Genomic DNA, 57,671 nt, shown 5'->3' on the forward strand with positions numbered 1-57,671 from the left:
TTGATAATCAATTGTTAAACAATTGTTTTATTTTCGTATTGGTTATACCAATTGTCCTCAACACCTCCCCAGCTCGCCCGCTTTCGTTATAACGTGATGTTGCAACAGGTTCTTAAAGCTGAGGCGACATATATTGCAACATATGTGACACGCACGGCAGAACCCGGTAACACAGATCCAATGATGTTTACAGTAATGTAACCTTCCCGTAAAATGCCCTCACACTTTAAACGCCACCCGGTCCCGTGGAATTGAGGTCGTTAAATGAGACTCAGGAAATACAATAAAAGTTTGGGATGGTTGTCATTAATTGCAGGCACTGCATTACTCAGTGGCTGTAATTCTGCGCTGCTTGACCCTAAAGGACAGATTGGACTGGAACAACGGTCATTGATACTGACGGCATTTGGCCTGATGTTGATTGTCGTTATTCCTGCCATCTTGATGGCTGTTGGTTTTGCCTGGAAGTACCGTGCAAGCAATAAAGATGCGAAGTACAGCCCGAACTGGTCACACTCCAATAAAGTGGAAGCTGTGGTCTGGACGGTGCCTATCTTAATCATCATTTTCCTTGCCGTTCTGACCTGGAAAACCACTCACGCTCTTGAGCCAAGCAAACCGCTGGCGCATGACGAGAAGCCCATTACCATCGAAGTGGTTTCCATGGACTGGAAATGGTTCTTCATCTATCCGGAACAAGGTATCGCTACCGTGAATGAAATCGCCTTCCCGGCGAATACTCCGGTTGAATTCAAAGTGACATCCAACTCCGTGATGAACTCCTTCTTTATCCCGCGTCTGGGTAGCCAGATTTATGCCATGGCCGGCATGCAGACTCGACTGCATCTGATCGCCAACGAAGTCGGTACTTATGATGGTATCTCCGCAAGCTATAGCGGACCAGGCTTCTCCGGTATGAAGTTCAAGGCTATCGCAACAAAGGACCGCGCCGAATTCGACCAATGGGTTGCTAAAGCTAAACAGTCCACGAACACCATGAGCGACATGGCTGCGTTCGAGAAAGTGGCTGCGCCAAGCGAATACAACCAGGTGGAATATTTCTCCAACGTGAAACCGGATTTGTTTAAAGACGTTATTAACAAATTTATGGCTCACGGTAAGAGCATGGACATGACCCAACCCGAAGGTGAGCACAACGCACATGAAGGAATGGAAGGCATGGACATGAGCCACGCGGAATCCGCTCACTAAGGGGCCGAGGAAGAATACGATGTTCGGAAAATTGACGCTGGATGCAGTGCCGTTCCATGAACCCATTGTCATGGTTACGATTGCTGCCATTATCATCGGTGGTGCGGCCTTACTGGGCCTTATCACTTACTTCGGTAAGTGGACCTACCTGTGGAAAGAGTGGCTGACTTCGGTTGACCACAAACGCCTTGGCATCATGTATGTCATCGTCGCAATCGTCATGTTGATTCGTGGCTTTGCCGACGCCATCATGATGCGTAGTCAGCAAGCGCTGGCTTCTGCAGGTGAAGCAGGCTTCCTGCCTCCTCACCACTACGACCAGATCTTCACGGCTCACGGCGTGATTATGATCTTCTTCGTGGCAATGCCATTTGTTATCGGTCTGATGAACCTGGTGGTTCCTCTGCAGATCGGCGCTCGTGACGTTGCATTCCCGTTCCTGAACAACCTGAGCTTCTGGTTCACCGTTGTCGGCGTAATCCTGGTTAACCTGTCTCTGGGCGTAGGTGAATTCGCACAGACCGGTTGGCTGGCGTATCCGCCACTTTCGGGAATAGAGTACAGTCCAAGCGTCGGGGTCGACTATTGGATATGGGCAGTCCAATTGTCCGGTATTGGTACAACCCTGACCGGTATCAACTTCTTTGTGACCATCATTAAGATGCGTGCACCAGGAATGACCATGTTCAAGATGCCGGTGTTTAGCTGGGCATCTCTGTGTGCGAACATCCTGATTATCGCTTCTTTCCCAATCCTGACGGTTACCGTCGCGTTGCTGACCCTGGATCGCTATCTGGGCACCCATTTCTTTACCAACGATATGGGCGGCAACATGATGATGTACATCAACCTGATTTGGGCCTGGGGCCATCCGGAAGTGTACATTCTGGTTCTGCCGGTCTTCGGTGTGTTCTCCGAAATCGCTGCAACCTTCTCGCGTAAACGCCTGTTTGGTTACACCTCACTGGTGTGGGCAACCGTGTGTATCACCGTTCTGTCGTTCGTTGTTTGGCTGCACCACTTCTTCACCATGGGTGCAGGCGCTAACGTAAACGCCTTCTTCGGTATTACCACCATGATTATCGCCATCCCAACCGGGGTGAAGATCTTCAACTGGCTGTTCACCATGTATCAGGGCCGCATCGTATTCCACTCAGCAATGCTGTGGACGATTGGCTTTATCGTCACCTTCTCAGTCGGCGGTATGACCGGCGTGCTGCTGGCGGTTCCGGGTGCAGACTTCGTGCTGCACAACAGTCTGTTCCTGATTGCGCACTTCCATAACGTTATCATCGGCGGCGTGGTATTTGGCTGCTTCGCAGGTATGACCTACTGGTGGCCAAAAGCGTTTGGCTTCACGCTGAACGAAACATGGGGTAAACGCGCATTCTGGTTCTGGATCATCGGCTTCTTCGTGGCATTTATGCCGCTGTACGTGCTGGGCTTTATGGGTATGACCCGTCGCCTCAGCCAGCAGATTGACCCTCAGTTCCACCCAATGTTGGTCGTTGCCGCTTGCGGCGCCGCGCTGATTGCACTGGGTATCCTGTGCCAGCTGATTCAGATCTACGTGTCTATTCGTGACCGCGAGCAGAACCGTGACCTGACCGGTGACCCATGGGGTGGTCGTACGCTGGAGTGGGCAACCTCTTCCCCGCCTCCGTTCTATAACTTTGCCGTTGTGCCACACGTCCACGAGCGTGATGCCTTCTGGGAAATGAAAGAGAAAGGTGAAGCGTACAAGCAGCCTGCGCATTATGAAGAGATTCATATGCCGAAAAACAGCGGTGCAGGTATCGTCATTACGGCCTTCGCAACACTGTTTGGTTTCGCCATGATCTGGCATATCTGGTGGCTGGCGATTGCAAGCTTCGCAGGCATGATCATCAGCTGGATCGTGAAAAGCTTTGATGAAGACGTGGATTACTACGTGCCGGTACCGGAAGTCGAAAAACTGGAAAACCAGCATTTCGATGAGATTACAAAGGCAGGGCTGAAAAATGGCAACTGATACTTTAACGCACGCGAATGCCCACGCGCACGAACACGGGCACCACGATGCAGGCCAGACCAAAATCTTCGGATTTTGGGTCTACCTGATGAGCGACTGCATTCTGTTCTCTATTCTGTTTGCAACCTACGCCGTTCTGGTGAACGGCACCGCAGGTGGCCCAACAGGTAAGGACATTTTTGAACTGCCGTTCGTTCTGGTTGAAACATTCCTGCTGTTATTCAGCTCCATTACTTACGGCATGGCAGCTATCGCCATGTACAAGAACAACAAGAGCCAGGTTATCTCCTGGCTGGCGTTGACCTTCTTGTTCGGTGCCGGCTTCATCGGGATGGAACTCTATGAATTCCATCACCTGATTGTTAACGGTATGGGCCCGGATCGCAGCGGCTTCCTGTCTGCGTTCTTCGCGCTGGTCGGCACGCACGGTCTGCACGTCACCTCCGGTCTTATCTGGATGGCGGTGCTGATGGTGCAAGTTGCTCGTCGCGGCCTGACCAGCACTAACCGTACCCGTATCATGTGCCTGAGCCTGTTCTGGCACTTCCTGGACGTGGTGTGGATCTGTGTGTTCACTGTTGTTTATCTGATGGGGGCGATGTAATGAGTCATTCTAACGAGAGCGGCGGCGCATCCCATGGCAGCGTAAAAACCTACATGACAGGTTTTATCCTGTCGATCATCCTGACGGTCATTCCGTTCTGGATGGTCATGACAGGTTCTGCTTCTCCGGCCGTCATTCTGGGAACTATTCTGGCAATGGCAGTGGTACAGATTCTGGTGCACCTGGTGTGCTTCCTGCACATGAATAGCAAATCTGATGAAGGTTGGAACATGACGGCCTTTGTCTTTACTGTGCTAATCATCGCCATCCTGGTTGTGGGCTCCATCTGGATTATGTGGAACCTTAACTACAACATGATGATGCACTAAGAGCGGCGATTATGATGTTTAAGCAATACCTGCAAGTAACGAAACCAGGCATCATCTTTGGCAACCTGATCTCGGTGATTGGGGGGTTCCTGCTGGCCTCGAAGGGCAGCATTGATTATCCCCTGTTTATCTACACGTTGGTTGGGGTGTCACTGGTTGTGGCGTCGGGTTGTGTATTTAACAACTACATCGACAGGGATATCGACAGGAAGATGGAGAGGACCAAAAACCGCGTGCTGGTTAAAGGTCTGATATCCCCTGCGGTCTCGCTGGTATACGCCACCTTGCTGGGTATTGCTGGCTTTATGCTGCTGTGGTTTGGCGCGAACCCTCTGGCCTGCTGGCTGGGGGTAATGGGCTTCGTGGTTTATGTAGGCGTTTATAGCCTGTATATGAAGCGTCATTCCGTTTACGGTACGCTGATTGGCTCACTCTCCGGCGCTGCGCCGCCGGTGATTGGCTACTGCGCCGTAACCGGTGTATTCGATAGCGGTGCGTTGATTCTGCTGGCTATTTTCAGCCTGTGGCAGATGCCGCACTCTTACGCGATTGCGATTTTCCGCTTCAAGGATTATCAGGCTGCCAACATCCCGGTGCTGCCGGTGGTGAAAGGTATTTCGGTCGCGAAAAACCATATCACGCTTTACATCGTGGCGTTTGCTATTGCCACGCTGATGCTAACCCTGGGCGGCTATGCCGGTTATAAATACCTGATTGTTGCTGCGGCGGTGAGCGTCTGGTGGTTGGGCATGGCGCTGCGCGGTTATAAAGTGGAAGATGACAGAGTCTGGGCGCGCAAGCTGTTCGGTTTCTCCATCATCGCCATTACCGCGCTTTCCGTGATGATGTCCGTCGATTTTATGGTGCCAAACTCGCAGAACCTGCTGACTTACGTCTGGTAAGTTAATCGTCACCTCTTCTATGCCGGATGGCGGCTGACGCCTTATCCGGCCTACAAAAAAGCACATTGCTTGTAGGCCGGATAAGATACGTGAGTATCGTCATCCGGCATTTCCGTCTCCAGCCAACGCCCCTCATAACCCCAACATTTGTTAATAAAGCGCATATTTACCCAGCCAGCTTAGCGCTTTACACTAGGCGCGAAATTAATACAGAGGTGGGAATGAACGATTACAAAATGACGCCCGGTGAGTTGCGCGCCACCTGGGGTTTAGGGACCGTATTCTCGTTGCGCATGCTTGGCATGTTTATGGTCCTGCCGGTTCTGACCACGTACGGTATGGCGCTACAGGGTGCCAGCGAAGCGCTAATTGGCCTTGCCATCGGCATATATGGTCTGGCGCAAGCCGTTTTCCAAATCCCCTTTGGTCTGCTCTCTGACCGCATTGGTCGTAAGCCGCTTATTGTTGGCGGGCTGGCGGTATTCGTTCTCGGCAGCATAATTGCCGCCCTCTCCGATTCAATCTGGGGCATTATTCTTGGTCGTGCCCTACAAGGTTCTGGCGCAATTGCTGCTGCCGTAATGGCGCTGCTTTCCGACTTAACCCGTGAGCAAAACCGTACCAAAGCGATGGCGTTTATCGGCGTCAGCTTTGGTATCACCTTCGCCATTGCGATGGTGCTAGGACCAATCGTTACCCATGCGCTGGGACTACACGCGCTGTTCTGGATGATCGCAGCTCTTGCTACCACGGGTATTGTGCTAACCATTTGGGTCGTTCCCAATAGCACTACCCACGTGCTGAACCGCGAGTCGGGCATGGTAAAAGGCAGCTTCAGCAAAGTGCTGGCGGAGCCCAAACTGCTGAAGCTCAATTTTGGCATCATGTGCCTGCATATTTTGCTGATGTCCACATTCGTCGCCTTACCAAGCCAACTGGCGAAAGCGGGCTTCCCCGCCGCAGAGCACTGGAAAATTTATCTGGTGACGATGCTGCTGTCCTTTGTTTCCGTAGTGCCGTTCATCATTTACGCCGAAGTGAAGCGCAAGATGAAACGCGTGTTCCTCGCCTGCGTGTTACTGATACTTATTGCAGAGATTGTATTGTGGAGCGCAAACATTCATTTCTGGGGGCTGATTGCCGGCGTACAGATATTCTTCCTCGCCTTCAACCTGATGGAAGCCCTCCTCCCCTCACTTATCAGTAAAGAGTCTCCGGCAGGCTATAAAGGCACGGCGATGGGCGTTTACTCCACCAGCCAGTTTCTTGGCGTGGCGATTGGCGGTTCGCTCGGCGGTTGGGTGGTCGAAATGTTTGATGGTCAGGCCGTATTCCTGGCCGGTGCGCTTCTGGCGGCAGTTTGGTTAGTTGTGGCAAGTACAATGAAAGAGCCGCCGTATGTCAGCAGCCTGCGTGTGGAAATTCCACCGGAGATTGCCGCCGATGAGGCGTTAAAGCAGCGCCTACTGGCAAAAGAAGGCGTCAGTGAAGTATTACTGGTGGCAAAAGAGCATTCGGCCTACGTGAAGATCGACAGTAAAGTGACGAATCGATTCGAAGTTGAACAGACGATTAGCCAGGCTTGAAGATGAGATTTGTCAGATGGCGGCTCACGCCATCTGACATAACGACTTAATCGCGGAAGTTCTTGAACTGGAACGGCTGGCCGAGATCGCCACCGCGAACCAGCGCCATAACGGATTGCAGATCGTCACGCGCCTTACCGGTCACACGAATTTCTTCGCCCTGAATCTGCGCCTGCACCTTCAGTTTGCTGTCTTTGATCAGCTTGACGATTTTCTTCTGCACTGCGCTTTCAATGCCTTGCTTCAGCTTAGCTTCGACAAACCAGGTTTTACCGCTGTGCACGAAAGTTTCTGGTACATCCAGCGACGTGCCTTCAATACCACGTTTCAGCAGTTTGGCACGCAAAATATCCAGCAACTGATTAACCTGGAAATCAGACTCGCTCAGCACCTTAATCGTCTTATTTGACTCGTTCAGCTCAAAGGTGGCCTCAACGCCACGAAAATCGAAGCGTGACTCCACTTCGCGGCTGGCATTATCGACCGCGTTACGGGCTTCCTGAAGATCAACTTCAGAAACAATATCGAAAGATGGCATCTTTTCCTCTCCCTTCATTTTTGATGCGAAGCATAATACCTGCAAAGTTACTCAACAGACAGCGCTATACTAGGCTGTATCCTTTAATTGTACGTGGTACTGATAGCTGCGAACAATAATGGGATGTAGCGGATATGGATTAACACCTGGTGCTGTTGCAGGTGAGGAGGAAGAATGAAAATTACCGTACTGGGATGCGGAGCGTTAGGACAGCTGTGGCTTACAGCGCTGTGCAAACATGGACATGAGGTGCAAGGGTGGCTACGCGTGCCACAACCTTATTGCAGCGTGAACCTGATTGACACGGATGGATCCGTTTTTAATGAATCCCTGACGGCAAACGACCCCGATTTTTTGGCGAAAAGCGATCTGCTTCTGGTGACACTAAAAGCCTGGCAGGTTTCTGACGCAGTCAAAAGCCTGGCCGCTATTCTGCCTGAAACCACGCCCATTCTGTTAATTCACAACGGTATGGGGACAATTGAAGAACTGCATAGCATTCGGCAACCCCTGTTGATGGGTACGACCACTCATGCGGCACGCCGTGATGGGAACGTCATTATTCATGTTGCTCAGGGTACAACGCGTATTGGCCCGGCACGTGAACAAGATGGCGATTTCAGCTATCTGGCTGAAATCCTGCAAGATGTCCTGCCCGATGTCGCCTGGCACAACACTATTCGCGCTGAGCTGTGGCGTAAGCTGGCTGTGAACTGTGTCATTAACCCACTCACCGCACTCTGGAACTGTCCCAACGGCGAACTGCGTCAGCATCCAGAAAAAATAGCATTGATATGCGAGGAAGTGGCGGCGGTCATTGAGCGCGAAGGTCATCACACATCAGCGGATGATTTACGTTATTATGTCGAGCAAGTAATTGACAGCACGGCAGAAAATATCTCATCGATGCTGCAGGACATTCGTGCCTTGCGTCATACGGAGATCGACTACATTACCGGTTATTTGTTAAAACGCGCACGTGCGCACGGCATCGCCGTCCCGGAAAATGCCCACCTGTTTGAAATGGTTAAGAGAAAGGAAAGTGAGTATGAGCGCTCAAGCACTGGTATGTCTCGCCCCTGGTAGTGAAGAGACCGAAGCGGTCACCACTATCGATCTGCTGGTTCGTGGCGGCATTAAGGTCACGACCGCAAGCGTCGCCAGCGATGGCAACCTGACGATTGTCTGTTCGCGTGGCGTGAAGTTACTGGCTGATGCGCCCCTGGTCGAAGTTGCGGACGGCGATTTCGACATTATCGTGTTGCCGGGTGGCATTAAAGGCGCTGAATGTTTTCGTGACAGCCCGTTGCTTATCGAAACGGTGAAGCAATTCCATCGTTCCGGACGTATTGTCGCGGCAATTTGCGCCGCTGCCGCCACCGTGCTCGTCCCACACGATATTTTCCCCATCGGTAATATGACTGGTTTCCCGGCGCTGAAAGACAAAATCCCATCTGAACAATGGCAGGACAAGCGAGTGGTATGGGATCCACGTGTCAACCTGTTAACCAGCCAGGGACCGGGAACTTCCATCGATTTCGGTTTGAAAATCATTGATCTGCTGGTGAGTCGCGAAAAAGCTTACGAAGTGGCATCACAACTGGTGATGGCCGCGGGAATTTATAACTACTACGAATAAACATGCTTACCGGATGGTTGAAACCATCCGGTAAAAGATTTAAAACCAAGGTGCTCCGCTCATAACGTTGCTATAAAACAACATTCTTCCCGCCAGTTCACCCGTCGCCATTAATACGACCCATACCCAACTCTGCTGGCTATAGTTCAGACGCGATATTCCCCACACAGCAACACAGATGCTGGAAAATAGCTGCCACCATAGCAGAGGACTTGACGCATCAGCGCCAGGCACATGATAGCGAAACCACAACCCGCTCGCCGTCAACACGATTCCAATTATGATCCCTGCATTACACACCGGTGAAGAGGATTTATGCCAATAGCCACCTGCTACCGCCACACTCATAAAACCCAGCAACACCGCCGTTGCCAGAAAGCCAAGCGGCGTGGCCAGAGTATGCCAAAGCGGGTGTAGTGCCATTTGGTAATAGACCTGAGACGTCACAAAAATTGACACAAGACCAACAAGCGCCGTTACGCCACCCAGAAGATTCACTCCAGGGTGCTCAGGCTTGAGCCAGCATAGCGCTAGCCAACAAAATATCACGGCATTCAATACGATAAATGCCACCACTTCCCGGCTCAACCAGGATATTCCCAACCCAGCTATTGAGCGGTATGCGCCAGTAGGTGTTCCCAAGTGTACAAGGGATGCCAAAGAACCCAGCACAGTGATGACCCAAAATAACAGCGCCAGCCGACGATATTGTTCAGCATTGAATTTCAGCGTACCAAAATTCTGACACAACGTTAGTGCCAGGACACCACCAATCCCCCATTGAGCAAAGACCGTAAAAAAGACTAATGGCAATTCATAGTGTTCCATTTCTCTCTCCTCAGTCCCGTGGCGCAATAATCACAATATTGGGCTTACTGATATTGTGATCGGGTAAGTTGTAGCGCTTCTCTAGTACCGTCCATTGGGTGGTATGCTCTTTGCGAAGATCTTCTATCTCGCCAAATCGTAAAACCCCCGCGGGACACGATTCGACACAGCGTGGTTGCAAACCTTCATCCAGGCGTTCCGCACACAAATTACATTTACTGGTTTTCCCCTCTTCCGCATCGTAAACCGGTGCACTCCAGGGGCAGGCCATAATACACATCCGGCAACCGATACAACGTTCGTGGTCCTGTAAAACAATCCCGTCAGCTCGTTTGGTATAAGTCCCGGCAGGGCACACTTTCATGCACTGAGGGTCATCGCAATGGTTACACGACATGCTGATAAAAGCTTGAGTATTAGGTTCATCCGTATTGCGTTCACGCACCCGCCGCCACAACACACCAAGCGGCGTCATATTTTCTGATTTGCAGGCCATGCTGCAGGTTTTACAGCCATAGCAGTTTTGCATATCAATAAGAAATCCATACTGTTTCGTCATGATTAAGCCTCCCTTCTCACGTCAACTAACGTACTGTTACAACAGTGTCCATTGCCCAACAACTCGACCTGATCGTTGGTGACGTGGCTGCTACTTCCCCCCTGTTGCTCCCACCAGCCGTTATCCAGGCTCACAACTCCCCGTTTTATATGCGTTGTGACATCGGCAATTGCTCTATGCTCTCCACGATGATTAAACACAACAACCCACTCTCCAGCCTGGATCTGACGATTATGGGCATCTTCTGGGTGAATCATAACGTTTGGACGATTACGCTGAACCTCGAGGATCCATTCATTCATACCGTGGCTCGAATGTACGCTACGTGCCAGTTTGCGCTGTACCGCCATTAACGGATAGTGGCTTGCCAGCTCAGGTGAACCTTTCACTGACTCTTTCACCTGTTTCCAGGTCACTACCGGCAGGAAGTCTTTTTTGGCCCACTCCTCAATATAAAAATGCGCCTTTCCGGTTGAGGTACAAAACTGCCCATCCTTAAAGGGGGTCCAGTCTTCTTTAACGGGGCATACCGGCCCTTTTTTTAACATTTCGCGGGTGATACCCGACCCTTTGAGGCAAGTATCAATGTAATGTTCAATGGGCTGATTAAAGACGTCTCCAAATCCAAAACGCTCGGCCAGGCGTGCAAAAATCCAGTAATCCGGTTTAGCTTCTCCCGGTGGTTCCACCGCTTTCTCCATCAGTTGTACATAGTGGCTGCGAACCCCCGCCATTAAACTGACATCTTCAAAAATGGTCGTCACGGGCAGCACCAAATCGGCATACAGTGCAGACGAACTCATCAAATTGTCTGCCACCACGACAAATGGCACTTTTTTAAAGGCTTCTCTGACCTGATTTGTATTCGGCAACTGCGTCATTGCCCCCAGTGTCATGTTCCACCAGAATTTTATTGGATGAGGTTTTTCGTTAACGATCCAGTCCCCAATTTTAGAAATGGGGATCGATGGAATTTTGGCAGCATTTGGCGCGGGGGGGATAATGGGCGAAAATTTCGCCATTTGCCTGACCCCGCCCGCATCACAGACCCCAGCACCAGGCTTACCGATATTGCCGGTTATCAGCGCCAGATAAAATTGGCTGGCAGCTACGTAAGTACCAAATTCGGTTCTCTGCGCTCCAGACATATTCTGAACAATCATCGCAGGCTGCGTGGAAGCATAGTCTCGCGCCAAGCGTAACACCGTTTGCGCTGGCACATCCGTTTCCTGCTCGACTTTCTGTGTTGTCCAGGGCTTAGCCTGCGCCCAAACGTTATCCAGTACGGTCGTAAAATCACTCTCGTTGGGCAGTTCATCATTCAGCAATGCAGGAATAACGCCCGGCGCATCATGTCGCTTCACGCTTTGTGTCAGGGTATCAAACACCAGATAACTGTCCGTATCCTGCGGGTCGGCTCGCATTAACTTCTGTTGTCCATCCACCAGATAAACCGCACCGGTGTGCGCTCGCAGAAAATCCGCGTCATAGCGTTTTTCCTGCATAATGATGTTGATCATCCCCAGCGCCAGTGCGATATCAGTCCCCGGCACAATAGGCACCCACTCATCCGCTTTAGCTGCGGTTTCGTTAAAACGGGGATCGATAACGACCATGCGCGCCCCGTTACGTTGCGCGTGTGAATAATCCTTGAAGTAAGCATGCATCGTGACGGCAGGGTTATTTCCCCAGCAGAGGATATAGCGGCTTGCTGGTATCGTGTCTCGGGTATCCGCATAGCGTAAACCCACCATTGGTATCATCGCGGCGGTGACGGCAGCACAACATAGTGAACCAGCATGTTTTGTCGATCCGCCAAGATAATCAAAAAATGCTTTCCCCATATCATTCTTGATAGAGTCCATGTTCCCTGAGGCGGCAGTTAACAATAAGCCTTTATTGCCATCACTCGCGATTGTGTCTCTGATTTTCTTTTCAATGAGATCCAGTGCGGCATCCCAGGAAATTGGCTTAAATTTCCCCTCACCTTTCTCCCCCGTACGCAGCAGCGGTTGCGTCAAACGTAGAGGGTGGTACACCCACTTCGTTCGGCTAATTCCTCGTAAGCAACATTTCACGTTAAAACCTTTCGTTGCTTCAATTTTCATCAAGCGATCTTTCCAGACATAAGCAGTCAGATTGCAATGCAGACATTCCATTGCGCAGGTCGAACGAAATGTCATGTAATCCGATTGCTGAAGACGAAACCGGGGCAACGGCGCACCGTTGGCCTGGCGTAATCCGAGAAAGGTTGGCCCTAATGTAGCTAAACCCACTACACCTAGCCCTTTTAACAGGGTTCTTCTTTTTAAACGTATATTGCTCAAAGCATCCATGGTTTCCCCTCCATAAAGTTAATCATTAGTGAATCAAGGTTCACTAATGATTAACTTGAGGTGAATCATGATCTAATCACTTAGAGGTAGTGATCTTTTTGAATTGCGAAAGCAGTCCTGTTTCTGACTCGATGATATAATCGCTAGGTATCTAAAAAGAGAACGCATATGACTGAAACATCACAAGGGGTAAATTCGGTTGATATAGCCGTCAGCATTTTGACATTTGTTGCCAGTCAAAATGGTCAAGCGAGGGCAATCGATATCGCTACTGGATGTGGTTTGTCGAAAAGCAGGTTACACAAATATCTGGTTTCACTTTGCCGAACAGGCATGCTATGTCAAAACGAAAAGGGGCTTTACAGCCTGGGTGCAACTGCACTGCAGCTGGCTGGGACGCCAACGAGTACACGCAATGCGATTAACGAGCTCAACGCTATGCTGGTTGCTTTTCGCGATACCTTTAACCACTCTACTGGAGTCGTCGTTGTCTCTGATAACGGATTAATACTCAAACATTACAATCGCAGTTTTCGAAACGTCGATATCGATTTTCTGCCCAATACGCAGGTTCCACTTCATGCCAGTGCAGCAGGGCAAATTTTTATGAGTTTTTCTGGTTATCAGGCGCAAAACCCGGCGCAGAAACAGTTAATTAAACAAATAATATCGCAGGGATATGCCGTGCGTTACAACCCAACTCAGGGGATCCCTGGAGCGCAATCTATCGCTTGTCCGCTTCAGAGTAGTAAAGGTGAGCTCATTGCAATTGCTGTAACGATGGGTTTTTTTAGTGCCGAAGCTATTCCGCAGATTGCTAATCAATTGGTCAACAGCATTGCATCACTTCAGCCGCAAGATTAGCGTTGCCCCGGCGCATAAAGCCGGGGCAAACCACAATTACGGGCGATACACTTTTACGTTTTCAAAGCCCTGCTCGCGCAGATACAGCGCCTGCAGGCGGCTCATCACCCCGCGTTCACACCACAGCAGCCAGGTTTTATTCTGGTCCAGATCGCCGAATTTAGTGCTCAACTTGTAGAACGGCAGAGAAACCACGTCCACACCTTCCACCTTCAGCGGTTTGTCATCCTGTTCATCCACGGAGCGAATATCCAGAATCACATCGTTCGGACCGAAGCCGCTCACGGTTTCAACTTCCACCACGGTCTGCTGCGTCTGCTGGGCGATGTCGCGAATGTCAATATTGTTCGCTTCTTCAACCACTTTATCGAGGATCGAGAAATCGAAGTTTTCTTCTTCGGCCTCAATCTTCGCTTTAACCGCTTTCACCGTCGGGCTTTTTGAAATCACACCGCAGTATTCCGGCATGGTACGGGCGAAGTCTTCAGTACCGATTTCACGCGCCAGATTAATGATGTGCTCTTTGTCATGAGAGATTAGCGGACGCAGGATCAGCGTATCCGAAACGTTATCGATCAAGCGCAGGTTGGTTAGCGTCTGGCTGGACACCTGGCCCAGCGCTTCACCGGTCACCAGCGCCTGTACGCCATAGCGTTCAGCCACTTTAGACGCCGCACGGACCATCATGCGCTTAAGGACCACGCCCATCTGGCCGTCGTCGACTTTTTCCAGGATCTCACCGACTACCGGCTCAAAGTTGATAGCAACAAAGCGTACGCGATGTGAGCTACCAAAACGGTTCCACAGATAATGCGCCACCTGGCGAACGCCGATTTCATGCGCTGCGCCGCCGAGGTTGAAGAAGCAATAGTGTACGCGGCAGCCGCGACGCATCAGCATGTAGCTGGACACACCGGAGTCAAAACCACCGGAGATCAGCGACAGAACGTCTTCTTGTGTACCAATCGGGAAACCGCCGATACCTTCATAGCGGCCTTTAACCAGCAGCAGACGGTCGTTTTCGATTTCAAGATTAACCGTCACATCCGGCTTCGTCAGCTTCACGCGCGCAGATTCAATATGCTGATTCAGTCCGCCGCCAACATAACGTTCCACCTCGATGGAGCTAAACTCATGCTTGCCGCGGCGCTTGACGCGCACACAGAAGGTTTTTCCTTCCAGTTGATCGCGGTATTGCACCAGTGCTTTCTCGAAAATATCGTGCATATCGGTAAACGGCACGTCTTCTACTTCGAGAATATGGTGAATACCCGGGATTCGGGTTAACGCGTCACGAATATCCAGACGCTGGCTTTCATCTTTGGCGCGAACCTCAACGTGATCCCAGTGACGGACAACGGCAAGGTCTTCATCGTAGTGCTTTAAAACGTTACGGATGTTCCCTGTCAGAATTTTTATAAAGCGCAAACGCACAGATTGGCTTTTGATGGTGATTTCTGGGAACAATTTAATGATAAACTTCATGGCGGCAATGGTTCTTTGGCAAGTCTGAACGACTTGTGATGGAAAATAATACAGCAGCCCATACCCGCGACTGCATCCAGGCGCGCAAGTATACCACCATCGCGCGGCTACTGTGCACATTGCGCGTTATTTGCTTATCAGTGCGAGTCCGTTACCATAGTCTTGTGCTGTCAATACAGAGAGTCAGACATTCATTATGCCGAAGAAAAATGAAGCGCCCGCCAGTTTTGAAACTGCGCTGAGCGAGCTGGAACAGATTGTCACCCGTCTGGAAAGCGGCGATTTGCCGCTGGAAGAGGCACTGAACGAATTCGAACGTGGCGTACAGCTGGCACGTCAGGGACAAGTCAAATTGCAACAGGCTGAACAGCGCGTGCAAATCCTGCTGTCAGAAACTGAAGACGCCGCCCTCACGCCTTTTACACCGGATAATGAGTAAATGGATTTTACGCAGCAGCTACAGACTTGCGTTGAGCAGGCTAACCAGGCACTGAGCCGTTTTATCGCGCCACTGCCCTTTCAGAACACTCCCGTGGTCGAAACCATGCAATATGGCGCATTATTAGGCGGCAAACGTCTGCGCCCATTTTTGGTTTATGCTACCGGTCAGATGTTTGGCGTGAGCCTGAGTACGCTTGACGCCCCCGCCGCCGCGGTTGAGTGCATCCATGCCTATTCACTGATGCACGACGATTTACCCGCGATGGACGACGATGATCTGCGTCGCGGCCTGCCAACCTGCCACGTCAAGTTTGGTGAAGCGAATGCGATTCTGGCCGGTGATGCGCTGCAAACGCTGGCGTTCTCTATTATCAGCGACGCCCCGATGCCAGAAGTCACCGACCGTGACCGCATCGCCATGATCTCTGAACTGGCTCAAGCCAGCGGTATCGCCGGTATGTGTGGCGGTCAGGCGCTGGATCTGGCAGCAGAAGGTCAGCAGGTAGAACTGGCGGCGCTGGAGCGTATTCATCGCCATAAAACCGGCGCATTGATTCGCGCCGCCGTTCGTTTGGGTGCGTTAAGTGCTGGAGATAAAGGGAGAGAACTTCTGCCGATACTCGACAAATACGCCGAAAGTATCGGTCTGGCCTTCCAGGTTCAGGATGACATACTGGATGTGGTAGGCGATACTGCAACATTGGGTAAACGTCAGGGTGCCGACCAGCAGCTTGGCAAAAGTACCTATCCTGCACTTCTGGGTCTTGAGCAAGCCCGGAATAAAGCCCGGGATTTAATTGAGGATGCCCGCCAGTCGTTAAGTTTGCTGGCCGCACAATCTCTCGATACCTCGGCACTGGAAGCGCTAGCGGACTACATAATCCAGCGTGATAAATAAACCAACATATCCAATGAGCTTGCGATGAGTTTTGATATAGCCAAATACCCGACCCTGGCGTTGGTCGACTCCACCCAGGAGTTAAGACTGCTGCCAAAAGAGAGCCTGCCTAAGCTTTGCGACGAACTGCGCCGCTATTTGCTCGACAGCGTGAGCCGTTCCAGCGGGCACTTCGCCTCTGGTCTGGGCACGGTGGAACTCACCGTCGCGCTGCACTATGTCTACAACACCCCGTTCGACCAGTTAATCTGGGATGTGGGACATCAGGCTTATCCGCACAAAATTCTTACCGGCCGCCGCGATAAGATTGGCACTATTCGCCAGAAAGGCGGCCTGCATCCGTTCCCGTGGCGCGGCGAGAGTGAGTATGACGTACTGAGCGTTGGCCACTCCTCAACCTCTATCAGCGCAGGCATCGGCATTGCAGTTGCCGCCGAGAAAGAAGGCAAAGAGCGCCGCACCGTATGCGTCATTGGCGACGGTGCCATCACCGCCGGGATGGCGTTTGAAGCGATGAACCATGCGGGCGATATTAAGCCTGACATGCTGGTTATCCTCAACGACAATGAAATGTCGATTTCGGAAAACGTCGGTGCGCTGAATAACCACCTGGCGCAACTGCTCTCTGGAAAACTCTATTCGTCGTTGCGCGAAGGCGGGAAGAAAGTGTTCTCCGGCGTTCCGCCGATTAAAGAGCTGCTCAAACGTACCGAAGAACACATCAAAGGTATGGTTGTGCCGGGTACGCTGTTTGAAGAGCTGGGCTTTAACTATATTGGCCCGGTAGACGGTCACGACGTGCTGGGTCTTATCACCACGCTGAAAAACATGCGGGATCTGAAAGGCCCGCAGTTCCTGCACATCATGACCAAGAAAGGTCGTGGCTACGAACCAGCAGAAAAAGATCCGATCACCTTCCACGCGGTGCCAAAATTCGATCCGTCCAGCGGATGTCTGCCGAAAAGCAGCGGCGGTCTGCCGAGCTATTCAAAAATCTTCGGTGACTGGCTGTGTGAAACTGCAGCAAAAGACAACAAGCTGATGGCGATTACCCCGGCAATGCGTGAAGGCTCCGGTATGGTGGAGTTTTCCCGTAAATTCCCGGATCGCTACTTCGACGTGGCGATTGCCGAGCAGCATGCAGTAACTTTTGCTGCAGGTCTGGCGATTGGTGGTTATAAACCCATCGTCGCTATCTATTCCACGTTCCTGCAACGCGCCTACGATCAGGTGCTGCACGATGTTGCCATTCAGAAACTGCCGGTACTGTTCGCCGTTGACCGGGCAGGAATCGTGGGTGCCGATGGGCAAACCCACCAGGGGGCGTTCGATCTTTCCTTCCTGCGCTGCATCCCGGAAATGGTCATTATGACCCCGAGCGATGAGAACGAATGTCGCCAAATGTTGTTTACCGGCTATCACTACAACAATGGCCCAACGGTCGTGCGTTATCCACGCGGTACTGCCGTAGGTGTTGAGCTGACGCCGCTGGAACAATTGCCTATCGGCAAAGGTATCGTCAAGCGTCACGGTGAGAAACTGGCGATTCTGAACTTCGGTACGCTGATGCCGGAAGCGGCTCAGGTCGCGGAATCGCTGAACGCAACGCTGGTCGATATGCGCTTCGTGAAACCGCTGGATGAAGCACTGATTCTGGAAATGGCAGCACAGCACGACGCGCTGGTGACGATTGAAGAAAACGCCATTATGGGCGGCGCAGGCAGCGGTGTAAACGAAGTGCTGATGGCGCACCGTAAGCCGGTTCCGGTACTGAATATCGGCCTGCCTGACTTCTTCATTCCCCAGGGTACTCAGGACGAGGCTCGCGCCGAACTGGGCCTGAATGCAGCCGGAATTGAGGCCAAAATCAAGGCCTGGCTGGCATAATCCCCCCCTCGCTCCTGCTATGCTTAATGAATAACACGCTAAGCAGGAGCGAATTTATGCAATACAACACCTTAGGAAAAACAGACCTTCGGATCTCCCGCCTTTGTTTGGGCTGCATGACGTTTGGCGAACCCAATCGCGGCAATCACGCCTGGACGCTACCAGAAGAAAGTAGCCGCCCGATTATCAAACATGCCCTTGAGGGGGGTATTAACTTTTTCGATACCGCAAACAGTTACTCCGCAGGCAGCAGTGAGGAAATTGTCGGCCGTGCGCTGCGCGATTTCGCTCGTCGGGATGACGTCGTAGTAGCCACCAAAGTTTTTCACCGTGTTGACGACCTGCCGGAAGGATTATCTCGTGCGCAAATTCTGCGTTCTATTGATGACAGTCTGAAGCGTCTTGGTATGGACTATGTCGATATCCTGCAAATTCACCGTTGGGACTACAACACGCCCATTGAAGAAACGCTGGAAGCGCTTAATGACGTCGTGAAAGCCGGGAAAGCGCGCTACATCGGCGCATCATCCATGCACGCTTCGCAGTTTGCTCAGGCACTGGCCCTGCAGAAACAACACGGCTGGGCGCAATTTGTTAGCATGCAGGATCACTACAACCTGATCTACCGCGAAGAAGAACGCGAAATGCTACCGCTTTGCTCTCAGGAGGGTGTGGCGGTGATCCCATGGAGCCCGCTGGCGCGTGGTCGCCTGACGCGCCCGTGGGGAGAAACGACCGCGCGTCTGGTTTCCGATGAAGTCGGCAAAAACCTGTACGAAGAAAGTGATGAAAACGACGCGCAAATTGCTGCACGATTGACTGGCGTCAGTGAAGAACTGGGCGCTACACGAGCGCAGGTCGCTCTGGCATGGCTGTTAAGCAAACCTGGCGTCGCCGCACCGATTATCGGCACATCGCGTGAAGAACAGTTGGATGAATTACTTAATGCGGTAGATTTAACGCTGAAACCAGAGCACATTGCCGAACTGGAAATGCCGTACAAACAGCATCCGGTGGTGGGATTTAAATAAGCGCGGTTGTAGATTGTAGATCGTAGGCCCGATAAGCGCCGCGCCATCGGGCAATCAGTGCCGGATGCGCTATGCTTATCCGGCCTACAACGGCCTCAAAAAGGGGTTAAATGATGCCTACCGGCCAGTGATGGCCAATAAAGTACAGTATCCCGGCGGACAGTATCCCGGCCACGATATCATCGATCATGATCCCCGTGCCACCATGTACGTTACGATCGAACCAGCGAATCGGCCAGGGTTTCCACATATCCAGAATACGGAAAATCACAAATCCAGCGGCAACCCACTGCCAGTCGTTGGTCGGCAGCGCCATCAGGGTTATCCACATTCCGACAAACTCGTCCCAGACAATGCTGCCGTGATCGTGCACACCCATATCTTTTGCCGTTTGATGGCACAGATAGACGCCAATACAGATCGACAGCATGACTACCAGTGAATAGAGTTGCCACGGCAGAAATGTCATTAAATACCAAAATGGGATCGCCGCCAGCGATCCCATGGTGCCCGGTACAATCGGGCTCAATCCGCTGCCAAATCCGGTAGCCAGCAGGTGCCACGGATTGCGCATGCTCAAACGGCTTTTTGCGACATCTTTTTTAAGGCGCGGCAAAATGGTCATATCCTTTCCAGTCGAACGTGACGGGTTTTCCATCACGCGTAAAATGAATGCCTTCCACATCCGCACTCATCTGCCCAATGCAGGTAAACGGTGTGCCGAGATGCCCCAGCGCGACGTCCAGCGCCCCACGATTCATTTCCGGTACGGTAAAGCATAACTCATAATCTTCACCGCCCGAGAGCGCCCAACGCAACGCCTGTTCAGGCTCGACGTGTTGGGTAAACGCAGTGGAATATGGCAGAGCATCGACGTTAATCCGTGCACCGCAGCCACTGGCATTAACGATATGGCCCAGATCTGAAATCAGACCATCCGAGAGATCGATTGCGGCACTCGCCAGGTCGCGCAGGGCTTGCCCTTGTAAAATTCGCGGCGTGGGACGCAAGTGGCGCTTGAGCAGATAGTCAGCATCTTGTGCATCGGCAACCTGCAACCGCTGCTGCAAAATTGCCAACCCGGCTGCACTGTCACCCGGCGTACCGGTAACGTAAATCCAGTCGCCCGGCTTCGCACCGGAGCGTTTTAAGGCCCGTCCAACCGGGACGTAGCCATGAATACCCAGCGTCATCGACAGTGGCCCACGTGTGGTGTCACCGCCAATCAACTGCATATCATAGTAATTCAGGAGCTCAAACAGGCCATCACTGAAAGCTTCAAGCCAGGCTTCATCGACATCAGGCAATGTAATTGCTAGCGTCAGCCATGCAGGATCAGCCCCCATCGCCGCCAGATCGCTCAAGTTCACCGCCAGCGCTTTCCAGGCAAGGTCTGTGGGATCGATATCGGGGAGGAAGTGGTTGCCTGCCACCAGTGTATCGGTACTGATCGCCAGCGTTTGTTTTTCAGGGATGTTCAGAAGTGCGCAATCGTCGCCAATACCGGTTTCGACATCAAGACGAGAGCTTCTTACGCGGTCAAAATAACGGGCAATCAGGGAAAACTCGCCACATGCCATACGTTATGCCTCAGCAGGAAAAAAGAAAAAGCCGGGGAAAATGGAAACAGGTTCCACCCTCCAGCCGGCCTCGGGATCACTTTTTGTTGGGGCGAATCACAGGTGCTGCTTTATCCAGTACGCCGTTGACGAATTTGTGGCTATCTTCAGCGCCGAAGGTTTTCGCCAGTTCAATCGCTTCGTTAATGGCCACTTTATACGGCACATCACTACGCTTAGACAGTTCAAACAGCGCAATACGCAGCACGGCTTTTTCTACCTGACCCAGCTCTTCCAACAGGCGAGACAGGTAAGGCTTCATCAGTCCATCCAGGTACGCGCTGTTAGTCGCCACCCCGGACAGCAGTTCACGGAAATACAGAACGTCGACATCTTTTACGTCCTGTTCCGCCAGGAACTGGTATTCAACATCAGCGATGTCGTTCTGGGACAACTGCCAGGAGTAGAGCGCCTGGACGGCACACTCACGGGCGCGGCGACGAGCAGCAGGTTTCACGGATTTCCCCTTACAAAAATCAGGCCTTAATGGCTTTCAATACATTAATCATTTCAAGCGCAGTCAGTGCAGCTTCTGCGCCTTTGTTGCCGGCTTTGGTGCCAGCACGTTCGATGGCTTGTTCAATACTTTCGGTGGTCAGAACACCGAAGGCTACCGGGATACCGCTGTCCTGAGCGACATGCGCCAGGCCATTGCTTGCACCGCCAGCCACATATTCGAAGTGTGCGGTACCGCCACGGATAACCGTACCCAGCGCAATCACCGCGTCATATTTACCGGTTTTTGCCAGTGCGTCAGCCGCCAGCGGCAGCTCATACGCGCCTGGAACCCAAACGACGGTAATATTTTCATCTTTAACCTGACCAATACGTTTCAGGGCGTCGATCGCACCTTCCAGCAGGCTGTCATTGATAAAGTTGTTGAAACGCGCAATGGTGATGGCGACGCGAGCGTCCGGGGTAGCAACGTTAGCTTCAATAATGTTCATATTCTTCCTTCGGATTCACTAGACCCCGCAGGGGGGCGGATTTTATCATAATAATCTGTGCGCTGCTTCCCTTTCGAACCGGGAGATCATGCGCCCACTAAATGCAGGCAAAGGTCCGGACCTACATGGCGTATTTCGTTGAATTTGAAATGGGGGGCATCAGCCAGTTTCTCAAGGCCTGGAAGCACACATAATCCCCGGGCATCGCTGCCTAACAGTTTAGGCGCAACATAGACGATTAGCTCATCCACCACGCCAGCCTGTAATAACGCGCCTGCAAGTGTTGGCCCGGCCTCAACCCAAATGCTGTTAATTTGCTGCTTGCCCAGCTGCATCATCAACACCACCAGATCCAGATGCCCGTTATGTTCCGGCACTTTCAGGCTACGAACCGTTTCCGGCCAGCTGCGAGGATCGTCCTGGGTACGGACAATCCAGGTTTCTCCGGGCTGTTGCACAATGCGATGCGCCGGTGTCACCTGGTTCTGGCTATCAAGTACAATTCGGATTGGCTGACGCACATTTTCCTGCGGATAACTCGCCTGGGTTGGCTCCCCCAGTTCTTCCCAACGGACGGTAAGCTGAGGGTCATCCGCCAGTACCGTGGCACTGCTGGTTAAAATGGCATGACTTTGCGCGCGCAGGCGTTGCACATCGCGACGTGCCTGCGGCGAGGTGATCCACTGGCTTTCACCACTGGCCATCGCCGTACGCCCATCAAGCGAGGCACCCAGCTTGAGCTGTACGTAAGGGAATCCGGTACGCATCCGTTTGAGAAAGCCCTTATTAAGCTGCTCAACTTCGCTCATCATCAGGCCATGGCTGACGTCAACGCCCGCCTGCTGCAAGCGATAAAGCCCGCGGCCAGCGACCTGTGGATTGGGATCCTGCATAGCGGCAACCACACGCGTCACACCGGCGGCGATCAGCGCATCGCAGCACGGCGGCGTGCGACCATGATGGCTACAGGGTTCAAGCGTCACATAGGCCGTTGCCCCCTGCGCTTTTTCTCCCGCCATACGCAGAGCATGGACTTCGGCATGAGGCTCGCCCGCGCGATGGTGGTACCCCTCACCGACGATTTCCCCATCTTTAACAATCACACAGCCCACGTTGGGATTGGGGTGAGTAGTAAAACGTCCGCGCGCAGCAAGCTTCAGCGCTCGCGCCATGTACAATTCATCCTGCATGGCTTAGTCCTGTAGGCGAGCAATCTCTTCGCCAAATTCTTTGATATCTTCGAAGCTCCGGTAAACCGAGGCAAAGCGGATGTAGGCGACTTTATCGAGCTTTTTCAACTGCTCCATCACCAGATTGCCAATCATCTTACTCGGCACTTCACGCTCGCCTGTCGCACGCAGCTGTGATTTTATATGGTTTAACGCCATTTCGACGTCATCAGCGCTGACCGGACGTTTTTCAAGCGCTCTGAGCATGCCGCTACGCAGCTTCTCTTCATTAAAGGGTTCACGCACATCGTTGCTTTTTACAACGCGCGGCATAACAAGTTCAGCCACCTCAAAGGTGGTGAAACGTTCGTTACAGACCAGACACTGTCGGCGGCGGCGTACCGAAGAGCCCTCGCCCACAAGACGAGAGTCAATTACCTTAGTGTCTACGGCGAAACAGAATGGGCAATGCATACGGCGTCCTGTACCTTAGTGGTTCGCAGAAATCTATTTTACCCTGAACTGGCGTGACAACAAAGGCGGAGCGCTTTTGAGACAAAGGATCGATGCCTTCGTGCTCTGCGCACACTACCATTATGCTATCGCGACAATGAAGGAAGTAATCACAATGACAAGACGTTACCTAAGAATTCTCCTGGTGGGAAGCCTCTTTAGCCTCAGCGCCTGTGCACAACAAAGCGAAGTACGCCAGATGCATCAAAGCGTTAGCACGTTGAATAAAGAGATGACGCAGCTCAATCAGGAAACGGTAAAAATTACGCAACAAAATATGTTGAATGCCAAATCGACCAGTGGAGCTTACCTGCTACCCGGTTCCAAAACACCTGCCCGGCTGGATAGTCAGATCGGCACGTTGCGTATGTCGCTGGTGAATATTGCGCCAAATGCGGCAGGAACGCGCCTGACACTGCGTATTCAGGGGGAATCGAATACCCCGCTCCCTGCCTTTAGCGGTACTGTAGAGTACGGACAGATTCAGGGCACCACAGACAACTACCAGGAAGTGAATGTACAGAATCAGTTGATAAACGCCCCGGCAAGTATCCTTGCCCCCAGCGACGTGGATATTCCGTTGCAGCTAAACGGACTGTCTCCTGACCAGTTAGGTTTTGTTCGCATCCACGACATCCAGCCTGTTAGTCAATAAACTTTTTGCGGAACGTTTTTGTGCGTTCCGCAACACCAACCTGCCCCATTTTGTTACTCCTCTGACATAAGCGATATTTCCGGTAAAACTTGGCAACATTCACCGGAGCCAGTACAATTCGCCGCCTAAAGTACGCAAACGTGAACGCAATCGATTACGTAAATGATAGAACTGTGAAACAAGACATATTTTTGTGAACAATGATTTTTATAATAGGCTCCGAAGAAATACGAAATATTTAGAAACGCAATTTGCGTCTTTTTCACTCCCGAAAGGGATTTCAAACAGTGGCATACATATGAAAAAAACATTACTTGCAGCCGGTGCAGTACTGGCGCTCTCCTCGTCATTTACTGTTGCAAGCGCGGCAGAAAATGACAAACCGCAATATCTTTCCGACTGGTGGCATCAGAGCGTTAACGTTGTGGGTAGCTACCACACTCGCTTCGGACCGCAGCTCCGTAACGATACCTACCTGGAATACGAAGCGTTTGCCAAGAAAGATTGGTTCGACTTCTATGGTTACATGGATGCACCGGTATTCTTCGGTGGTAACACCGATGCGAAAGGTATCTGGAACCACGGCTCTCCGCTGTTCATGGAAATCGAACCCCGTTTCTCCATCGACAAACTGACCGGTACCGACCTGAGCTTCGGTCCGTTCAAAGAGTGGTATTTCGCGAACAACTACATCTACGACATGGGTCGTAACAAAGATGGCCGCCAGAGTACCTGGTACATGGGTCTGGGTACCGACATCGACACCGGCTTGCCGATGAGCCTGTCCATGAACGTGTACGCTAAGTACCAGTGGCAGAACTACGGTGCTGAGAACGAAAATGATTGGGACGGCTACCGTTTCAAAGTGAAGTACTTTGTACCGATTACCGAACTGTGGGGCGGTAACCTGAGCTACATCGGTTTTACCAACTTTGACTGGGGTTCCGATCTGGGTGATAAGAGCGCCTACGCTGAGAATGGCATTAAACAGCGTACTAACAACTCTATCGCCTCCAGCCACATTCTGGCGCTAAACTATGACCACTGGCATTATTCTGTCGTTGCCCGTTACTGGCACAACGGTGGTCAGTGGAACGATAACGCGGATCTGAACTGGATGAATGAAAACGTTCGTTCTACCGGTTGGGGTGGTTACCTGGTTGTAGGTTACAACTTCTAATCCAGTAAATTTATCAAAGACAAGCCAGCTTAACCGCTGGCTTTTTTATGGCTGATCTTCACAGCGTACCTTACGTAAAAAGTCACTTAGCGAACGATCCGCCGATTCGCGAAAATGCCTGTCGAGTGGCGTGATCTTCAGACAACGATCAACGCGAAAACAGCGATAATCGTCACGATTCTCACACCATGCAACCAGCAGCCAGTGCTCGCCCCCGAAAAATAACCCCAACGGCTGAACGTCTCGCCAGGAGAGATTCCCGGACTCATCGCGATAATGCAGCGCCAGAATCTGCTGCGCCGAAACCGCGCGATGAATAAGATCGAACGCACTACGTGAATGCGGCTGATTACCAAAATCTGGTGCGAAAATCCGCGTTTGTTCGGCCCTGCGCCGACTCTCTGGCGGCAATATCGCCAGCACTTTTTCCTGCGCGGATTCCAGCGCTTGTGAGAGTGAATCCCCGCCCCATGTTTTCAACAGCCGAATCGCTACCATCAACGCTTCTGATTCGTGATGCGTTAACATCAACGGCGGCAGATCAAACCCGGCCATTAAGCGATAGCCACTGCCCACTTCACCCTCAATGGGCACGCCGGATAAAGAGAGATCGCGGATATCGCGATAAATTGTCCGTTCAGAAACCTCAAGACGCTCTGCCAGCAGCGCCGCCGTTGTCACTCGCCTGCCACGCAGGATTTGTACAATCTGAAACAAGCGGTCGGCGCGTCGGGTCATTTTAGTCCTCTGTCCTGAAAATATTACGCGGGTTGATGTAAACCAACACGATTGCCTTCGCTGTCAGTAAACAGCGCAATCGTGCCAATATCCTGCCCCAGTTCGATCGGGCCAAACACACACTGGCCGCCCGCGGTAGCGACGCGTTCAAGCGTTGCCACTAAATCATCCGTATGCAGATAAATAATAGCGCCCTGCGCTGAAGGCGTAATACCGTCAAATTTAGCCAGCGCCCCACCAGGAGCAGGCTCCTGATACGGGAATACGGCCAGCTCAGCGCAGTCCATGTTCTCCCGGCGCAAAGAAATCTGCATCACTGGCTCATAAAAAGCGATGGCGCGATCCATTTGTACCACGGGGATTTCAAACCAGTTAATAACGTTTTTCATACATCCTCCTGCCTGTGTGAGTAGTCTCAGAAGGACTATAAGACAGGGCTACTGACAGCATACTGTCAGTAATGTGACGACAGAAAAAGATCATGGTCTGCTGCTAAATCGCAGGCAAAAAAAATCCCGACCTTACGATCGGGATTTCAGTTCTTTTGCCTGCGTTGGTTAAGGCAGAATTGACGGTTGATCCGCCCCTTCTTTCTCGACCTTCTGCTGCAGCATGTGCTCGCGCTTCATACCCAGCTTCAACGCCAGAGCCGAAGCCACATAGATAGACGATGCAGTACCGATGGACACACCGATAAGCATGGTCAGCGAGAAGCCTTCCAGTACCGGGCCACCGAACAAGAACAGCATCAGGATAACCATCAACGTGGTACCGGATGTAATCAACGTACGGTGCAGCGTCTGGGTCAATGACACGTTAAAGATTTCGTAAGGCGTACCGCGACGAATCTTGCGGAAGTTTTCACGAATACGGTCAGATACCACGATACTGTCGTTCAACGAGTAACCGATTACCGACATCAGTGATGCAACGATAGTCAGGTCAATCTCTATATGGAACAACGACAGGATCCCGAGCGTAATGATAACGTCGTGCGCCAATGCGATAACCACACCTGCCGCCAGTCGCCACTCGAAGCGGAAACCAACATAGACCAGGATGGAGATCAGCGCCGCCATCAGCGCCATCGCACCAGTTTGAGCAAGATCGGCCCCCACGCTCGGCCCAACGAATTCAATTCGCTTCACCGCCGCGTTTTGGTTGGTGGATTCGTTAATCACACTCAACACTTTGCTGCCCAACACCTGGCCGCCGTTTGCCCCTTCAGTTGGCGGCATACGCACCATAATGTCGTGGCTGCTGCCGAAGTTCTGCAGCAGCGGATCCACAAAGCCCGCTTTCTCCAGCGCATCGCGCATCACGTCCATATCCGCTGGTTTTTCCAGCGTAATTTCAATCACCGTACCACCGGTGAAATCGAGCCCCCAGTTAAACCCACGCACGCCCATCACAATGATGGCCGCAATCAGCAGGAAACCAGAAATGCCGAAAGCCCAGTAGTCCCAGCGCATAAAGTCCCAGACTTTACGGCCGTGGTTCAATTGTTCAACAGTATATTCCTGTGCCACATCGCACTCCTCAGATTGACAGCTTTTTGACGCGCTTGCCGCCATACAACAGGTTTACGATGGCACGTGTACCGACAATCGCGGTAAACATCGACGTCGCCACACCAATACCAGTAGTAATCGCGAACCCTTTAATTGCCCCGGTGCCGACTGCGTACAGGATGATGACCTTGATCAACGTCGTAATGTTCGCATCGAAGATGGAGCTAAATGCACCCGCATAACCTTCATTGATTGCTTGCTGCACCGAACGTCCGTTGCTCAACTCTTCTTTGATACGTTCGTTGATCAGTACGTTAGCATCGACCGCGACGGCAAGGGTTAAGACGATCCCCGCAATACCCGGCATACTCAACGTCGCCCCCGGCAACAGTGACATAATGCCGACAATCAATACCAGGTTGGCAATCAGCGCGCTTGTCGCAATCAGACCGAACTTCTTATAGAAGAAGATCATGAACAGAATTGAAACCACCAGACCGGCCAGACACGCTTCCAGACCCTGTTTAATGTTCTGCATACCCAGGGTTGGGCCGATTGTCCTTTCTTCAACAATCTGAATCGGCGCAATCAATGCACCAGCACGTAACAGCAGGGAAAGCTGACGCGCTTCGTTCGGGTTGTTGATACCGGTAATACGGAAGCTGTTGCCTAGGCGAGACTGGATGTTGGCAATGTTAATCACCTCTTCCTGTTTCACCAGAACGGCACGACCGTTGGCATCTTTCTTACCGCTGTCTTTGTACTCCACGAACAGGGTCGCCATCGGCTTACCGATGTTGTCCTTGGTGAAGTTAGACATGATGTTACCACCTGCGCTATCCAGCGAGATGTTAACCTGCGGCTGATTGTATTCATCCTGGCTGGAAGTGGAATCGGTGATATGGTCACCGGTCAGGATCACGCGCTTGTACAGCACTACTGGCTGACCTTCACGGGATTGTTTCACTTCCGAATCACCCGGAACACGTCCGGATGCCGCAGCAGACTGGTCAACGTTGGTATTTACCAGACGGAATTCCAGCGTCGCGGTTGCGCCCAAAATTTCTTTCGCACGCGCAGTATCCTGGATACCAGGCAGTTCGACGACGATACGGTCAGCACCCTGACGCTGAACAACAGGTTCAGCAACACCCAACTGGTTAACACGGTTACGCAGGATGTTGATGTTCTGCTGGACCGCATATTCACGCGCTTCACTCAGGCGCGCATCGGTCATCACCGCACGCAGCGCATTGCTGCCCTGGCTGGAAATCACCAGATCCTGGTGACGCTTGCTCAGGTAAGAGATAGCTTCATCACGGGCATTTCCATCACGGAAGGTGATGCTCAGACCGTAGTTATCTTCTTTACGAACGGTAGTATAAGGAATGCCTTTTTCTCGCAGATCGCTGCGCAGGCTATCGATATTTTGTTCCTGCAATTTACCCAGTGCGGTGTCCATATCCACTTCCATCAGGAAGTGAACGCCGCCACGCAGATCAAGACCGAGTTTCATCGGTTCTGCGTGAATGGCTGCCAGCCAACGGGGTGTTGCCGGAGCAAGGTTAAGCGCCACGACGTATTGATCACCCAGCACGCCCATCAACACTTCACGTGCGCGCAGTTGGGTATCGGTGGAGTCAAAGCGCGCAAGAATAGCGCCCTCTTCCAGAGCCACAGACTTAGGTGTGATTTTATCTTCTTGTAACGTTTTCTGGACCTGGATCAGCGTTTGCTCACTGGCGGCGGCACCGCGCACGCCAGTGATTTGAACAGCCGGATCCTCACCATACAGGTTGGGAAGTGCGTAAAGCAGGCCGACGACAATAACGACGACCAGCATAATGTACTTCCACAAAGGATAACGGTTTAACACGGCAGTTCCCTTTGGGAAAACAATAAATTACAGCGCCTTCATCGTGCCTTTCGGCAGAACGGCAGCTACGAAATCACGTTTGATAACCACTTCAGTGGTGTCGTTCAGCGCGATAGCGATGTAGCCAGTTTCTGCTACTTTGGTCACGCGACCTACCAGGCCACCGTTAGTCAGCACTTCATCACCCTTGGCAATGGAGCTCATCAGGTTTTTATGTTCTTTGGTACGCTTTTGCTGTGGGCGCAGGATCATGAAGTAGAAAATCAGACCAAACACCACCAGCATCAGAATCAGAGACATCGGGCTGCCCTGCGCCGGAGCACCTGTTGCCGCTACCGCATCAGAAATAAAAAAGCTCATTCAAATTCCCTCATTATTAAAATTAATCAACGTTCAAAGGTGGAACAGGTCGACCCTGACGTTGGTAAAAATCGGTCACGAAGCTCTCTAATTTACCCTCTTCAATAGCCTTGCGTAAACCCGCCATCAAACGCTGGTAGTAACGAAGGTTATGAATCGTATTGAGTCGCGCGCCCAATATTTCGTTGCAACGATCAAGATGATGCAAGTAAGCACGCGAATAATTGCGACAGGTGTAGCAATCACACTCGGCATCGAGCGGACTGGTGTCGCTTTTATGTTTCGCATTACGAATTTTTACCACGCCGTCAGTCACAAACAAATGACCATTACGGGCATTTCGCGTTGGCATCACGCAGTCAAACATATCGATACCACGACGTACGCCTTCAACCAGATCTTCTGGTTTGCCAACGCCCATCAGATAGCGAGGTTTATCTGCCGGAATTTGCGGGCAAACATGTTCCAGAATGCGGTGCATATCTGCTTTCGGCTCACCGACAGCCAAACCGCCGACAGCGTAGCCATCAAAGCCGATATCTACCAGACCTTTGACAGAGATATCACGTAAATCTTCGTAAACACTGCCCTGAATGATGCCAAAAAGCGCATTTTTGTTGCCAAGGCCATCAAAACGGTCACGGCTGCGCTTCGCCCAACGCAAAGACATCTCCATTGAGCGTTTAGCATAGTCCCAGTCAGCCGGATACGGTGTACATTCATCGAAAATCATCACGATATCGGAACCGAGATCGTATTGAATCTCCATCGACTTCTCGGGATCGAGGAAAATCGGATCGCCGTTGATCGGATTACGGAAATGCACACCCTGTTCGGTGATCTTACGAATATCGCCCAGGCTGAAGACCTGGAAACCACCGGAATCGGTGAGGATCGGTCCTTTCCACTGCATGAAATCGTGCAGGTCGCCGTGCAGCTTCATGATTTCCTGGCCTGGGCGCAGCCACAGGTGGAAGGTGTTGCCGAGAATAATTTGTGCGCCCGTCGCTTCAACTTCTTCCGGCGTCATACCCTTAACAGTGCCGTAAGTACCGACCGGCATAAAGGCAGGCGTTTCCACTACGCCACGATCAAAAACCAGGCGGCCGCGGCGAGCGCGACCATCTGTGGTGTCCAGTTCAAATTTCATTTTTTCTCCTGCATCAGAGAGACAGTCTGATGATTAAACTTTCCCCATGGATTCACTCCACGGAGTATAAATATTTTAACCCACTGGCGAAGGCGCAATCGGCGCAGCCAGTTTGGGGGCGACCAGCGCGCAGCCACCGGAGCGTACACGCAGTACGTGAGGATGGCGAGCACTGCCCGACATCAACATGGCAAGTGAGATAGCCTTCTCACGGTCGCTCAGAAATAGCCTGCGGATTGTACGTGATAAACATCGCATCCCCGTAACTAAAAAAGCGATATTCCGCTTTTACCGCTTCATGATAGGCGTGCATGGTGTTTTTGTAGCCAGCAAAGGCAGAAACCAGCATGATCAGCGTCGATTCCGGCAGATGGAAGTTGGTTACCAACGCGTCTATCACTTTGTATTGATAACCTGGATAGATGAAGATCTGCGTATCGCCGAAGAACGGTTCAATAAGGTCGTTTTTGGCTGCCTGCGCTGCGCTTTCCAGTGAACGCACGGAGGTAGTGCCCACGGCAATAACGCGGTTACCGCGCGCTTTTGCCGCCAGCACAGCATCAACCACATCCTGCGGTACTTCCGCGTATTCCGAGTGCATGATGTGATCTTCGATAGTGTCTACACGCACCGGCTGGAATGTCCCTGCCCCCACGTGTAGCGTAACGAACGCCATCTCAATGCCTTTATCGCGCAGTTTGGCCAGCAGCGGATCGTCAAAGTGCAGACCCGCGGTCGGCGCGGCGACCGCGCCCGGTTTTTCGCTATACACGGTCTGGTACAGTTCGCGGTCAGCATCTTCATCCGGGCGATCGATATACGGCGGCAGCGGCATATGGCCGATGGCGTTGAGGATATCCAGCACGTTGCGCTCGTCGTTAAACTCAACTTCAAACAGCGCGTCATGGCGGGCGACCATCGTCGCATTAATACTTTCGTCGTCACCCAGCAACAGTTCAGCGCCCGGCTTCGGCGCTTTCGAGGCGCGAATATGCGCCAGAATACGTTTGTCATCCAGCATTCGCTCGACCAGCACTTCAATCTTGCCGCCACTGGCTTTACGACCAAACAGACGAGCCGGGATCACGCGGGTGTTGTTAAAGACCAGCAGATCTCCAGGGTTGAGCTTATCGAGCAAATCGGTGAAAGTACCGTGCGTCAGCGCGCCCGTCGGCCCATCCAGTGACAGCAAGCGGCAACTGCTGCGCTCAGCTTGCGGATAGTGGGCAATCAGGGATTCGGGTAATTCAAAGGTGAAATCGGTAACGCGCATGACACTGACTCAGACTAAAATAAGAGGCGGGTAGTCTAGTGCCGGGGCGCTTTCCCTGCAACCTTTACCCCTCTGGATGAATATCAAACCATGAATTTTCTTGCACATTTGCATCTGGCTCACCTAGCCGACAGCTCACTCTCCGGCAATCTGCTGGCCGATTTTGTCCGGGGTAATCCGGAAACGCTCTACTCGCCTGACGTGGTGGAAGGCATTTTCATGCACCGCCGAATCGACGTAATGACCGATAACCTGCCGCAGGTGCGTGAAGCCAGAGAGTGGTTTCGTAGCGAAACGCGTCGCGTCGCACCGATTACGCTGGACGTCATGTGGGATCACTTCCTGTCTCGGCACTGGTCAGAAATCTCTCCCGATTTCCCGCTGACGGATTTTGTTCGCTACGCGCACACTCAGGTTGCCACTATTCTGCCAGAATCACCGCCGCGCTTTATTAATCTGAACAATTATATGTGGTCAGAGAAATGGCTTGAGCGCTATCGCGACATGGATTTTATCCAGAACGTACTCAACGGGATGGCCAGTCGCCGTCCACGTCTCGATGCTCTGCGTGATTCATGGTACGACCTGGACACCCATTACAATGCCTTAGAAGAGCGCTTCTGGCAGTTTTACCCGCAGATGATGGAACAGGCACGCCGTAAAACGCTTTGATTGCAGCATGCGTTGTAGGGCCGGATAAGGCGAGGCCACTATCTGGCGAACATTGATAGTCAAAACCTGTCTCATTGATTGCCAGCGCCTCTTTGTCTTATTGCCAAACACTCTCTATACTGGCCCGCGTTGCGTTCCAAAAACCCCTTAACTTTGCAGGAGAATTTATATGGTACTGGTAACTCGTCAGGCTCCGGATTTCACAGCAGCTGCGGTACTGGGTAGCGGTGAGATTGTTGAAAACTTCAACTTCAAACAGCATACCAACGGTAAAACCACCGTTCTGTTCTTCTGGCCAATGGACTTCACCTTCGTTTGCCCGTCTGAACTGATCGCATTCGACAAGCGTTACGAAGAATTCCAGAAACGTGGCGTTGAAGTGGTTGGCGTTTCTTTTGACTCTGAATTTGTCCACAACGCATGGCGTAACACCCCTGTCGACAAAGGCGGCATCGGTGCAGTGAAATACGCAATGGTTGCTGACATCAAACGCGAAATCCAGAAAGCCTACGGCATCGAGCACCCGGAAGCGGGCGTTGCTCTGCGTGGTTCTTTCCTGATCGACGCTAACGGCGTTGTTCGCCATCAGGTTGTTAACGACCTGCCGCTGGGCCGTAACATCGACGAAATGCTGCGCATGGTTGACGCGCTGCAGTTCCACGAAGAGCACGGTGACGTTTGCCCGGCGCAGTGGGAAAAAGGTAAAGAAGGTATGAACGCGTCTCCGGACGGCGTAGCAAAATACCTGACCGAAAACGTTTCCAGCCTGTAATTGGCACGAATCGAAAAAAGGCCGCAAAAGCGGCCTTTTTTATTGGCACTGACCCGTCCGTTAAAACGCGAAGCAGGAGCAGCCGAGCGCACCCCAGAAGGCCCGGTCATCTGATACCGGTATCCCTGATTTACGCGCAATATCATGCTGGTGGCCATGTACACCACAACTTCCGCAGCACTGATGCATCTGCACCATCGCCCCAACCTTCGCGGCAGCTGGCGGTGCTGAGCGATAATGTCCCGGTACTTTCACAACGGGCGACCAGTCAGGGACAACCGGAATCGCTGGGGGGGCCAGCGGGGAGAAATGTCCGGCCGCATAAACTACTTTGCCATCGACAATGGTCATCACTGACTCAATGCCTTTGATCTCTTCTTCCGGCACGCTGAAATAGTCTTTTGACAGCACCACCAGATCTGCCAGTTGATCCTTTTCAATACGCCCTTTCTTCCCCTGCTCGCTGGAGAACCAGGCGCTGCCGGCTGTCCACAGTTCCAGGGCAACATCTCGCGCCAGGCGGTTGTTATCATCGTACATCGCCATACCGCCAACGGTGCGTCCTGATACCAGCCAGTACAACGCTGTCCACGGGTTGTAACTTGCCACGCGCGTAGCATCGGTACCCAGACCAACCGGTACATCAGCCGCCAGCATTTTCGCCACCGGCGGCGTATGTTTCACCGCCTCTTTGCCATAGCGATCGATAAAATACTCGCCCTGGAACGCCATACGGTGCTGAACGGCAATGCCACCGCCCAGCGCTTTTACCCGCTCGATGTTGCGTTCAGTAATCGTTTCGGCGTGATCGAAGAACCAGTGCAGGCCATTGAACGGGATGTCACGGTTCACCTTCTCAAACACGTCGAGCATACGGCTGATGGACTCATCATAGGTCGCATGCAGGCGGAACGGCCAACGATGTTCCACCAGGTGGCGCACCACGCGCTCCAGTTCCTCTTCCATCCCTTCCGGTAAATCCGGACGTGGCTGCAGAAAATCTTCGAAGTCAGCCGCCGAGAAGACCAACATTTCCCCTGCCCCGTTAGCACGATAGAAGTCGGTTCCCTGCCCGGGTTTGAGCATATCCGTCCAGCGCTCAAAATCTTCCACTTCCTGCTTCGGACGCTGGGTAAACAGGTTGTAGGCAATACGCACTGTCATCTGCTGGTTAGCGTGCAGTTGCTCGATGATCTCGTAATCTTCAGGATAGTTCTGGAAGCCGCCGCCGGCATCGATGGCGCTGGTCAGCCCCAGTCGGTTCAGCTCACGCATAAACTGGCGGGTCGAGTTAACCTGCATCTCCAACGGCAGTTTTGGCCCTTTCGCCAGCGTCGAATAGAGGATCATGGCATTCGGTTTGGCTATCAACATTCCGGTTGGATTACCATTGCCGTCACGCACAATCTCTCCCCCCGCCGGGTCCGGTGTGGCTTTGGTGTAGCCAACGGCTTTCAGCGCCGCGCGATTCAACAACGCCCGGTCGTAGAGGTGCAAAACAAATACCGGTGTATCCGGTGCAGCATCGTTCAGTTCTTCCAACGTCGGCATACGGCGTTCGGCAAACTGAAACTCGCTCCAGCCGCCAACCACCCGCACCCATTGCGGAGACGGCGTCCGATCGGCTTGCTCTTTGAGCATGCGCAGCGCATCTGCAAGCGATGGGACCCCTTCCCAGCGTAGTTCCAGGTTGTAGTTCAACCCACCGCGAATGAGGTGCAGGTGTGAATCATTTAAACCCGGGATCACAGTGTGTCCCTGCAGATCGACAATCTGCGTACCATCGGTTGCAAAGCTCATAACCCGATCGTGACTACCCGTCGCGAGGATCTTCCCGTTGGCGATCGCCACCGCCTCTACCTGCGGGCTTTGCTTTTCGAGAGTATGAATTTTTCCGTGAGTCAGAATCAGTGTGGCAGTTTGAGACATAACAATCTCCTGAGAAACCGGTCAGGCTTTTTTCAGCCATCCGGCAAACAGACGGGTTACGATGGGCATCCACAACCAGACCACCAGCGCAACCACACAGGCATCATTAATCAGATGCAGGAGTAACGAGCCTTTCATTGAAGGCAGCAGAATACCGGTCAGCCACGGCACCAGGTTGGTACTGGGGAAAATCACCAGCAGCGTTATCAAAAACTGCTTCCAGCGTTTGGGCTGGCGTACATGGGGGGCTGGCGGAGTAAACCAGAAGGCCGCTTCGGTGCGCACTTCTGTTTTATCGCCTTCGGCCAGCAGCGGCGCAATTTCCTCGACCAGCTCCCGGCGTGTATCAGATTGAGTCCAGTTATACAGATGCTCAAGGGTGTCGAAACGGATAATGATGTTCCACAGGTTTTGTCCATCAGTGGGTCGAATGACATTCGCCCCAAGATGCCCGGGAAACTCGGCGGCCAGCGGCATGATTTTCCCCAGCCACTGCTCATAACGCTGCGCCTGGTCAGGCCGCAGGGTGTGAGTAATTACCAACGTCACATGTTTGTTCTGCGCCATGAAAGGTTCCTTGCTAAAGGGAAATTGACCTGCTTAAGCCATGAAAGCAATACACAATCATTCGTGAAACATCGAGGTGGCAAGATTGTGTAGCCCTGGTCACTTACATAAGTCAGTGACCAGGGTACGCAAACTAAGCCAACAAAGAGGCAACATGAAAAATGGCGTGTATTCAGGCTTTACGTTCCGGCGCGCCATGCACCATGGTATACGCGTAATCCACACCCATACCGTAAGCACCGCTGTGTTCACGCACCAAATCCATGACGGCGTCGTAGGTTTCTTTACGTGACCAGTCACGCTGATACTCCAACAACACTTGCTGCCAGGTGACCGGAACGGCCCCTGCCTGCACCATGCGATCAATCGAACGTTCATGAGCATCCACAGACGTACCACCGGAGGTATCAGTCACGACATACACTTCATAGCCCGCTTCCAGCGCCATTAACGCCGGGAACGTCAGGCAGACTTCGGTCCACAACGCGGAAATAATCAGTTTTTTACGCCCTGTCGCTGCTACCGCCTTAACAAAGGCTGCATCTTCCCAGGAGTTCATAGACGTACGTTCAATCGGTTTCACATCAGGATGAACGGCTAACAATTCCGGCCAGATATATCCGCTAAAACTTTTCGTTTCCACTGAAGTATAAATTACTGGAACATTGAATATTTTCCCGGTTTTGGCTAATGCAACGGTATTATTCTTCAATGTCTGGCGATCAATATTCGCCACACCAAATGACATTTGCGGTTGATGGTCAATAAAAATCAGCGTGGAGTTTTGAGGGTCAATCAGTTCCCGAATAGACATATCATACCTTCTTAATCAATAAGTTAAAAGGCAACGGTCTGTATCTGCCGTCAGCAGCAGGATCCTGAATCAGAAAGCTTGTTGAGTATAGCGGGAAATTTCTAACGAGTTATTAAAGAAAACTTACCATCCCGTGAAATTAATTATTTCACGTTGCGATATATCCCGGCCATCATCAAAAAAATACACATGACTCATCTAATTTATTCACTGGCATTGTTTTTCGTCGTTCGGTACAACAGAGGGGTTTAATTATCAGGATATTTTCTGCTTATGCGCCTCAATCTGGATGTTCTGCTGATCCTCGATGCACTCGACAAACACGGTTCTTTTGCCGCAGCGGCCGAATCGCTATTTAAAACACCTGCAGCACTCAGTTATATGATTCAGAAGCTGGAAAGCGATCTGAACATCGAATTGCTTGACCGTTCCGGACACCGGGCAAAATTCACCGACACCGGACGGATGATGCTGGAAAAGGGGCGTCTGCTGCTGAGTGCGGCAAAAGATCTCGAAAAGCAAGCAATACAGCTAAGTTCCGGCTGGGAAAAGGAGCTGGCAATCGCGCTCGATGACTCCTTCCCCTTTGCCACATTACTACCCATTATTGATGAATTTCATGCACTTAATAAACAAACTCGTCTCAACTTCACCCACCATACGCTGGCGGGTTCATGGGAAGAACTGACCCATAACGGGGCGGATATTATCCTCGGCGCAATTAATGAACCACCCACATCCGCCGCCTGGTCCTACAAAATGCTCGGCACGCTGGACAATGTCTTTGTCGTCGCCCCAGGACACCCGCTGGCGAGCGTGCCTGATGACCTGACGAACGAACAATTGTGCCTGCACCGGGCGATTGTTATCAGCGACAGCGCTCGCTTTTGCCACCCGTTACAGACCAACCTGATGGATGAACAGGCGCAGATTCGCGTCGATGATTTCCACAGCAAGGTGATGCTGTTGCGGGCGGGAATGGGTTGCGGATTTCTCCCCCGCCACATTGCCAGCCCATGGATTGCCAGCGGTGAACTGGTAGAAAAAACGGTTATCTCATTTCGTCAAAAAGACGTCGCCTATATGGCATGGCGCAATAGTAGCGAAGGACTGGCGCAGCGCTGGTGGCGAGAAACGCTGCTGGCCAGTGAGGAAATCGCGCGCTTGTATCAATGACTCATCCAGACTGAAGCCGATATTGCGGGCAGCGTCAGGATATCATCGACGAGTTGGCCTTTGCCCTCTTTGTGTTGCCATTGACCGACATAGAGCAACGGTGAGGCTGGCAGCACGACTTCACAAGCGTGACCGCGATTGATCGCCACCAACACGCGCTGGCGGTTCAGTACCCGCACAAACACCACCACGTTGTCCTCGGCATAAATCACCTGACAACCGCCATGGCGTAACGCCTGGCTCTGGTGGCGTAATTTTGCCAGTCGCTGGTACAACGCCAGCAGGTTAGCGTCCTGATGTTCAGGCTGCCACGGGAACGTCTTGCGGCAAAACGGATCGTTATTCCCGTCCAGCCCCACTTCATCACCGTAGTAAATACAGGGCACGCCAGGCCAGGTGAACAGCCACACTACCGCCAATGGCAGGCGGGCGACATCTTTTCCGAGCAACGATTTAAAGCGGGCGGTATCGTGACTATCGAGCTGATTGAACATCCGCAGCTGCTGCTGGTGCGACAGGCCCGCGCGGTAGTTATCCATCCACGCCATACAGGTCTGGGCGTCAATCGACTGCGGATCGTAAGAGATATCAGTATTCGCAAGAAAGCCCCAGACAGGAAAGGTAAAGCCGCGATAGTTCATAGCAGCATCTTCAGCATCAGCCTGTAGCCACTGACGGGCATCGCCGAAATGCTCACCCACCACATACGCTTCTGGCCGGGTTTCCTTCGCCGCCAGCGTAATTCCGGCGACATGCTGCAAGTTGTTACGTGCGCCCCCCGCCTCGCCCAGCATATGCACGACATCCAGTCGCCAACCGTCCATACTCCACGGTGCTTTTAGCCAGTGGCGAACAATACTGTCTTCGCCACGATAAATTTCATTCACCAGGCTTTCAGAGGAAAAGTCCAGTTTGGGTAGGCTTGAGTACCCCAACCAGTCCAGCGCAACCCCATCATCAGAGAAATGGTACCAGTCGCGCCAGGGGGAATCCGGATGATGACACGCTCCATCCGTCCCGCGATTATGCCGGTCAAACCAGGCATGTGAGTCGCCGCTATGATTAAAAACACCGTCCAGAATCAGGCGTATCCCCTGCTGTTGCGTGTTCTGCCGCAAGCGCAGCAACGCCCGATCGCCGCCAAACTGCGGATCAACATGGCGATAATCTTCAGTATCGTATTTATGTACACTTGGTGCGGTAAATACCGGATTCAGGTACAGCGCCGTTACCCCTAACGTCTTCAGATACGGCAGTTTCTCGCTGATGCCGTCCAAATCTCCGCCATAAAACGTCGAACCACCGGCCTGAGCAGTGAGAGGTTCATCCCAGTCACGTCGCACAATATCCTGTCCGGCAGCGTGATGGTAATACACATTATCCTGGCCTGCATCGCGCGACAGGCTGCGGGCAAAGCGATCCGGGAAAATCTGATAAAAAATCTGATCGGCCACCCATTGTGGACCATTATCTGGCACATCGACGGCAAACTGCTCCAGACGCGCAGGCGGAAAGCGGTTGAATCCCTGCGGGGTGAACCACAACTGGCGATCGAGCCACAGTAATTTAAAGCTATAGCGTCGACGGGGCTGCCCGCGGGTAAGATCGATCGCCGCGCGCCACACGGTGACACCTGGGTGCGGTTGACTACGCTGCTTGTGCATAGCTAGCGAAATCTCTTCGTTATCGTTTTCTGCGCGTAACGTCACCCGCTGAGGAGGATTTTCCCCTGCCAGCCATAACGTAATCGTCAGTTGATCTTTGTTTTGCTTCACAAATGGGGCAACCGGAAGGTGCCAGGCGTTCAACATCACGTATCCCCTTTGATGATAATGACGACACCTTGCCATAGCGAAGTGCAGGATCACTCATCATCTTAACGTTTATTGGGGGAGGAGCGCGGGGGAGGAGATGTTGCCGGGTGACGACACTGTCTTACCCGGCAAACAAATTACTGTACTTCTGCCAGTTGACGCTCACGGCGGCGTTTGAATACCCAACCTGCCAGCAGCAGGAGAATCCACGCAAAACCGACGTACAGCGAAATGCGGGTATCCGGATGATAGCCGATAAGCGCAATAATAAAGACCAGGAAAATCAGGCCAACAATGGTCGTCGTTACCCCACCCGGTACTTTAAACTTCAGCGCGTTGACTTCTTCCGGCGGCAGTCGACGACGGAAAGCAATCTGCGACAGCAGGATCATGATCCACACCCAAACCGTGGCGAACGTTGCCAAAGAGGCGATCACCAGGAAGACGTTTTCCGGCATGATGTAGTTTAGATATACCGCAAACAGCAGCGCGATGGTCATCACCATCACCGTGACCCACGGCACGCCGCGGCGCGAGGTTTTGGCGAACATTTTCGGGGCACTGCCCTGCTCCGCCATGCCGTGCAGCATACGGCCTACACCGAATACATCAGAGTTAATGGCTGACAGCGACGCAGTCAGAACCACAAAGTTGAGAATGCCCGCCGCAAAGGTAATGCCCATGTGCTGGAATGTCATAACGAACGGGCTGCCGTCTGTGCCGACCTGGTTCCACGGGTAGATAGACATAATGACGAACAGCGTCCCCACATAAAACACCAGAATGCGCATGGGGACAGAATTGATGGCGCGCGGAATAGATTTTTCCGGGTCTTTTGCTTCACCCGCGGTAATCCCGATAATCTCAATCCCACCGTAGGCGAACATCACCATTTGCAGCGACATCACCATGCCGAGCCAGCCGTTGCTGAAGAACCCGCCGTTGCTCCACAGGTTATGGATGCCGGTCGGTTGCCCACCGTTGCCAATCCCCCAAATGATAATGCCGAAACCAGCAACAATCATGATGATGATGGTGGCGACTTTGAAGAACGAGAACCAGAATTCCAGCTCACCAAACACCTTCACGCTCATCAGGTTGATAGCGCAGATAATCAGCACGACGCTGAGTACCCAAATCCAGTGCGGTACGGCCGGGAACCAGACGCCCATATAAATACCGAAGGCTGTCACGTCGGCAATAGCGACAATCAGGATTTCAAAACAGTAGGTCCAGCCGGTAATGTAACCAGCCAACGGTCCAAGGTTTTCCTGCGCATAGCGCGAGAAAGAGCTGGCTGCGGGGTTATGGACTGACATTTCGCCCAGCGCACGCATAATAATGTACGCCGCGACGCCACCGATAATATAGGCCAACAACACGCTCGGCCCCGCCATTTTGATGGCATCGGCTGAACCGTAGAACAGCCCGGTGCCAATTGCTGAACCTAATGCCATAAAGCGAATGTGCCGGGTGCTCAGCCCACGCTTTAGCTTGTTATTACTTTCCATCGATTCCTAACCTGTTAACACAATAAAAAAACCACGGGGCCATATTAATAGCCCCGTGGTTAAAACTTATTGTCAGTGATATTAGTGTGCGCTGGAGGTCACTTGTCGACCCGCTGCGCGATCCCAGATAACGGCCAGGACCACCATCACGACTGTTGGCATCAACCACGCCAGCCCTTGTTCTGCCAGCGGTAAACGCTGGGTCCAGGCTGGTAAGACATCGCCAATTGCAGAAGCTTTAATGCCATCAAGGATACCAAAAATCAGGCTGATAAACATCGCAGGTGCAATGACGCGGGAAGAATTATGCCACCATGAGCGGGTAAAGCTTAATACAACCAGTGCGATACATGGCGGATAGATAGCCGTCAGCACCGGAATAGAGATCTGAATCAGATGGCTCAGGCCCAGGTTAGAGACCACCATCGAGAAGCCGCCAAGGATAAACACCAGCGTACGATAAGACAGTGGAACATACTGTGCGAAGAACTCAGCGCACGCACAGGTCAGGCCAACCGCAGTGACCAGACAAGCGATGAAAATCAACGCCGCCAGCAGGAAACTGCCTGCACCACCGAAGGTGTGCTGAACATACGCATGCAGAATTGCCGCGCCGTTAGCAGATTGATCGACCAGCGTCGCACTGTCTGAACCCAGGCGGAACAACGCGAGGTACAGCAGCGTTAAACCCACGCCCGCCATCAGACCCGCCCAGACGGTGTAACGGGTCAACAGACGCGCTTCGGTAACGCCACGCGAACGAGCTGCGTTCACAATAACAATACCAAATACCATCGCACCCAGCGTATCCATCGTCAGATAGCCGTTCACAAAACCATTCGAGAAAGCTGCGTTTTGATAGGCTTCCATCGCATTGCTGATAGGGCCCGCTGGCCAGACAATCGCCGCCACGGAAAGCACAACCAGTGCCAGAATTTTCAACGGAGCAAGGAAGTTGCCCACGGTATCCAGCAGTTTGCCGGGATACAGTGACACCAGAATCACAATCGCGAAGTACACCACGCTGTAGATGAACAGCGGCAGCGCGGAATCACCGGTCAGCGGTGCAATCCCAACTTCGAACGAAACCGTTGCGGTACGCGGCGTGGCGAATAACGGCCCCACGGCCAGATAGCAGACGGTAGCCAGCAGCAGACCGGCAACTTTACCGATAGGCGTGCTCAGGCTGTCCACGCCGCCGCCCACTTTCGCCAGTGCGACCACGGTAAGTACCGGAAGGCCTACAGCGGTAATCAGGAAGCCAAAGGCTGCGGTCCAGACGTGTTCGCCTGCCTGCAAACCAACCATTGGGGGGAAAATAATGTTACCTGCACCAACGAACAGTGCAAATGTCATAAATCCCAGAGCGATAATATCGCGCGATTTTAACTGATGGGTCATAAAGTCTTACTGCCTGTGGATGTGGTGTTGAAAACGTTTAATTTTCTGCCTTTCCCTGCGGGATGATACAGCGGCATTTTTAAGCAATTCCAGCGGGAAATTCTCCCTGCCTGGCGCGGCGAAGAATAGTTTTTCGATTTACCGCGTAAATGCAGTCGGTATGACAGCATTTGATGCGCAATTTAAACGCTTATAACGTTTTAAAGCAAGGTGGGATCTAAAAACCAGAACAATATAGCGATATGAAAAATTGAGCTAGCACAAAACACCATTCCCTGGAAAAAGACATGGGTAATCATGCGAACAAAAAACAATCAAACGTCGTAAAATTCAGGATCTGTTTATTGACTACAATAAAAAAAGCCAGCTTGCGCTGGCTTTTGGAAAGATAAGCTTACGAATACGTTTCAACCGTTATTTTTGGCAATTAAACGTTCCGCGAGCACAAAACTAAATCGTGTCCCTTTGCCTGGGGTGCTGTCGATATTCAAACGGCTGTCGTGATGATGCAGGGCATGCTTCACAATCGCCAGTCCTAATCCGCTCCCCCCCGTTTGTCGGGATCGTGCTTTATCTACACGATAAAAACGCTCAGTCAGACGTGGAATATGCTCAGCAGCAATCCCCGGACCGTTATCTTCCACGCTAAACTCCGCTCCCGACGCCACATGCTGCCAGCGTACGGTAATATGCGTTCCCGCAGGCGTGTGATTCACTGCGTTATACACGAGGTTTGAGATTGCGCTACGCAGTTGTTCTTCGTTGCCCCGCACATGCAGTTGGCTATCAACGTCAAAAGTAAACGTGTGTTTATGCTGGCTCAGCGTCTGTGCTTCGTGTTCAACCACGCGCAGCATCATCGGCACATCCACCTTTTCATTGAGCATCATCGCCGGTGCGGCTTCAATTTTCGACAGTGTCAGCAACTGCTTCACCAGCCCTTCCATACGGTAGGTTTGCTCACGCATGGTATGCAGCGCTTTTTCTCGCGTCGTCCCTTCCAGCGGATGCTCCTGCATCATCTCCAGATAACCTTGCAACACCGTCAGCGGCGTGCGCAGCTCATGGCTGGCGTTGGCGAAAAAGTTACGTCGGGAACCTTCCAACTGGTGCATCTGCGTAACATCACGCGCCACCATCAGCAATTGCTTATCGGTGTAGGGCATTACACGAATTTCCAGATGCCGTCCGGTGTTGAGTACCAGATTAATTGGCCGACTAAAGTCGCGTGTTTTCAGATACAGCGTAAATTCCGGATAGCGCAGCAGGTTAAGAATGTTTTGCCCGCTATCATCCGGCCAGCGTAACCCTAAAACCTGCTGTGCCAGTCCGTTACACCAGAAAATCCCGCCTTCTTCAGTGGTCAGTACCACTGCGTCAGGCAGAGATTCGGCACCGCTGCGAAAGCGTTTAATGAGGTTGCCCAATTCGCGACGGCGCTTTTTGTTACGCAACTGCATTTGATGCAGGCCGTAGAGCAGTGGCTCCCAACTGCCACGACCCGGTGGAGGCGTCATACTCCTGTCGACCCACAGCCACCAGGACAAACGCAATAAATTCCAGAAATGCCAAATAAGCAGGCCCGTTACCGACGCCAGTAAAAACCAGGGTAGATAACCAAAAAAAGCGCTAAGGATAAAAGCCGGTATGCAGCAGAGGATCAGCTCCAGTACCAGCCTTTTCCATGACAATCGTTCAAGCAAACGTCTTACTCCATTTACAGCCTAATCCCTCAGGCTCTTATTACCTGCAGTCAGAAGCGGGTCGAAAAGCGATATCCAGTCCCGCGTACCGTCTGCACCATACGATCGTGTCCGCTATGCTCCAGCGCTTTACGCAACCGGCGAATATGCACATCGACCGTCCGGTCCTCTACATATACGTTGGTTCCCCACACATGATTGAGTAACTGCTCGCGGCTGTAGACACGCTCAGGATGAGTCATAAAGAAATGGAGCAATTTGAATTCGGTAGGTCCCATATCCAGCGGGTCCTCACCGGTCATCACACGGTGCGAGGTAGGGTCAAGACTCAGCCCTTGCATCTCGATAACCTCTTCCACCGCCATGGGGGAAATACGTCGTAAGACGGCTTTAATACGCGCCACCAGCTCCTTCGGGGAGAACGGCTTAGTAATATAGTCATCCGCGCCGGTTTCCAGACCCCGTACACGGTCTTCTTCTTCACCGCGCGCCGTCAGCATCATCACGGGGATATCCCTCGTCATCGCTTCCCGCTTGAGGTGTTTAATAAACTGTAGACCCGAGCCGCCGGGAAGCATCCAGTCAAGCAGGACGAGATCCGGCCAGGGTTCATTAAGTTGGTTCACAGCACTGTCATAGTCTTCGGCTTCTACGGGTTGAAAACCGTTTTGCTCGAGCACGAAGCAGACCATTTCACGAATTGGAGCTTCATCTTCTACGACCAGAATACGTCTCGCCATGATTTGCCCTGTTTATAATTAAATCGTTTGCCATCAATACCGTGGCATTATGCGTCACTTTTATGACAGATTTATGAAAAGATAGTCCAGGTTTAACGCAGCCAGGCGAATTATGACAGCCCGGAAACAAGATATTACCGCCCTTGCAAGGTTATAATCTCCGCCATCGTTTTTTTGTCATGGAACTCTTATGCGCATCCTCCACACGTCTGACTGGCATCTGGGCCAAAATTTCTACAGCAAGAGCCGCGCCGCTGAACACCAGGCCTTTCTCGACTGGCTGCTGGAAACGGCACAATCCCATCAGGTGGATGCCATTATTGTGGCAGGTGATATTTTTGATACCGGTTCACCGCCAAGCTACGCCCGCGAGCTGTATAACCGTTTTGTTGTCAATCTACAGCAAACGGGCTGTCATCTGGTCGTGCTGGCAGGAAACCATGACTCCGTTGCCACACTCAATGAATCCCGCGATATTCTGGCGTTCCTCAATACCACCGTCGTGGCCAGCGCGGGCCACGCGCCGCAAGTGCTCCCTCAACGCGACGGCACGCCGGGCGCGATCCTCTGTCCGGTTCCTTTTTTACGTCCACGTGACATCATTACCAGCCAGGCGGGGCTAACCGGTCACGAAAAACAGCAGCATTTATTAGGTGCAATCACCGACTATTACCAACAGCAATATCAGGACGCCTGCGCGCTGCGTGGCGACCAGAATCTGCCGATTATTGCGACAGGGCATCTGACCACCGTCGGCGCCAGTAAAAGTGACGCCGTACGTGATATTTATATTGGGACGCTGGATGCTTTTCCGGCACAAAACTTCCCACCAGCGGATTACATCGCGCTGGGACATATTCACCGGGCACAGGTCATCGGCGGTACAGAACATATTCGCTATTGTGGCTCGCCAATTGCACTCAGTTTTGACGAGTGCGGCAAAAGCAAATGTGTCCACCTGGTGAGCTTTGAAAACGGTAAGCTGAGCGCCGTTGAAAACCTCATCGTGCCAGTAACCCAACAGCTTGCCGTGTTGAAAGGCGATTTAGCGACAATTAGCGCACAGCTGGAACAATGGCGTGGCACGCATCATGAACCGCCGGTGTGGCTAGATATAGAAATCGCGACCGATGACTATCTGCACGATATGCAGCGCAAAATCCAGGCCCTGACCGAAGACTTACCGGTAGAAGTCTTATTGGTGCGGCGTAGTCGTGAACAACGCGAGCGCATCATGGCCAATGAACGGCGCGAAACGTTGAGTGAATTGAGCGTGACGGAGGTGTTTGACCGCCGTCTGGCACTGGAAGAACTCGACGATCCACAGCGTGAGCGTCTGAATCACCTGTTTAGCAGAACCTTACACACGCTCGCCGGGGAGACCGAAGCATGAAAATTCTCAGCCTGCGTCTGAAAAACCTCAACTCCCTGAAAGGGGAATGGAAAGTTGATTTCACGGCAGAGCCTTTTGCCAGCAACGGGCTATTTGCCATCACCGGTCCAACCGGTGCCGGGAAGACCACCCTGCTGGACGCCATTTGCCTCGCGCTGTACCACGAAACACCACGACTCAATACCGTATCGCAGTCGCAAAATGACCTGATGACCCGCGACACGGCGGAATGTCTGGCCGAAGTTGAATTCGAGGTCAGAGGCGAAGCCTATCGTGCATTCTGGAGTCAGAACCGCGCGCGCAATCAACCAGAAGGTAACCTGCAGGTTCCGCGTGTCGAACTGGCTCGCTGCGCGGATGGCAAAATTCTCGCCGATAAAGTTAAAGACAAGCTGGAAATGACCGCCGAACTTACCGGCCTGGACTACGGACGCTTTACCCGTTCTATGTTGCTGTCTCAGGGGCAGTTCGCTGCTTTTCTCAATGCCAAACCGAAAGAACGCGCCGAGCTATTGGAAGAACTGACGGGGACCGAGATTTATGGACAAATCTCCGCCATGGTGTTCGAAAAACATAAAGCGGCGCGCACAGAGCTGGAAAAGCTACAGGCGCAGGCCAGCGGTGTTGCCCTGCTCGCCGCAGAGCAGGTACAGTCCCTGACAGAAAGTTTGCAGGTACTTACTGACGAAGAGAAACAGCATCTTATCCGTCAGCAAATCCAGCAACAGCATCTCAATTGGCTCATCCGACAAAATGAGCTACAGGCAGAAGTAAGCCGCCACCAGCAAGCCTTACAGACCGCAAAAGAGGCGCAAGAAAAAGCACAACCGCAGTTGGCGACACTTAGCCTGGCACATCCCGCCAGAGCGTTGCGTCCGTACTGGGAGCGAATTCAGGAACAATCCGCCACGCTCAGCCGAACACGACAGAATATTCAGGAAGTGAATGCTCGCTTACAAAGCAGCTTAGCGCTGCGTGGGCGCATCCGTCAGCAGGCACAAAAACAGTCGACAACACTGCTCACCGAACAGCAGACGCTAACCGACTGGCTGAACGAACATGACCGTTTCCGCTTGTGGAGCAGCGAACTGGCGGGATGGAAAGCGCTATTGGCACAGCAATCTGACGCTAACGAACAGCTACGTCAGTGGCAAAAACTCCGCGACAGCGACGTACGCAAGCTGGATGCACTGCCGCTTCCCTCGCTGACCCTTAGCACGCAAGAGGTCACGGTAGCGCTGGCGCAGCACGCACAGTTGCGTCCATTACGCCAGCAACTGAGCAATCTGCATGGACAAATTGCGCCGAAACAAAAACAGCTGGCACAGCTACGCACCACAATTCAGCAGCGCCAGCAGGAGCAAGCGCAACGCAACGCGGCCCTGGCCGAAAAACGTCAGCGTTATAAAGATAAAAATCAGCATCTGACTGATGTAAAAACGCTCTGCGAGCAGGAAGCACGGATTAAAGATCTGGAAAGCCAGCGTGCTTTACTGCAATCCGGACAGCCTTGTCCGCTTTGCGGCTCCACCGCGCATCCGGCGATTGAGCGCTATCAAACGCTCGAACTGAGCGTGAATCAGACCCGGCGTGAAGCCCTGGAAAAAGAGGTCAAAACGCTGGCCGATGAGGGGTCAACGCTACGCGGACAGCTCGACGCGATAACCCAACAGCTACAGCGCGATGAACGCGAGGTACAGACGCTTTCTCAGGAGGAGCAAGCACTTACTCAAGAGTGGCAGGCGCTGACTACCCGTCTGAACATAACGTTACAACCGCAGGATGATATCGCCCCCTGGCTTGCAGCCCAGGAGGAACACGAACAACAGCTTCACCAGTTGAGCCTGCGTCATGCCCTGCAGGCACAAACTACTGCGCATTCCGAACAGATAATCCAGCTTCAGCAGCATATTGAACAGCGGCAGACGACGCTTCTGGCTGAATTAGCCCGCTACGGTCTGTCACTTCCTGCCGATGACGAGATCACCGCCTGGCTTAACGCACGTGCGGGCGAAGCGCAGGTGTGGCAACGTCGCCAAAATGAGCTGACCGAGCTCCAGGCGAAAATGGCACAGCTTGTACCATTGCTGGAAACATTGCCCGAAACCGGCATAAATGAAGAAACAACAGAAAGCCTGGCGCTGGAAAACTGGCGGCAGGTGCACGATGACTGCCTCTCGTTACAGGGCCAGTGGCAGTCGCTGCAACAACAGGAAGCGCAGGAAGCTCAACGCGCAGCAGAAATTCAGGCACAGTTTGATAGCGCATTGCAGGCCAGTGTTTTTGACGATCGCGACGCCTTCCTTGCCGCCCTGCTGGATGAAGAAGCATTTAACCATCTTGAGCAGCTTAAGCAGTCGCTGGAAGGCCAGCTACAACAAGCGCAAACGCTGCTTAACCAGGCTCAGCAGGCGCTGGCAACGCATCAGCAGCAACCGCCTGTCGGCGCGGATCTCACACTCACCGTGGACTATCTTCGCGATGCACTGGCACAGCTCACGCAACAACTGCGGGATAACACTACGCGCCAGGGTGAAATTCGCCAGCAGCTCAGGCAGGATGCCGAAAACCGCCAGCAGCAGCAGACCCTGATGCAAGAGATTGAAAAGGCCTCACTGCAGGTCGAAGACTGGGGCTACCTGAATGCGCTGATCGGCTCGAAAGAAGGTGATAAATTCCGCAAATTTGCCCAGGGACTGACGCTGGATAACCTGGTCTGGTTGGCCAACAATCAGCTGACCCGCCTGCACGGTCGCTATCTGTTGCAACGCAAGGCCAGTGAGGCGCTGGAACTCGAAGTGGTGGATACCTGGCAGGCCGATGCCGTGCGTGATACCCGCACGCTCTCCGGCGGCGAGAGCTTCCTCGTGAGCCTGGCGCTGGCGCTGGCGCTGTCCGACCTGGTCAGTCACAAAACACGCATTGACTCCCTGTTCCTCGATGAAGGCTTTGGCACGCTGGATAGCGAAACACTGGATACCGCCCTCGACGCGCTGGATGCCCTGAACGCCACTGGCAAAACCATTGGCGTGATAAGCCACGTCGAAGCGATGAAAGAACGTATTCCCGTGCAGATCAAGGTTAAAAAAATCAACGGATTAGGCTACAGCAAACTCGATAAGATGTTTGCGGTGGAGTAATCAACCAACGGATGTGGATTCACGAGCCGGATGTGCGTAAGCACCATCCGGCATAATACATAGCACGATCGTGAATACACAAAGACGGATATGAAATGGCAATCTCTTTTTCTTATCCGCAAGCTATCCCTTTATTGGCGGCGAGCATTCGGCGCTGTGGCGCACATCCTGCGTCTTTATTGTTGGCAGGTAGTATGAAAAAAGTCATTTTCTCTTTAGCCCTCGGGACGTTTGGGCTGGGCATGGCCGAGTTTGGCATTATGGGTGTATTAACCGAACTGGCGCGTGACGTGGGCATTTCCATCCCCGATGCTGGCCATATGATTTCGTTTTACGCCTTTGGCGTTGTCATCGGCGCCCCCATTATTGCCGTGTTTTCCAATCGTTTTTCGCTCAAGCATATTCTGCTGTTTCTGGTCACTCTGTGTGTGGTCGGTAACGCCATCTTCACCCTCTCTTCCAGCTATTTTATGCTGGCGGTAGGTCGGCTGGTCTCCGGGTTTCCACACGGGGCATTTTTTGGCGTCGGCGCGATTATCCTGTCAAAGCTGGCGCGTCCTGGTAAAGTCACCGCTGCCGTAGCGGGTATGATTTCCGGCATGACCGTCGCCAATCTGATTGGCATTCCCGTTGGCACCTGGCTGAGTCAGACGTTTAGCTGGCGCTACACGTTCCTGCTGATTGCCGTGTTTAACATCGCCGTTATTCTGTCGGTTATGTTTTGGGTACCCAACCTCCGCGACGAAGCAAAAGGCAGGCTACGCGAGCAATTTCACTTTCTGAAAAGTCCCGCACCGTGGCTCATTTTCTCCGCCACCATGTTTGGGAACGCCGGTGTTTTTGCCTGGTTCAGCTACGTAAAACCCTACATGATGTACATCTCTGGTTTCTCCGAAACGCTGATGACTTTCATCATGATGCTGGTTGGGCTGGGGATGGTGTTGGGCAACTTGCTGAGCGGACGACTGTCTGGTCGCTACACGCCGCTACGCATTGCGGTAGTAACCGATTTTGTGATTGTAGTGGCCCTGCTGCTGCTGTTTGCATTCGGCGGCATCAAAGCCGCCTCGCTGACGTTCGCCTTTATTTGCTGTGCGGGACTATTTGCGCTATCAGCACCGCTGCAAATTTTACTGCTGCAAAACGCAAAGGGCGGTGAACTGCTGGGCGCGGCCGGAGGGCAAATGGCCTTTAATCTGGGTAGCGCAATTGGCGCTTACTTCGGCGGCTTAATGTTGACGCTGGGCTTTGCCTACAACTACGTCACGATCCCTGCGGCGCTACTGTCTTTTTCCGCGATGTCATCACTGCTGATCTATGGTCGTCTGAAGCGCGGTGTGCAACAGGTTGCACCCGCGACGTAAACGTTTATGCCTGCGGCCACAGCCAGGCCGCGCCGCGCACACCACTGGAGTCACCGTGTAACGCCTTGCGCAGAGGCGTTTCACACTCACCGCCAAAAACAAACTGCTTAATCAGTGACGGAACGTTTTGGTACAGCCTGTCGATATTGCTCATTCCCCCGCCCAGCACAATGACATCCGGATCGAGAATATTCACCACATGCGCTAGCGATTTCGCCAGACGTAATTCGTACCGACTCAGCGCCTGTTCCGCCAGCGCATCCTGTTCGTTTACCAGACGGATAATGTCACTGCCTGTTAGCGGATTTCCGCTCAGGCGATGATAATCAGTGGCAAAACCCGTCCCTGAGATAAAGGTTTCGATGCAGCCTTGTTTACCGCAATAGCAAGGCACCTCTTGTCGATAGCGCAACTCATCATCATCCATCCACGGCAGTGGATTATGCCCCCACTCGCCCGCCGTGCCATTACCACCGGTATGCGCCCGGCCATTGAGCGCCACACCGGAACCACAGCCGGTACCAATTATCACCGCAAACACGGTCTGCGCTCCCGCGGCTGCGCCATCGACCGCTTCAGACACCGCCAGGCAGTTAGCATCGTTTGCCAGGCGGACTTCACGGTTCAGTCGCGTACTCAGGTCTTTGTCAAAGGGTTGTCCATTGAGCCAGGTCGAGTTGGCATTTTTCACCACCCCGGTATAAGGCGAAATTGAACCGGGAATGCCCATCCCCACGGTGCCCGTCTTCCCGGTAGCTTTTTCCGCCATCTCCACCAGCGCGGCGATGGTTTCTATGGTTTGTCGATAATCATCACGCGGCGTCGGCAGGCGATAGCGAAAAAGCTGCTCACCCGCATCGCCAAGCGCGATAACTTCCGTTTTCGTACCGCCTAAATCGATACCTATACGCACGGTTTACTCCTCTTCCCGATTAACAATGCAAGCATAGCGACAATTCGCTATCATGCCCGCTGGATTTAACGACAAGGCCGTGGAAATTATCATGCTGTGGTTCAAAAATTTAATGGTTTACCGTCTTAGCCGCGATGTTTCTTTGCGTGCCGAAGAGATGGAAAAACAGCTGGCATCAATGACATTCACCCCTTGCGGTAGCCAGGATATGGCAAAAATGGGCTGGGTTCCGCCGATGGGATCGCACAGCGATGCATTAACGCATACCGCCAATGGCCAAATTATTATCTGCGCCCGCAAAGAAGAAAAAATTCTGCCGTCGCCGGTTATCAAACAGGCGCTGGAAGCAAAAATAGCCAAACTGGAAGCTGAGCAGGGTCGCAAGCTCAAAAAGACCGAAAAAGACTCGCTGAAAGATGAAGTGTTGCACTCATTGCTGCCGCGCGCCTTTAGCCGCTTCAGCCAGACAATGATGTGGATCGACACCGTCAATGACCTGATCATTGTCGACTGTGCCAGCGCAAAGAAAGCAGAGGACACGCTGGCACTGCTGCGTAAAAGCCTCGGTTCACTGCCGGTTGTCCCGTTGACGATGGAAAACCCAATCGAACTGACGCTGACCGAATGGGTCCGTTCCGGCACGACGGCGCAAGGTTTCCAGTTACTGGATGAAGCCGAACTGAAAGCGATGCTGGAAGATGGTGGCGTGATCCGCGCGAAGAAACAGGATCTGGTTTGCGATGAAATTGCCGTACACATCGAAGCAGGCAAACTGGTCACCAAGCTGGCGCTCGACTGGCAGCAGCGTATTCAGTTTGTCATGTGCGACGACGGTTCCATTAAGCGTCTGAAGTTCAGCGATGAACTGCGCGATCAAAATGAAGACATCGACCGTGAAGACTATGCTCAACGTTTTGATGCCGATTTCATCCTGATGACGGGTGAACTGGCCGCGTTGATTAAAAGCCTGGTGGAAGGTTTAGGCGGCGAAGCACAGCGCTGAGTGACGTCGTATTACCCGATGCCACCCCTTACGACTTATCTGGCCTACAATAGGCGTAGGCCAGATAAGTGAGTACTATCAGGCACTAAACAATTACAAATAGCGGCAAAGATAGGATGTTGGCTCTGCCACTTGCAGATGAAATTCGCTGTTGCCCGGTACGTTAAACACGTCCCCTGCGGCATACACTTTCCACTCAGTTTCCCCCGGCAGTAACACATTTAACGCACCGCTTACCACCGTCATCTCTTCAGGTGCCGCTGTACCAAAGGTGTATTCACCTTCCGCCATAACGCCAACGCTGGCGCGGCCAGTACTGCTGCTGGTAAAACCAATCGATTTTACTTTGCCGGAAAAGTATTCATTACTTTGAAGCATACAACTGGCCCTATCTCGTGATTAAGTTGATAACCAATATAGGGGCCTGACGTTGTAGCTGTCACGCAAAATTAAGCGAGCAACTCGGATGCCAGTCGGGCAATCAGTACGTTAGACAGAAGAACCGGGACATCCAGCGACTTTTGCAGTAAATCACGATGGCGTTGGTTAAACCCCAAACAATCCAGCATGATCACATCCGCCCCCTGCTCAAGCAGATCTTTTCCGGCATCAATCAGCTGTTGTTCAGAACCGTGAATCGGGTTTGCCACGGCATAGACAGGGGGCGTCTGTAGCACCTGCCATTTTTGTTCCTGGGCATGGAGCAATTCGGCGACCGGCACAATCACCCCAACCTGATGCCCTTCAACAATTGAGGCCACCAGGGGAGGAATAATTCGTAAAGGCTCCAGCAGGATACTATTGCGGGCCGTCAGGCGGGAAATTGAGGCCGTGCTCATCAGCAAAATAACGTCAAACCCCTGGTTATCCAGCACTTCAACAATACTTTGCAAATCGCGCTCGACTTTCTGGCGCGAGACATGAGCCAGTTGATGGTCGCTCAGCAGCGTCAATAACAAATCTTCGCCGGGCGAGACCGCATACTCGGCCATCACATCTTCTCGCCGCATCTGTCCCAGCAGGCTGTGGTGAGTAATGTGTTGTTCATCGATATATTCCGTCAGGAGCGGTAACACCTCACAGATCGGCACAACACCAATCGTGAGGATAGCCAACGACGTACTCATTTGTTGCTCCACCGTCTTCTTACTTTGCTGTGAATTCCCGGACAAATGCCGGGTGCTGACCTGCGCTACAAATGCTCAAAAGCGTAGCAGCAGATCGGCGATGCATAGTGTAAAGATTCCAAATCATTCCAGTACTATATTGTTATCGCTTAATTTTCACTTTCCGCGGTATACCGGGAGGTTCGAAAATTGTGATACAGGCACGCTCTGGCAGAGGACAGATAATTTGTCTGCGCGCCTGGGATAGCGTGGAAAGGTCGGTCTATATCGGGCAGCCCTTAACAATAAGCTCCGCCCTGTAGCCGTGACCGGGCTTGCGACAGTATCGCAAGAATATCGGCCACAACCTGCGAAGGTTCATTCGTCGCATCAACAATATAATGCGCCGCTTCACGATACAGCGCATCGCGCTGCTCAAGAACTTCCTGCACTTCTTCGGTTAATGGCTTGCCGGTTAACGTCGGGCGCAATCCTTCCTCAGGCGCCACTTCCAGGCGGTTTACCAGTACCGATACCGGTGCGTTTAAATAGATGACCATGCCGTGACTACGCATGTAGTGACGATTATATTCAGTAAGAATAATACCGCCGCCAGTCGCCACGACAGTTGAGGGGGCCGTAACGGCCTGCAAGGCGGTCGTTTCCTGGGCGCGAAAACCTTCCCATCCTTCTCTTTCAACAATTTCAGCCACCGTCATCTGCACGTGTGATTGCAACCAACGATCGGTATCAACGAACTGAAAGTCGATGGCTTTCGCCAGCGCCATACCGGTTGTCGTCTTACCACACCCCCGGGGGCCAACAAGATAAAGCGGTTGTGTCATCACAGAAGTTCCCCAGAGAACCGCAGGTAAGCGGGATCTGATGCTGTTAAAGTTATAATCATACCATCAAACTAGTACATCGCCAAAGTGTAAAGAATAAATTCCAATAAGGCGATAAAATCGATTAAACCCTACTATAACAAGAATTCACAACGAAGAAAGTGTAAAAAATAAATTACAGTTATTATTTTCTACGTTGAACTTCCAGCCACCACTTGTCCAGTTCTGCCGCAAAATGTTGCCTGTCACGCGGTGAAAGGCTGTCAGGCCCCCCGGTCTGGATCCCGCTGGCACGCAGCGTATCCATAAAATCACGCATCGTCAGACGTTCACGGATCGTCGCCTCGGTATAGCGTTCACCGCGAGGGTTGAGTGCCGCAGCGCCTTTTTCAATGACTTCAGAGGCCAGCGGGATATCCGCCGTGACAACCAGGTCTCCCGCGCTACACTGGCGCACAATTTCGTTATCGGCGACATCAAACCCGGCAGGAACACGTAAGGTGCGGATAAAACGCGAAGGCGGAACGCGCAAACTCTGATTGGCGACCAAAATGAGCGGCATCTGCATCCGCTCGGAAGCCCGATATAAAATGTCTTTAATCACATTCGGACACGCATCCGCATCCACCCAAATCGTCATAACACCTCCAGACACATGTGCAATTGCACATTGTCTCGTGCTTTTACTTTCAGGCAAAGCGCTGTTTCTCCTTCTGAACACCTTCATTCCGCGCTAAGCTTAGCTTTCCCAGATTTACCCTAAATAATTCAAGTGAATTGAAGAATAACGGGTATAAAACAATGAATATCACGCATAGGGAGTGACAAGATGGACAAGAAAATTGGTTTTATCGGCTGCGGTAATATGGGTAAAGCGATTCTTGGCGGCCTGATCGCCAGCGGCCAGGTACTCCCCGGACAAATCTGGGTCTATACCCCCTCTCCCGATAAAGTCGCAGCACTGCACGATCAGTACGGCATAAATGCGGCGCAGTCTGCGCAAGAAGTCGCGCAGATCGCAGATATTGTCTTTGGCGCCGTGAAGCCTGGTATCATGATTAAGGTGCTGAGTGAAATCACCTCCAGCCTGAACAAAGATTCTCTGGTGGTATCCATTGCAGCGGGCGTCACTCTCGATCAGCTCGCCCGCGCACTGGGTCATGACCGTAAAATTATCCGCGCAATGCCTAACACGCCGTCACTGGTCAATGCAGGAATGACGTCCGTCACCCCAAATGCGCTGGTAACACCGGAAGATACTGCTGATGTGTTGAATATTTTCCGCTGCTTTGGCGAAGCCGAAGTCATCGCAGAATCGATGATTCACCCGGTCGTTGGCGTCAGCGGTTCAGCCCCGGCATATGTGTTTATGTTTATCGAAGCCATGGCGGATGCCGCCGTTCAGGGTGGCATGCCACGCGCACAAGCCTATAAATTCGCGGCACAGGCGGTCATGGGATCGGCGAAGATGGTACTGGAAACGGGTAAACATCCCGGAGAACTGAAAGATATGGTGTGCTCGCCTGGCGGAACCACCATTGAGGCAGTGCGCGTCCTCGAAGAACGCGGCTTCCGTTCGTCAGTCATCGAAGCGATGGTTAAGTGCATGGAACAATCAGAGAAACTCAGCAAATCCTGAGTGCAAGTCGGACGTCAGGCCGCCGCTTCAGTACGGTTACGTCCGGCATTCTTTGCTTTGTAAAGCGCCATATCCGCTGACTTCAACCATTCCCGATAGTGCTCTGTTTCAGAAGTCAGCGGAGCAACACCGACGCTAATCCGCAGGGCTACTTGCGGAGCACAGGACAAGCGTAACTGGCTAAGTCTTTCATGGACGCGCGACATCGCCGCGATTGCGCTGGCTGCAGGTGTACCGCACATAATTACCGCAAACTCATCACCACCAAAACGCCCAATCACATCACTGCCGCGCAGCGTCATTTGCAACTGACGCGTCAGCGCAACAATCGCCTGATCCCCAACGTCATGACCCCAGGTATCATTGATGCTCTTAAAATGGTCGATATCGATAATAAGCAGCGTGGCATCACGTTGCTGACGACGGCAATTATCAAATTCATTGCGCAGCAGTAGCTCCCAATGGCGCCGGTTATAAACTCCGGTCATTCCATCCCGCGTACTCATTACCTGCAGGCGGCGTTTATGCTCCGCCAATTTGATCACCGTCTGGTAGCTAACCCAGGCAAACAGTAGCGGATAAATCACCAGTACCGGCAGCGACAACAGCACGCTCAGTTGCGTACTGCTAAACACGACCGGAATATCCGTTAACTGTAGCGTCACCAGGCATGAAACCACCATCAACACGACGCCAGCGATGAATAATCGCACCCCACCTGCGCCCATCAGGTTGATGCAGATAATCATCAACAGCGCCGTGGATGGCAGCAGGTTTACCCCCATGATCCCCATCCACATGCCAGCGAGGATCGCATCGGCTTTAATATTCGTAAATTCACTGTACAGCGGATCTTCCGCTTTGCTCGCCAACTGCCACGCCAGGTGTGGCCAGACAAACGCCCATCCCACCAGTAATAGCCACCAACCTCCGGTTATGGGTTGCGAGACTAATACCGACGCGATGGGGAAAAACATTCCCCCCAGCCCGACTGCGCGAGGCAGCCTTATCCGTCGGGCAAATCGCAG

55 protein-coding genes (1 of these 55 running past the window's edge) are annotated in these 57,671 nt (G+C 52.4%); 23 read left to right on the forward strand and 32 right to left on the reverse strand.

Annotated elements, in window-relative coordinates:
* The first annotated feature begins 264 nt into the window (after positions 1-264).
* The 6 genes from cyoA to NNN64_RS08365 all read left to right on the forward strand — a co-directional run bounded on the left by cyoA (position 265) and on the right by NNN64_RS08365 (position 6,644).
* Complete coding sequence (gene cyoA, locus NNN64_RS08340) at positions 265-1,212, forward strand: cytochrome o ubiquinol oxidase subunit II (RefSeq protein WP_271441079.1); 948 nt, start codon at positions 265-267, stop codon at positions 1,210-1,212.
* Positions 1,213-1,231: 19 nt separating this feature from the next.
* Positions 1,232-3,223, forward strand: coding sequence for a cytochrome o ubiquinol oxidase subunit I (gene cyoB / locus NNN64_RS08345; RefSeq protein ID WP_003021610.1), 1,992 nt, complete (start codon positions 1,232-1,234; stop codon positions 3,221-3,223).
* A complete protein-coding gene (locus NNN64_RS08350) occupies positions 3,213-3,827 on the forward strand; it encodes a cytochrome o ubiquinol oxidase subunit III (RefSeq protein ID WP_271441080.1) in 615 nt (204 codons plus the stop codon). Before cyoB ends, NNN64_RS08350 begins: the two co-directional genes overlap by 11 nt.
* Positions 3,827-4,156 (forward strand): cytochrome o ubiquinol oxidase subunit IV, encoded by a 330-nt coding sequence (locus tag NNN64_RS08355; protein WP_003831006.1) that lies wholly within the window; start codon positions 3,827-3,829, stop codon positions 4,154-4,156. The genes NNN64_RS08350 and NNN64_RS08355 overlap by 1 nt, the downstream gene beginning before the upstream one ends.
* Before the next feature lie 11 nt (positions 4,157-4,167).
* Positions 4,168-5,058, forward strand: a complete 891-nt coding sequence (gene cyoE, locus NNN64_RS08360; RefSeq protein WP_100194043.1) for a heme o synthase — start codon at positions 4,168-4,170, stop codon at positions 5,056-5,058.
* A 221-nt stretch (positions 5,059-5,279) separates the two neighbouring features.
* Positions 5,280-6,644, forward strand: coding sequence for an MFS transporter (locus tag NNN64_RS08365; RefSeq protein ID WP_271441081.1), 1,365 nt, complete (start codon positions 5,280-5,282; stop codon positions 6,642-6,644).
* Between the two features lie 46 nt (positions 6,645-6,690).
* Here the strand turns inward: NNN64_RS08365 and NNN64_RS08370 are convergent, their stop codons facing one another.
* Positions 6,691-7,182, reverse strand: coding sequence for a YajQ family cyclic di-GMP-binding protein (locus NNN64_RS08370; protein ID WP_003831002.1), 492 nt, complete (start codon positions 7,180-7,182; stop codon positions 6,691-6,693).
* A 174-nt stretch (positions 7,183-7,356) separates the two neighbouring features.
* Here NNN64_RS08370 and panE point away from each other — a divergent pair, with 174 nt between their 5' ends.
* On the forward strand, positions 7,357-8,268 hold the full coding sequence (gene panE, locus NNN64_RS08375) for a 2-dehydropantoate 2-reductase (RefSeq protein WP_271441082.1): 912 nt from the start codon (positions 7,357-7,359) through the stop codon (positions 8,266-8,268).
* Positions 8,231-8,821: a protein deglycase YajL gene (yajL, locus tag NNN64_RS08380; protein ID WP_271441083.1), complete on the forward strand. Its 591-nt coding sequence runs from the start codon at positions 8,231-8,233 to the stop codon at positions 8,819-8,821. The genes panE and yajL overlap by 38 nt, the downstream gene beginning before the upstream one ends.
* Before the next feature lie 39 nt (positions 8,822-8,860).
* Here yajL and NNN64_RS08385 read toward each other — a convergent pair whose 3' ends face one another.
* The 3 genes from NNN64_RS08385 to NNN64_RS08395 are packed head-to-tail and all read right to left on the reverse strand — an operon-like array spanning position 8,861 to position 12,544.
* A complete protein-coding gene (locus NNN64_RS08385) occupies positions 8,861-9,649 on the reverse strand; it encodes a dimethyl sulfoxide reductase anchor subunit family protein (RefSeq protein WP_271441084.1) in 789 nt (262 codons plus the stop codon).
* A gap of 10 nt (positions 9,650-9,659) precedes the next feature.
* Entirely contained in the window at positions 9,660-10,208 is a 549-nt protein-coding gene (locus NNN64_RS08390; protein ID WP_194211145.1) for a 4Fe-4S dicluster domain-containing protein, read from the reverse strand.
* A 2-nt stretch (positions 10,209-10,210) separates the two neighbouring features.
* Positions 10,211-12,544 carry a molybdopterin-containing oxidoreductase family protein gene (locus NNN64_RS08395; protein WP_271441085.1) on the reverse strand — a complete coding sequence of 778 codons (2,334 nt, stop codon included), beginning with the start codon at positions 12,542-12,544 and terminating at the stop codon, positions 10,211-10,213.
* 168 nt (positions 12,545-12,712) lie between these two features.
* Here NNN64_RS08395 and NNN64_RS08400 point away from each other — a divergent pair, with 168 nt between their 5' ends.
* Complete coding sequence (locus NNN64_RS08400; protein WP_271441086.1) at positions 12,713-13,408, forward strand: IclR family transcriptional regulator; 696 nt, start codon at positions 12,713-12,715, stop codon at positions 13,406-13,408.
* Between the two features lie 36 nt (positions 13,409-13,444).
* Here NNN64_RS08400 and thiI read toward each other — a convergent pair whose 3' ends face one another.
* Positions 13,445-14,893, reverse strand: coding sequence for a tRNA uracil 4-sulfurtransferase ThiI (gene thiI, locus NNN64_RS08405; RefSeq protein ID WP_137384637.1), 1,449 nt, complete (start codon positions 14,891-14,893; stop codon positions 13,445-13,447).
* Between the two features lie 196 nt (positions 14,894-15,089).
* On the opposite strand from thiI, the gene xseB reads away from it, so the two are divergent.
* The 4 genes from xseB to yajO are packed head-to-tail and all read left to right on the forward strand — an operon-like array spanning position 15,090 to position 19,150.
* Entirely contained in the window at positions 15,090-15,332 is a 243-nt protein-coding gene (xseB, locus tag NNN64_RS08410; protein ID WP_096759458.1) for an exodeoxyribonuclease VII small subunit, read from the forward strand.
* Positions 15,333-16,232 (forward strand): (2E,6E)-farnesyl diphosphate synthase, encoded by a 900-nt coding sequence (ispA, locus tag NNN64_RS08415; protein ID WP_271441087.1) that lies wholly within the window; start codon positions 15,333-15,335, stop codon positions 16,230-16,232.
* Between the two features lie 24 nt (positions 16,233-16,256).
* Positions 16,257-18,119 (forward strand): 1-deoxy-D-xylulose-5-phosphate synthase, encoded by a 1,863-nt coding sequence (gene dxs, locus NNN64_RS08420; RefSeq protein ID WP_271441088.1) that lies wholly within the window; start codon positions 16,257-16,259, stop codon positions 18,117-18,119.
* Between the two features lie 56 nt (positions 18,120-18,175).
* A complete protein-coding gene (gene yajO / locus NNN64_RS08425) occupies positions 18,176-19,150 on the forward strand; it encodes a 1-deoxyxylulose-5-phosphate synthase YajO (protein WP_271441089.1) in 975 nt (324 codons plus the stop codon).
* Positions 19,151-19,256: 106 nt separating this feature from the next.
* Here yajO and pgpA read toward each other — a convergent pair whose 3' ends face one another.
* The 6 genes from pgpA to nrdR all read right to left on the reverse strand — a co-directional run bounded on the left by pgpA (position 19,257) and on the right by nrdR (position 23,359).
* On the reverse strand, positions 19,257-19,775 hold the full coding sequence (gene pgpA, locus NNN64_RS08430) for a phosphatidylglycerophosphatase A (protein WP_003021578.1): 519 nt from the start codon (positions 19,773-19,775) through the stop codon (positions 19,257-19,259).
* Positions 19,753-20,730, reverse strand: coding sequence for a thiamine-phosphate kinase (thiL, locus tag NNN64_RS08435; RefSeq protein WP_271441090.1), 978 nt, complete (start codon positions 20,728-20,730; stop codon positions 19,753-19,755). The genes pgpA and thiL overlap by 23 nt, the downstream gene beginning before the upstream one ends.
* A gap of 76 nt (positions 20,731-20,806) precedes the next feature.
* Positions 20,807-21,226 (reverse strand): transcription antitermination factor NusB, encoded by a 420-nt coding sequence (gene nusB / locus NNN64_RS08440; protein WP_000801129.1) that lies wholly within the window; start codon positions 21,224-21,226, stop codon positions 20,807-20,809.
* A 19-nt stretch (positions 21,227-21,245) separates the two neighbouring features.
* A complete protein-coding gene (ribH, locus tag NNN64_RS08445; protein ID WP_003021575.1) occupies positions 21,246-21,716 on the reverse strand; it encodes a 6,7-dimethyl-8-ribityllumazine synthase in 471 nt (156 codons plus the stop codon).
* Between the two features lie 86 nt (positions 21,717-21,802).
* Entirely contained in the window at positions 21,803-22,906 is a 1,104-nt protein-coding gene (gene ribD, locus NNN64_RS08450) for a bifunctional diaminohydroxyphosphoribosylaminopyrimidine deaminase/5-amino-6-(5-phosphoribosylamino)uracil reductase RibD (protein WP_271441091.1), read from the reverse strand.
* A 3-nt stretch (positions 22,907-22,909) separates the two neighbouring features.
* Positions 22,910-23,359 carry a transcriptional regulator NrdR gene (gene nrdR / locus NNN64_RS08455; RefSeq protein ID WP_003021571.1) on the reverse strand — a complete coding sequence of 150 codons (450 nt, stop codon included), beginning with the start codon at positions 23,357-23,359 and terminating at the stop codon, positions 22,910-22,912.
* 154 nt (positions 23,360-23,513) lie between these two features.
* Between nrdR and NNN64_RS08460 the strand changes: the two genes are divergently transcribed.
* Together NNN64_RS08460 and NNN64_RS08465 are read left to right on the forward strand one after the other, a co-directional pair.
* Positions 23,514-24,053, forward strand: a complete 540-nt coding sequence (locus NNN64_RS08460) for a DUF3251 domain-containing protein (protein ID WP_137384643.1) — start codon at positions 23,514-23,516, stop codon at positions 24,051-24,053.
* A gap of 298 nt (positions 24,054-24,351) precedes the next feature.
* Positions 24,352-25,233, forward strand: a complete 882-nt coding sequence (locus tag NNN64_RS08465; RefSeq protein WP_271441092.1) for a nucleoside-specific channel-forming protein Tsx — start codon at positions 24,352-24,354, stop codon at positions 25,231-25,233.
* 45 nt (positions 25,234-25,278) lie between these two features.
* On the opposite strand, the gene NNN64_RS08470 is transcribed toward NNN64_RS08465, so the two are convergent.
* The 7 genes from NNN64_RS08470 to queA form a co-directional block, all read right to left on the reverse strand.
* The gene (locus tag NNN64_RS08470) at positions 25,279-25,971 is read right to left on the reverse strand and encodes a helix-turn-helix transcriptional regulator (RefSeq protein WP_271441093.1); all 693 of its coding nucleotides are present in this window, start codon (positions 25,969-25,971) and stop codon (positions 25,279-25,281) included.
* 23 nt (positions 25,972-25,994) lie between these two features.
* The gene (locus NNN64_RS08475) at positions 25,995-26,360 is read right to left on the reverse strand and encodes a VOC family protein (RefSeq protein WP_271441094.1); all 366 of its coding nucleotides are present in this window, start codon (positions 26,358-26,360) and stop codon (positions 25,995-25,997) included.
* A gap of 168 nt (positions 26,361-26,528) precedes the next feature.
* Positions 26,529-27,500 carry a protein translocase subunit SecF gene (secF, locus tag NNN64_RS08480; protein ID WP_137384645.1) on the reverse strand — a complete coding sequence of 324 codons (972 nt, stop codon included), beginning with the start codon at positions 27,498-27,500 and terminating at the stop codon, positions 26,529-26,531.
* 10 nt (positions 27,501-27,510) lie between these two features.
* Complete coding sequence (gene secD / locus NNN64_RS08485; protein WP_271441095.1) at positions 27,511-29,358, reverse strand: protein translocase subunit SecD; 1,848 nt, start codon at positions 29,356-29,358, stop codon at positions 27,511-27,513.
* 27 nt (positions 29,359-29,385) lie between these two features.
* Entirely contained in the window at positions 29,386-29,718 is a 333-nt protein-coding gene (gene yajC, locus NNN64_RS08490) for a preprotein translocase subunit YajC (RefSeq protein WP_061155582.1), read from the reverse strand.
* Between the two features lie 22 nt (positions 29,719-29,740).
* Entirely contained in the window at positions 29,741-30,868 is a 1,128-nt protein-coding gene (tgt, locus tag NNN64_RS08495) for a tRNA guanosine(34) transglycosylase Tgt (protein ID WP_045440480.1), read from the reverse strand.
* Positions 30,869-31,076: 208 nt separating this feature from the next.
* Positions 31,077-32,141, reverse strand: a complete 1,065-nt coding sequence (gene queA / locus NNN64_RS08500; protein WP_271441096.1) for a tRNA preQ1(34) S-adenosylmethionine ribosyltransferase-isomerase QueA — start codon at positions 32,139-32,141, stop codon at positions 31,077-31,079.
* A 90-nt stretch (positions 32,142-32,231) separates the two neighbouring features.
* Here queA and acpH point away from each other — a divergent pair, with 90 nt between their 5' ends.
* A complete protein-coding gene (gene acpH / locus NNN64_RS08505) occupies positions 32,232-32,813 on the forward strand; it encodes an ACP phosphodiesterase (protein ID WP_271441097.1) in 582 nt (193 codons plus the stop codon).
* Positions 32,814-32,982: 169 nt separating this feature from the next.
* Complete coding sequence (locus NNN64_RS08510; protein ID WP_003021524.1) at positions 32,983-33,585, forward strand: peroxiredoxin; 603 nt, start codon at positions 32,983-32,985, stop codon at positions 33,583-33,585.
* 60 nt (positions 33,586-33,645) lie between these two features.
* Here NNN64_RS08510 and NNN64_RS08515 read toward each other — a convergent pair whose 3' ends face one another.
* The 3 genes from NNN64_RS08515 to NNN64_RS08525 all read right to left on the reverse strand — a co-directional run bounded on the left by NNN64_RS08515 (position 33,646) and on the right by NNN64_RS08525 (position 36,895).
* On the reverse strand, positions 33,646-35,514 hold the full coding sequence (locus NNN64_RS08515) for an amidohydrolase (RefSeq protein ID WP_271441098.1): 1,869 nt from the start codon (positions 35,512-35,514) through the stop codon (positions 33,646-33,648).
* 21 nt (positions 35,515-35,535) lie between these two features.
* Positions 35,536-36,081, reverse strand: a complete 546-nt coding sequence (locus tag NNN64_RS08520) for an antibiotic biosynthesis monooxygenase (protein WP_005125120.1) — start codon at positions 36,079-36,081, stop codon at positions 35,536-35,538.
* Positions 36,082-36,253: 172 nt separating this feature from the next.
* Positions 36,254-36,895 (reverse strand): hydrolase, encoded by a 642-nt coding sequence (locus NNN64_RS08525; RefSeq protein ID WP_101700611.1) that lies wholly within the window; start codon positions 36,893-36,895, stop codon positions 36,254-36,256.
* Between the two features lie 273 nt (positions 36,896-37,168).
* On the opposite strand from NNN64_RS08525, the gene NNN64_RS08530 reads away from it, so the two are divergent.
* The gene (locus tag NNN64_RS08530; protein WP_271441099.1) at positions 37,169-38,071 is read left to right on the forward strand and encodes a LysR family transcriptional regulator; all 903 of its coding nucleotides are present in this window, start codon (positions 37,169-37,171) and stop codon (positions 38,069-38,071) included.
* Here NNN64_RS08530 and malZ read toward each other — a convergent pair.
* From malZ to phoB, 5 genes are all read right to left on the reverse strand, one after another.
* Positions 38,065-39,882, reverse strand: a complete 1,818-nt coding sequence (gene malZ, locus NNN64_RS08535) for a maltodextrin glucosidase (RefSeq protein ID WP_271441100.1) — start codon at positions 39,880-39,882, stop codon at positions 38,065-38,067. The genes NNN64_RS08530 and malZ overlap by 7 nt on opposite strands.
* A 140-nt stretch (positions 39,883-40,022) precedes the next feature.
* Positions 40,023-41,396 (reverse strand): proline-specific permease ProY, encoded by a 1,374-nt coding sequence (proY, locus tag NNN64_RS08540; protein WP_271441101.1) that lies wholly within the window; start codon positions 41,394-41,396, stop codon positions 40,023-40,025.
* An 81-nt stretch (positions 41,397-41,477) separates the two neighbouring features.
* The gene (gene brnQ, locus NNN64_RS08545) at positions 41,478-42,797 is read right to left on the reverse strand and encodes a branched-chain amino acid transporter carrier protein BrnQ (protein ID WP_040232748.1); all 1,320 of its coding nucleotides are present in this window, start codon (positions 42,795-42,797) and stop codon (positions 41,478-41,480) included.
* A 407-nt stretch (positions 42,798-43,204) separates the two neighbouring features.
* A complete protein-coding gene (phoR, locus tag NNN64_RS08550; RefSeq protein ID WP_271441102.1) occupies positions 43,205-44,500 on the reverse strand; it encodes a phosphate regulon sensor histidine kinase PhoR in 1,296 nt (431 codons plus the stop codon).
* A gap of 50 nt (positions 44,501-44,550) precedes the next feature.
* Entirely contained in the window at positions 44,551-45,240 is a 690-nt protein-coding gene (phoB, locus tag NNN64_RS08555; RefSeq protein ID WP_003021496.1) for a phosphate response regulator transcription factor PhoB, read from the reverse strand.
* Positions 45,241-45,430: 190 nt separating this feature from the next.
* Between phoB and sbcD the strand changes: the two genes are divergently transcribed.
* From sbcD to araJ, 3 genes are all read left to right on the forward strand, one after another.
* A complete protein-coding gene (gene sbcD / locus NNN64_RS08560; RefSeq protein ID WP_271441103.1) occupies positions 45,431-46,633 on the forward strand; it encodes an exonuclease subunit SbcD in 1,203 nt (400 codons plus the stop codon).
* Positions 46,630-49,773, forward strand: coding sequence for an exonuclease subunit SbcC (gene sbcC / locus NNN64_RS08565; protein WP_271441104.1), 3,144 nt, complete (start codon positions 46,630-46,632; stop codon positions 49,771-49,773). The genes sbcD and sbcC overlap by 4 nt, the downstream gene beginning before the upstream one ends.
* A 194-nt stretch (positions 49,774-49,967) precedes the next feature.
* Entirely contained in the window at positions 49,968-51,137 is a 1,170-nt protein-coding gene (gene araJ, locus NNN64_RS08570) for an MFS transporter AraJ (protein WP_137384707.1), read from the forward strand.
* A 4-nt stretch (positions 51,138-51,141) separates the two neighbouring features.
* Here araJ and mak read toward each other — a convergent pair whose 3' ends face one another.
* On the reverse strand, positions 51,142-52,050 hold the full coding sequence (gene mak, locus NNN64_RS08575) for a fructokinase (RefSeq protein ID WP_271441105.1): 909 nt from the start codon (positions 52,048-52,050) through the stop codon (positions 51,142-51,144).
* Positions 52,051-52,141: 91 nt separating this feature from the next.
* Here mak and rdgC point away from each other — a divergent pair, with 91 nt between their 5' ends.
* Positions 52,142-53,053 (forward strand): recombination-associated protein RdgC, encoded by a 912-nt coding sequence (rdgC, locus tag NNN64_RS08580; protein ID WP_137384658.1) that lies wholly within the window; start codon positions 52,142-52,144, stop codon positions 53,051-53,053.
* Between the two features lie 93 nt (positions 53,054-53,146).
* Here the strand turns inward: rdgC and ppnP are convergent, their stop codons facing one another.
* From ppnP to NNN64_RS08600, 4 genes are all read right to left on the reverse strand, one after another.
* Positions 53,147-53,431, reverse strand: a complete 285-nt coding sequence (gene ppnP / locus NNN64_RS08585; protein WP_003021477.1) for a pyrimidine/purine nucleoside phosphorylase — start codon at positions 53,429-53,431, stop codon at positions 53,147-53,149.
* Between the two features lie 71 nt (positions 53,432-53,502).
* On the reverse strand, positions 53,503-54,180 hold the full coding sequence (locus NNN64_RS08590) for an AroM family protein (RefSeq protein ID WP_271441106.1): 678 nt from the start codon (positions 54,178-54,180) through the stop codon (positions 53,503-53,505).
* 278 nt (positions 54,181-54,458) lie between these two features.
* Positions 54,459-55,004: a shikimate kinase AroL gene (gene aroL / locus NNN64_RS08595; protein WP_137384660.1), complete on the reverse strand. Its 546-nt coding sequence runs from the start codon at positions 55,002-55,004 to the stop codon at positions 54,459-54,461.
* A 184-nt stretch (positions 55,005-55,188) separates the two neighbouring features.
* A complete protein-coding gene (locus tag NNN64_RS08600) occupies positions 55,189-55,644 on the reverse strand; it encodes a YaiI/YqxD family protein (protein WP_101741820.1) in 456 nt (151 codons plus the stop codon).
* A 189-nt stretch (positions 55,645-55,833) separates the two neighbouring features.
* On the opposite strand from NNN64_RS08600, the gene proC reads away from it, so the two are divergent.
* Positions 55,834-56,643: a pyrroline-5-carboxylate reductase gene (gene proC, locus NNN64_RS08605; RefSeq protein ID WP_048212460.1), complete on the forward strand. Its 810-nt coding sequence runs from the start codon at positions 55,834-55,836 to the stop codon at positions 56,641-56,643.
* A 14-nt stretch (positions 56,644-56,657) separates the two neighbouring features.
* Here proC and adrA read toward each other — a convergent pair whose 3' ends face one another.
* A protein-coding gene (adrA, locus tag NNN64_RS08610; RefSeq protein WP_271441123.1) for a diguanylate cyclase AdrA crosses the window boundary here: on the reverse strand, positions 56,658-57,671 show its 3' portion. Its footprint extends 102 nt past the window's final position; the window shows 1,014 of its 1,116 coding nt (coding positions 103-1,116); the start codon falls outside the window, past its right edge — the gene reads right to left on this strand; the stop codon is at positions 56,658-56,660.

The organism is Citrobacter sp. Igbk 14 (assembly GCF_028069825.1).
Lineage (GTDB): Bacteria > Pseudomonadota > Gammaproteobacteria > Enterobacterales > Enterobacteriaceae > Citrobacter.

Excerpts from the sequence above, each read along its gene's own strand:
- cyoA (WP_271441079.1), top strand. The coding sequence starts at position 265 with ATGAGACTCAGGAAATACAATAAAAGTTTGGGATGGTTGTCATTAATT.
- cyoB (WP_003021610.1), top strand. The coding sequence starts at position 1,232 with ATGTTCGGAAAATTGACGCTGGATGCAGTGCCGTTCCATGAACCCATT.
- NNN64_RS08350 (WP_271441080.1), top strand. The coding sequence starts at position 3,213 with ATGGCAACTGATACTTTAACGCACGCGAATGCCCACGCGCACGAACAC.
- NNN64_RS08355 (WP_003831006.1), top strand. The coding sequence starts at position 3,827 with ATGAGTCATTCTAACGAGAGCGGCGGCGCATCCCATGGCAGCGTAAAA.
- cyoE (WP_100194043.1), top strand. The coding sequence starts at position 4,168 with ATGATGTTTAAGCAATACCTGCAAGTAACGAAACCAGGCATCATCTTT.
- NNN64_RS08365 (WP_271441081.1), top strand. The coding sequence starts at position 5,280 with ATGAACGATTACAAAATGACGCCCGGTGAGTTGCGCGCCACCTGGGGT.
- NNN64_RS08370 (WP_003831002.1), bottom strand. The coding sequence starts at position 7,182 with ATGCCATCTTTCGATATTGTTTCTGAAGTTGATCTTCAGGAAGCCCGT.
- panE (WP_271441082.1), top strand. The coding sequence starts at position 7,357 with ATGAAAATTACCGTACTGGGATGCGGAGCGTTAGGACAGCTGTGGCTT.
- yajL (WP_271441083.1), top strand. The coding sequence starts at position 8,231 with ATGAGCGCTCAAGCACTGGTATGTCTCGCCCCTGGTAGTGAAGAGACC.
- NNN64_RS08385 (WP_271441084.1), bottom strand. The coding sequence starts at position 9,649 with ATGGAACACTATGAATTGCCATTAGTCTTTTTTACGGTCTTTGCTCAA.
- NNN64_RS08390 (WP_194211145.1), bottom strand. The coding sequence starts at position 10,208 with ATGACGAAACAGTATGGATTTCTTATTGATATGCAAAACTGCTATGGC.
- NNN64_RS08395 (WP_271441085.1), bottom strand. The coding sequence starts at position 12,544 with ATGGATGCTTTGAGCAATATACGTTTAAAAAGAAGAACCCTGTTAAAA.
- NNN64_RS08400 (WP_271441086.1), top strand. The coding sequence starts at position 12,713 with ATGACTGAAACATCACAAGGGGTAAATTCGGTTGATATAGCCGTCAGC.
- thiI (WP_137384637.1), bottom strand. The coding sequence starts at position 14,893 with ATGAAGTTTATCATTAAATTGTTCCCAGAAATCACCATCAAAAGCCAA.
- xseB (WP_096759458.1), top strand. The coding sequence starts at position 15,090 with ATGCCGAAGAAAAATGAAGCGCCCGCCAGTTTTGAAACTGCGCTGAGC.
- ispA (WP_271441087.1), top strand. The coding sequence starts at position 15,333 with ATGGATTTTACGCAGCAGCTACAGACTTGCGTTGAGCAGGCTAACCAG.
- dxs (WP_271441088.1), top strand. The coding sequence starts at position 16,257 with ATGAGTTTTGATATAGCCAAATACCCGACCCTGGCGTTGGTCGACTCC.
- yajO (WP_271441089.1), top strand. The coding sequence starts at position 18,176 with ATGCAATACAACACCTTAGGAAAAACAGACCTTCGGATCTCCCGCCTT.
- pgpA (WP_003021578.1), bottom strand. The coding sequence starts at position 19,775 with ATGACCATTTTGCCGCGCCTTAAAAAAGATGTCGCAAAAAGCCGTTTG.
- thiL (WP_271441090.1), bottom strand. The coding sequence starts at position 20,730 with ATGGCATGTGGCGAGTTTTCCCTGATTGCCCGTTATTTTGACCGCGTA.
- ribH (WP_003021575.1), bottom strand. The coding sequence starts at position 21,716 with ATGAACATTATTGAAGCTAACGTTGCTACCCCGGACGCTCGCGTCGCC.
- ribD (WP_271441091.1), bottom strand. The coding sequence starts at position 22,906 with ATGCAGGATGAATTGTACATGGCGCGAGCGCTGAAGCTTGCTGCGCGC.
- nrdR (WP_003021571.1), bottom strand. The coding sequence starts at position 23,359 with ATGCATTGCCCATTCTGTTTCGCCGTAGACACTAAGGTAATTGACTCT.
- NNN64_RS08460 (WP_137384643.1), top strand. The coding sequence starts at position 23,514 with ATGACAAGACGTTACCTAAGAATTCTCCTGGTGGGAAGCCTCTTTAGC.
- NNN64_RS08465 (WP_271441092.1), top strand. The coding sequence starts at position 24,352 with ATGAAAAAAACATTACTTGCAGCCGGTGCAGTACTGGCGCTCTCCTCG.
- NNN64_RS08470 (WP_271441093.1), bottom strand. The coding sequence starts at position 25,971 with ATGACCCGACGCGCCGACCGCTTGTTTCAGATTGTACAAATCCTGCGT.
- NNN64_RS08475 (WP_271441094.1), bottom strand. The coding sequence starts at position 26,360 with ATGAAAAACGTTATTAACTGGTTTGAAATCCCCGTGGTACAAATGGAT.
- yajC (WP_061155582.1), bottom strand. The coding sequence starts at position 29,718 with ATGAGCTTTTTTATTTCTGATGCGGTAGCGGCAACAGGTGCTCCGGCG.
- tgt (WP_045440480.1), bottom strand. The coding sequence starts at position 30,868 with ATGAAATTTGAACTGGACACCACAGATGGTCGCGCTCGCCGCGGCCGC.
- queA (WP_271441096.1), bottom strand. The coding sequence starts at position 32,141 with ATGCGCGTTACCGATTTCACCTTTGAATTACCCGAATCCCTGATTGCC.
- acpH (WP_271441097.1), top strand. The coding sequence starts at position 32,232 with ATGAATTTTCTTGCACATTTGCATCTGGCTCACCTAGCCGACAGCTCA.
- NNN64_RS08510 (WP_003021524.1), top strand. The coding sequence starts at position 32,983 with ATGGTACTGGTAACTCGTCAGGCTCCGGATTTCACAGCAGCTGCGGTA.
- NNN64_RS08515 (WP_271441098.1), bottom strand. The coding sequence starts at position 35,514 with ATGTCTCAAACTGCCACACTGATTCTGACTCACGGAAAAATTCATACT.
- NNN64_RS08520 (WP_005125120.1), bottom strand. The coding sequence starts at position 36,081 with ATGGCGCAGAACAAACATGTGACGTTGGTAATTACTCACACCCTGCGG.
- NNN64_RS08525 (WP_101700611.1), bottom strand. The coding sequence starts at position 36,895 with ATGTCTATTCGGGAACTGATTGACCCTCAAAACTCCACGCTGATTTTT.
- NNN64_RS08530 (WP_271441099.1), top strand. The coding sequence starts at position 37,169 with ATGCGCCTCAATCTGGATGTTCTGCTGATCCTCGATGCACTCGACAAA.
- malZ (WP_271441100.1), bottom strand. The coding sequence starts at position 39,882 with ATGTTGAACGCCTGGCACCTTCCGGTTGCCCCATTTGTGAAGCAAAAC.
- proY (WP_271441101.1), bottom strand. The coding sequence starts at position 41,396 with ATGGAAAGTAATAACAAGCTAAAGCGTGGGCTGAGCACCCGGCACATT.
- brnQ (WP_040232748.1), bottom strand. The coding sequence starts at position 42,797 with ATGACCCATCAGTTAAAATCGCGCGATATTATCGCTCTGGGATTTATG.
- phoB (WP_003021496.1), bottom strand. The coding sequence starts at position 45,240 with ATGGCGAGACGTATTCTGGTCGTAGAAGATGAAGCTCCAATTCGTGAA.
- sbcD (WP_271441103.1), top strand. The coding sequence starts at position 45,431 with ATGCGCATCCTCCACACGTCTGACTGGCATCTGGGCCAAAATTTCTAC.
- sbcC (WP_271441104.1), top strand. The coding sequence starts at position 46,630 with ATGAAAATTCTCAGCCTGCGTCTGAAAAACCTCAACTCCCTGAAAGGG.
- araJ (WP_137384707.1), top strand. The coding sequence starts at position 49,968 with ATGAAAAAAGTCATTTTCTCTTTAGCCCTCGGGACGTTTGGGCTGGGC.
- rdgC (WP_137384658.1), top strand. The coding sequence starts at position 52,142 with ATGCTGTGGTTCAAAAATTTAATGGTTTACCGTCTTAGCCGCGATGTT.
- ppnP (WP_003021477.1), bottom strand. The coding sequence starts at position 53,431 with ATGCTTCAAAGTAATGAATACTTTTCCGGCAAAGTAAAATCGATTGGT.
- NNN64_RS08590 (WP_271441106.1), bottom strand. The coding sequence starts at position 54,180 with ATGAGTACGTCGTTGGCTATCCTCACGATTGGTGTTGTGCCGATCTGT.
- aroL (WP_137384660.1), bottom strand. The coding sequence starts at position 55,004 with ATGACACAACCGCTTTATCTTGTTGGCCCCCGGGGGTGTGGTAAGACG.
- NNN64_RS08600 (WP_101741820.1), bottom strand. The coding sequence starts at position 55,644 with ATGACGATTTGGGTGGATGCGGATGCGTGTCCGAATGTGATTAAAGAC.
- proC (WP_048212460.1), top strand. The coding sequence starts at position 55,834 with ATGGACAAGAAAATTGGTTTTATCGGCTGCGGTAATATGGGTAAAGCG.